The organism is uncultured Sulfitobacter sp. (genome assembly GCF_947499945.1).
Taxonomy (GTDB): Bacteria; Pseudomonadota; Alphaproteobacteria; order Rhodobacterales; family Rhodobacteraceae; genus Sulfitobacter.
Map to the genome: position 1 here is coordinate 114,412 of NZ_CANMQD010000003.1, position 57,671 is coordinate 172,082.

General features: G+C 56.7%; 50 protein-coding genes, 1 tRNA gene and 2 pseudogenes (1 of these 53 running past the window's edge). 21 read left to right on the forward strand and 32 right to left on the reverse strand.

Annotated features, from left to right (window positions below):
• Positions 1–155: 155 nt before the first annotated feature.
• Both Q0775_RS20000 and Q0775_RS20005 read left to right on the forward strand, forming a co-directional pair.
• Positions 156–335, forward strand: coding sequence for a hypothetical protein (locus Q0775_RS20000; protein WP_366863677.1), 180 nt, complete (start codon positions 156–158; stop codon positions 333–335).
• Positions 302–600, forward strand: a pseudogene (locus Q0775_RS20005) (ATP-binding protein). Before Q0775_RS20000 ends, Q0775_RS20005 begins: the two are co-directional and overlap by 34 nt.
• 59 nt (positions 601–659) lie before the next feature.
• On the opposite strand, the pseudogene Q0775_RS14095 reads toward Q0775_RS20005, so the two are convergent.
• Positions 660–1,301: pseudogene (locus tag Q0775_RS14095) on the reverse strand (IS1595 family transposase); the annotation flags it as partial.
• A 998-nt stretch (positions 1,302–2,299) separates the two neighbouring features.
• Here Q0775_RS14095 and Q0775_RS14100 point away from each other — a divergent pair.
• The 3 genes from Q0775_RS14100 to Q0775_RS14110 all read left to right on the forward strand — a co-directional run bounded on the left by Q0775_RS14100 (position 2,300) and on the right by Q0775_RS14110 (position 7,001).
• Positions 2,300–3,001, forward strand: a complete 702-nt coding sequence (locus tag Q0775_RS14100; RefSeq protein WP_298862103.1) for a hypothetical protein — start codon at positions 2,300–2,302, stop codon at positions 2,999–3,001.
• 184 nt (positions 3,002–3,185) lie between these two features.
• Positions 3,186–5,588: a DUF4114 domain-containing protein gene (locus Q0775_RS14105; RefSeq protein WP_298862106.1), complete on the forward strand. Its 2,403-nt coding sequence runs from the start codon at positions 3,186–3,188 to the stop codon at positions 5,586–5,588.
• Between the two features lie 138 nt (positions 5,589–5,726).
• Entirely contained in the window at positions 5,727–7,001 is a 1,275-nt protein-coding gene (locus tag Q0775_RS14110) for a glycosyltransferase family 1 protein (protein ID WP_298862109.1), read from the forward strand.
• A gap of 415 nt (positions 7,002–7,416) precedes the next feature.
• On the opposite strand, the gene Q0775_RS14115 is transcribed toward Q0775_RS14110, so the two are convergent.
• Entirely contained in the window at positions 7,417–8,331 is a 915-nt protein-coding gene (locus Q0775_RS14115; RefSeq protein ID WP_298862112.1) for an SMP-30/gluconolactonase/LRE family protein, read from the reverse strand.
• A gap of 156 nt (positions 8,332–8,487) precedes the next feature.
• On the opposite strand from Q0775_RS14115, the gene Q0775_RS14120 reads away from it, so the two are divergent.
• Entirely contained in the window at positions 8,488–9,258 is a 771-nt protein-coding gene (locus tag Q0775_RS14120; protein ID WP_298862114.1) for an SDR family oxidoreductase, read from the forward strand.
• Between the two features lie 55 nt (positions 9,259–9,313).
• Here Q0775_RS14120 and Q0775_RS14125 read toward each other — a convergent pair whose 3' ends face one another.
• The 16 genes from Q0775_RS14125 to pobA form a co-directional block, all read right to left on the reverse strand.
• Positions 9,314–9,835, reverse strand: coding sequence for a UGSC family (seleno)protein (locus Q0775_RS14125; RefSeq protein ID WP_298862117.1), 522 nt, complete (start codon positions 9,833–9,835; stop codon positions 9,314–9,316).
• 23 nt (positions 9,836–9,858) lie between these two features.
• Positions 9,859–11,448, reverse strand: coding sequence for a TlpA disulfide reductase family protein (locus Q0775_RS14130; protein WP_298862119.1), 1,590 nt, complete (start codon positions 11,446–11,448; stop codon positions 9,859–9,861).
• Positions 11,449–11,526: 78 nt separating this feature from the next.
• A tRNA-Sec gene (locus Q0775_RS14135) sits at positions 11,527–11,621 on the reverse strand.
• A gap of 16 nt (positions 11,622–11,637) precedes the next feature.
• Entirely contained in the window at positions 11,638–13,545 is a 1,908-nt protein-coding gene (gene selB, locus Q0775_RS14140; protein WP_298862122.1) for a selenocysteine-specific translation elongation factor, read from the reverse strand.
• On the reverse strand, positions 13,542–14,933 hold the full coding sequence (gene selA, locus Q0775_RS14145) for an L-seryl-tRNA(Sec) selenium transferase (protein WP_298862124.1): 1,392 nt from the start codon (positions 14,931–14,933) through the stop codon (positions 13,542–13,544). The genes selB and selA overlap by 4 nt, the downstream gene beginning before the upstream one ends.
• Before the next feature lie 89 nt (positions 14,934–15,022).
• Positions 15,023–16,582: an acetolactate synthase large subunit gene (locus Q0775_RS14150; RefSeq protein ID WP_298862125.1), complete on the reverse strand. Its 1,560-nt coding sequence runs from the start codon at positions 16,580–16,582 to the stop codon at positions 15,023–15,025.
• Positions 16,579–18,147, reverse strand: coding sequence for a class I adenylate-forming enzyme family protein (locus Q0775_RS14155; RefSeq protein ID WP_298862128.1), 1,569 nt, complete (start codon positions 18,145–18,147; stop codon positions 16,579–16,581). Before Q0775_RS14155 ends, Q0775_RS14150 begins: the two co-directional genes overlap by 4 nt.
• Positions 18,148–18,152: 5 nt before the next feature.
• Positions 18,153–20,147: a TRAP transporter fused permease subunit gene (locus tag Q0775_RS14160; protein WP_298862129.1), complete on the reverse strand. Its 1,995-nt coding sequence runs from the start codon at positions 20,145–20,147 to the stop codon at positions 18,153–18,155.
• A 91-nt stretch (positions 20,148–20,238) separates the two neighbouring features.
• The gene (locus Q0775_RS14165; RefSeq protein ID WP_298862131.1) at positions 20,239–21,375 is read right to left on the reverse strand and encodes a TAXI family TRAP transporter solute-binding subunit; all 1,137 of its coding nucleotides are present in this window, start codon (positions 21,373–21,375) and stop codon (positions 20,239–20,241) included.
• A 235-nt stretch (positions 21,376–21,610) separates the two neighbouring features.
• Complete coding sequence (locus tag Q0775_RS14170; RefSeq protein WP_298862133.1) at positions 21,611–23,773, reverse strand: cytochrome P450/oxidoreductase; 2,163 nt, start codon at positions 23,771–23,773, stop codon at positions 21,611–21,613.
• Positions 23,770–24,576, reverse strand: a complete 807-nt coding sequence (locus tag Q0775_RS14175; RefSeq protein WP_298862135.1) for an SDR family oxidoreductase — start codon at positions 24,574–24,576, stop codon at positions 23,770–23,772. The genes Q0775_RS14170 and Q0775_RS14175 overlap by 4 nt, the downstream gene beginning before the upstream one ends.
• Before the next feature lie 10 nt (positions 24,577–24,586).
• On the reverse strand, positions 24,587–25,639 hold the full coding sequence (locus Q0775_RS14180) for an arylsulfotransferase family protein (RefSeq protein WP_298862137.1): 1,053 nt from the start codon (positions 25,637–25,639) through the stop codon (positions 24,587–24,589).
• Between the two features lie 41 nt (positions 25,640–25,680).
• Positions 25,681–26,295, reverse strand: a complete 615-nt coding sequence (gene pcaG / locus Q0775_RS14185; RefSeq protein ID WP_298862139.1) for a protocatechuate 3,4-dioxygenase subunit alpha — start codon at positions 26,293–26,295, stop codon at positions 25,681–25,683.
• A 2-nt stretch (positions 26,296–26,297) separates the two neighbouring features.
• Positions 26,298–27,038 (reverse strand): protocatechuate 3,4-dioxygenase subunit beta, encoded by a 741-nt coding sequence (gene pcaH / locus Q0775_RS14190; protein WP_298862141.1) that lies wholly within the window; start codon positions 27,036–27,038, stop codon positions 26,298–26,300.
• Positions 27,035–27,415, reverse strand: a complete 381-nt coding sequence (gene pcaC, locus Q0775_RS14195) for a 4-carboxymuconolactone decarboxylase (RefSeq protein ID WP_298862145.1) — start codon at positions 27,413–27,415, stop codon at positions 27,035–27,037. Before pcaC ends, pcaH begins: the two co-directional genes overlap by 4 nt.
• A 13-nt stretch (positions 27,416–27,428) precedes the next feature.
• Positions 27,429–28,598, reverse strand: coding sequence for a 4-hydroxybenzoate 3-monooxygenase (pobA, locus tag Q0775_RS14200; protein WP_298862146.1), 1,170 nt, complete (start codon positions 28,596–28,598; stop codon positions 27,429–27,431).
• A 93-nt stretch (positions 28,599–28,691) separates the two neighbouring features.
• On the opposite strand from pobA, the gene pcaQ reads away from it, so the two are divergent.
• Together pcaQ and Q0775_RS14210 are read left to right on the forward strand one after the other, a co-directional pair.
• Complete coding sequence (pcaQ, locus tag Q0775_RS14205) at positions 28,692–29,609, forward strand: pca operon transcription factor PcaQ (RefSeq protein WP_298862148.1); 918 nt, start codon at positions 28,692–28,694, stop codon at positions 29,607–29,609.
• A 195-nt stretch (positions 29,610–29,804) separates the two neighbouring features.
• Complete coding sequence (locus Q0775_RS14210) at positions 29,805–31,007, forward strand: aminopeptidase P family protein (protein WP_298862150.1); 1,203 nt, start codon at positions 29,805–29,807, stop codon at positions 31,005–31,007.
• Between the two features lie 34 nt (positions 31,008–31,041).
• Here the strand turns inward: Q0775_RS14210 and Q0775_RS14215 are convergent, their stop codons facing one another.
• Positions 31,042–32,082 (reverse strand): aromatic ring-hydroxylating dioxygenase subunit alpha, encoded by a 1,041-nt coding sequence (locus tag Q0775_RS14215; RefSeq protein ID WP_298862152.1) that lies wholly within the window; start codon positions 32,080–32,082, stop codon positions 31,042–31,044.
• A gap of 159 nt (positions 32,083–32,241) precedes the next feature.
• Between Q0775_RS14215 and Q0775_RS14220 the strand changes: the two genes are divergently transcribed.
• On the forward strand, positions 32,242–32,904 hold the full coding sequence (locus Q0775_RS14220; protein ID WP_298862154.1) for a hypothetical protein: 663 nt from the start codon (positions 32,242–32,244) through the stop codon (positions 32,902–32,904).
• Between the two features lie 6 nt (positions 32,905–32,910).
• Here the strand turns inward: Q0775_RS14220 and Q0775_RS14225 are convergent, their stop codons facing one another.
• From Q0775_RS14225 to Q0775_RS14240, 4 genes are read right to left on the reverse strand one after another with little or no spacing between them, the layout of a single operon-like run.
• A complete protein-coding gene (locus Q0775_RS14225) occupies positions 32,911–33,474 on the reverse strand; it encodes a sarcosine oxidase subunit gamma (protein ID WP_298862156.1) in 564 nt (187 codons plus the stop codon).
• Entirely contained in the window at positions 33,467–36,403 is a 2,937-nt protein-coding gene (locus Q0775_RS14230) for a sarcosine oxidase subunit alpha family protein (protein WP_298862158.1), read from the reverse strand. The genes Q0775_RS14225 and Q0775_RS14230 overlap by 8 nt, the downstream gene beginning before the upstream one ends.
• Positions 36,400–36,687: a sarcosine oxidase subunit delta gene (locus Q0775_RS14235; RefSeq protein ID WP_298862161.1), complete on the reverse strand. Its 288-nt coding sequence runs from the start codon at positions 36,685–36,687 to the stop codon at positions 36,400–36,402. The genes Q0775_RS14230 and Q0775_RS14235 overlap by 4 nt, the downstream gene beginning before the upstream one ends.
• A 60-nt stretch (positions 36,688–36,747) precedes the next feature.
• Entirely contained in the window at positions 36,748–37,998 is a 1,251-nt protein-coding gene (locus tag Q0775_RS14240; protein ID WP_298862163.1) for a sarcosine oxidase subunit beta family protein, read from the reverse strand.
• Between the two features lie 310 nt (positions 37,999–38,308).
• On the opposite strand from Q0775_RS14240, the gene Q0775_RS14245 reads away from it, so the two are divergent.
• Together Q0775_RS14245 and Q0775_RS14250 are read left to right on the forward strand one after the other, a co-directional pair.
• Positions 38,309–39,922, forward strand: coding sequence for a long-chain-fatty-acid--CoA ligase (locus tag Q0775_RS14245; RefSeq protein WP_298862165.1), 1,614 nt, complete (start codon positions 38,309–38,311; stop codon positions 39,920–39,922).
• 64 nt (positions 39,923–39,986) lie between these two features.
• Positions 39,987–41,654, forward strand: a complete 1,668-nt coding sequence (locus Q0775_RS14250; RefSeq protein WP_298862169.1) for a mechanosensitive ion channel domain-containing protein — start codon at positions 39,987–39,989, stop codon at positions 41,652–41,654.
• Between the two features lie 4 nt (positions 41,655–41,658).
• Here Q0775_RS14250 and Q0775_RS14255 read toward each other — a convergent pair whose 3' ends face one another.
• Together Q0775_RS14255 and Q0775_RS14260 are read right to left on the reverse strand one after the other, a co-directional pair.
• On the reverse strand, positions 41,659–43,011 hold the full coding sequence (locus Q0775_RS14255; RefSeq protein ID WP_298862172.1) for an aminotransferase class III-fold pyridoxal phosphate-dependent enzyme: 1,353 nt from the start codon (positions 43,009–43,011) through the stop codon (positions 41,659–41,661).
• Positions 43,008–43,808, reverse strand: coding sequence for an IclR family transcriptional regulator (locus Q0775_RS14260; RefSeq protein ID WP_298862175.1), 801 nt, complete (start codon positions 43,806–43,808; stop codon positions 43,008–43,010). The genes Q0775_RS14255 and Q0775_RS14260 overlap by 4 nt, the downstream gene beginning before the upstream one ends.
• 189 nt (positions 43,809–43,997) lie before the next feature.
• Here Q0775_RS14260 and Q0775_RS14265 point away from each other — a divergent pair, with 189 nt between their 5' ends.
• The 4 genes from Q0775_RS14265 to Q0775_RS14280 all read left to right on the forward strand — a co-directional run bounded on the left by Q0775_RS14265 (position 43,998) and on the right by Q0775_RS14280 (position 48,347).
• Positions 43,998–44,945 (forward strand): tripartite tricarboxylate transporter substrate-binding protein, encoded by a 948-nt coding sequence (locus Q0775_RS14265; protein ID WP_298862178.1) that lies wholly within the window; start codon positions 43,998–44,000, stop codon positions 44,943–44,945.
• 78 nt (positions 44,946–45,023) lie between these two features.
• A complete protein-coding gene (locus Q0775_RS14270; RefSeq protein WP_298862180.1) occupies positions 45,024–45,563 on the forward strand; it encodes a tripartite tricarboxylate transporter TctB family protein in 540 nt (179 codons plus the stop codon).
• 12 nt (positions 45,564–45,575) lie between these two features.
• The gene (locus tag Q0775_RS14275; RefSeq protein WP_298862183.1) at positions 45,576–47,099 is read left to right on the forward strand and encodes a tripartite tricarboxylate transporter permease; all 1,524 of its coding nucleotides are present in this window, start codon (positions 45,576–45,578) and stop codon (positions 47,097–47,099) included.
• 12 nt (positions 47,100–47,111) lie between these two features.
• Entirely contained in the window at positions 47,112–48,347 is a 1,236-nt protein-coding gene (locus Q0775_RS14280; RefSeq protein ID WP_298862186.1) for a Tm-1-like ATP-binding domain-containing protein, read from the forward strand.
• Here Q0775_RS14280 and Q0775_RS14285 read toward each other — a convergent pair.
• Together Q0775_RS14285 and Q0775_RS14290 are read right to left on the reverse strand one after the other, a co-directional pair.
• A complete protein-coding gene (locus Q0775_RS14285; RefSeq protein WP_298862189.1) occupies positions 48,344–48,544 on the reverse strand; it encodes a hypothetical protein in 201 nt (66 codons plus the stop codon). The genes Q0775_RS14280 and Q0775_RS14285 overlap by 4 nt on opposite strands.
• Complete coding sequence (locus tag Q0775_RS14290) at positions 48,541–48,741, reverse strand: LysR substrate-binding domain-containing protein (protein ID WP_298862192.1); 201 nt, start codon at positions 48,739–48,741, stop codon at positions 48,541–48,543. The genes Q0775_RS14285 and Q0775_RS14290 overlap by 4 nt, the downstream gene beginning before the upstream one ends.
• Positions 48,742–48,959: 218 nt before the next feature.
• On the opposite strand from Q0775_RS14290, the gene Q0775_RS14295 reads away from it, so the two are divergent.
• The 4 genes from Q0775_RS14295 to Q0775_RS14310 all read left to right on the forward strand — a co-directional run bounded on the left by Q0775_RS14295 (position 48,960) and on the right by Q0775_RS14310 (position 50,345).
• Positions 48,960–49,127 carry a hypothetical protein gene (locus Q0775_RS14295; protein WP_298862194.1) on the forward strand — a complete coding sequence of 56 codons (168 nt, stop codon included), beginning with the start codon at positions 48,960–48,962 and terminating at the stop codon, positions 49,125–49,127.
• Between the two features lie 386 nt (positions 49,128–49,513).
• Positions 49,514–49,690 (forward strand): hypothetical protein, encoded by a 177-nt coding sequence (locus Q0775_RS14300; RefSeq protein WP_298862197.1) that lies wholly within the window; start codon positions 49,514–49,516, stop codon positions 49,688–49,690.
• 257 nt (positions 49,691–49,947) lie between these two features.
• Positions 49,948–50,076 (forward strand): hypothetical protein, encoded by a 129-nt coding sequence (locus Q0775_RS14305; RefSeq protein WP_298862200.1) that lies wholly within the window; start codon positions 49,948–49,950, stop codon positions 50,074–50,076.
• Between the two features lie 35 nt (positions 50,077–50,111).
• A complete protein-coding gene (locus Q0775_RS14310; protein WP_298862203.1) occupies positions 50,112–50,345 on the forward strand; it encodes a hypothetical protein in 234 nt (77 codons plus the stop codon).
• Positions 50,346–50,427: 82 nt separating this feature from the next.
• Here Q0775_RS14310 and Q0775_RS14315 read toward each other — a convergent pair whose 3' ends face one another.
• Positions 50,428–51,819 carry an amidase family protein gene (locus Q0775_RS14315; protein WP_298862206.1) on the reverse strand — a complete coding sequence of 464 codons (1,392 nt, stop codon included), beginning with the start codon at positions 51,817–51,819 and terminating at the stop codon, positions 50,428–50,430.
• Positions 51,820–51,972: 153 nt separating this feature from the next.
• Here Q0775_RS14315 and Q0775_RS14320 point away from each other — a divergent pair, with 153 nt between their 5' ends.
• Positions 51,973–52,173, forward strand: a complete 201-nt coding sequence (locus tag Q0775_RS14320) for an antibiotic biosynthesis monooxygenase (RefSeq protein ID WP_298862209.1) — start codon at positions 51,973–51,975, stop codon at positions 52,171–52,173.
• Between the two features lie 121 nt (positions 52,174–52,294).
• On the opposite strand, the gene Q0775_RS14325 is transcribed toward Q0775_RS14320, so the two are convergent.
• The 4 genes from Q0775_RS14325 to Q0775_RS14340 all read right to left on the reverse strand — a co-directional run bounded on the left by Q0775_RS14325 (position 52,295) and on the right by Q0775_RS14340 (position 56,758).
• The gene (locus tag Q0775_RS14325) at positions 52,295–53,458 is read right to left on the reverse strand and encodes an iron-containing alcohol dehydrogenase (RefSeq protein ID WP_298862212.1); all 1,164 of its coding nucleotides are present in this window, start codon (positions 53,456–53,458) and stop codon (positions 52,295–52,297) included.
• Positions 53,459–53,836: 378 nt separating this feature from the next.
• Positions 53,837–55,645, reverse strand: a complete 1,809-nt coding sequence (locus tag Q0775_RS14330; RefSeq protein WP_298862215.1) for a LuxR C-terminal-related transcriptional regulator — start codon at positions 55,643–55,645, stop codon at positions 53,837–53,839.
• A gap of 177 nt (positions 55,646–55,822) precedes the next feature.
• Entirely contained in the window at positions 55,823–56,434 is a 612-nt protein-coding gene (locus Q0775_RS14335) for a LysE family translocator (RefSeq protein WP_298862218.1), read from the reverse strand.
• 15 nt (positions 56,435–56,449) lie between these two features.
• A complete protein-coding gene (locus Q0775_RS14340; protein ID WP_298862222.1) occupies positions 56,450–56,758 on the reverse strand; it encodes a hypothetical protein in 309 nt (102 codons plus the stop codon).
• A gap of 218 nt (positions 56,759–56,976) precedes the next feature.
• On the opposite strand from Q0775_RS14340, the gene Q0775_RS14345 reads away from it, so the two are divergent.
• A protein-coding gene (locus tag Q0775_RS14345; protein WP_298862225.1) for a patatin-like phospholipase family protein crosses the window boundary here: on the forward strand, positions 56,977–57,671 show its 5' portion. 595 nt of this gene lie beyond the right edge of the window; the window shows 695 of its 1,290 coding nt (coding positions 1–695); its start codon is at positions 56,977–56,979; its stop codon lies beyond the right edge, outside the window.

Consider the following 57,671-nt stretch of genomic DNA (forward strand, 5'->3'; position numbering starts at 1 on the left):
CTGCGCAGTCTCAACCGGCGTCTCGCCGCAGGCAAGCATCAATGTCCGTGCACCTTTGGTGCGACATATCGCATGCGGTCGATGATTTGGTTGCATAAGTTGCGCCCGCATTTGAGGCAGCTACGCCCATTTTATCTCTACTGCTCAAGGCGGAGATGGCGGAACGAGAGGTGCGGCCGATTGCCTATTATACCAAGGTGGCGCGTTTCCCATCTTACAAGAATCTTGATGGCGTTGACTTCGCCTCAAGCGACGACGTTGAGGACACCGTCCGGCATTTCTATCGTGGCGAGTTCATACAATGCCCGACAGGCGATTGTGCAGCAATCTGCTGAGAGGGGAGAATGCGGAAAACGTTGTTCTGATTGATGGGCCTGGAACTGGCAAAAGCCGTGTCGCCACAGCCATTGTGGTTCAGGCGATCAAACATCACAGACGCAAAGTGCGCTACGGTTCCACCTTCTGAGCAAGCTCCATGAGCGCACCAATGTTGTCATCACAACCAACCTCAGTTTCAATGAATGGGCTCAGGTCTTGGATTCTTTCGAGCATAGAATAGGTACTGTCAGGCAATGTATGCAAAGACGACAGCGCAATTAGTATTCCAGCCATGCGGAGTGCTTCATGCGGCCTAGGTTGCGGACCATATTATGAATATACCATGGTGACGCTTCGTCTGCTGACATGGTTTCCATGTACGACACGTACTGTTGTGCCAGAGCCACGGCTTTACCCTCTTGCTCACCTACGAATGCCAGTGCGCGGCCCTCACGTTCACGCAGGCTGCTTGCAACGCGACGCCGTCCCGTCTGGCGCTTCTTAAGGCGGCGATAAGCGCGCTTGTCCTTCTCATTGGAGGAGCGGATGTGTCCATCAAAAACCGCCCCAAAAATTTTGACATTGCCTTCCAGAATTTCACCCGTCTCGACCTCACGTGCAATCGCTTCACGCACCTTGTAGGCCAGCACAAAAGCCGTCTGGTACTGGCAGTCGATATTACGGAAGAGCATGAACTGTGCTCATGCTCTTAGAGGTGTTCATGATCAGGCAAATCTTGGCCCGCAGGTCAACGAAGCCCATTTGGGATAATATAAAAATTATACCGCTGGTCACGCTAAATTGGTGGTAGCAGTTCTTGTACTTAGACTTTTTGCGCTTGGTGATTTTGTACCTCTCGTCATGGAACGCTAGGGGCAAATAGCTTCAACATCCGTCTCGGGCCAGCGCATCTTGTAGCACGTATCGTGTGCCGCCGCTTCACAGATGTTGCAAAGGCTAGGTTTGCGTGACGCAACTGACATATGAAAGTGCTGCACCCTGTTATCACCATATCCTACGCCTATTCACCGTCGATGATGATATTGATGCACTTGGAGTAAGGTATGCAACATCATTGAAGGACCAATAGTAAGCACAAGGCACAAAACAATCGCCGCCACATAGATTAATACAACTGCATCTAATCATATGGGGTTTCTTGCTGGCAGTGCCAACGGATTAGATGAGTAATTCTGGTGTTGCTTTGGTCCGCTAGCTGATTGTTTTAGTTTGTTTTTCTAAAAGGAGATGAGATTTCTGAACACTTCCCCTTCTACCAAACAGCACATAAAATTAATCTGAGCGATCCATTCCGTCGCAACGTGAGCAGGTAGAAATTGCTTCAGTGCTGCCAAAGGAGGATTTATTTTCGCAATCTGATGGCGATTGAACTGCTATTAAACTTATCTTCGAATTTCGTTACAGAACCGTATGCGATGAAGCTGTTGAGAGAGGTGGCTATTACCTCCTTGGGGACAACTTCCTAACCAAAGTTGACGGTAAGGGAATGCCCAACAGCTTGCAGATTTTTGGCGGAATTGCTTGCGAACCTCTGGAAAAGTCCAAAAACAAGTAAAGGAAAAGCCCTAGTTGTCGCTCACATCCCGCTTGCAGCGTTTGATACTCAAGGCAGCTTAATTCTGCATGGTTCAACCTGATATTGCTATTGGGCAGGGCGTCGAAACAGTAATGGAAGCCTGACCCTCAAAGAGGTCATCCCACTTACCCAATTGAATTACCATTCGTTGAGTAAAGTCGGTGAAGAGGCTGACAAAGCCCAAACTGTCTTCTGCCAAATCGGAAATTTTCTCATACAATGAGGAGGTTGCGTCTCCTCCTGATCTTGCCTTAGGGTAAGGTAATGAAAGCGTTAATAGATATTTGCAAAAAGTTGACGCAACCACCTCTTTTGGTCATAGCGCTTTCAGTTTGTTGTTCCACAGCGGCTACGGCTGCGTGCAATGATCGCGTTGACGTACAGATGAGCGAAGTGATTTCTGACTTTGATGCTGTGACGCTTGGTTTTCCTAGAGATACTACAATTACGCTTGCTTCCACCAAGAGGGATGCTGGGAAACTTTCAAACTTTGAGCGTGCGTATTTGAGCGTAGTATCACAGGCAGCAAGGGGGGCGGGTAGAGATCCGGCTCGAATATTAGTGGCTGTCCTGCCATATGCCAGTTTTCGGGCCGAAATTTATGATGAAGCGGCACGGAGATATCCGACACCCCTTACTAACCTGATTTCTTTTGATGGGCAGGACTGGTTGCTTGTCACTTTAAGCCCGTCGAGAATGTTGGCTCTCGCTTCGGGCGAGGGGTCAAAGTGTGGTGCGCCATTGGTCCTTAGCGTTGAAGCGTTGAATAAGGTGTCACAGGATTGGGCGCGTCATGTTCTGCCGCATGTACGCAGGCGCTCCGTGCGCAACTTTGCGGCAAAGCTTCCCGATCACCTTTCTTATTTACCCGCGCTGCTTAAGAACGCTGGTAGCGGAGGTCCCGCCTCGTTTTCTCAGCAGGTCATCGGGTTTTCAGACGTCTGCCTTTCTCAGAGCCTTCCTTTCGTAAGAACTGTATTGAAACGCGTATTTGCTTCCCCTGACCCAATAAAATCAATGGCCGCGATTAATGCGGCTTTACCCAAAGACTTGATTGCCATGCGGCCTGCTTGTCTAACAAACTGAAACCGGAGACCACCCCATGGCTTTAACTAACACTCAACAAGAAAAATTGGACGATGTTTTTAAAAAGATCGATCTGAATGGTTTTACGACAGCGCAAGAGACGCAAATCAACACAGCCATAACAAATCTATATACGAATTCTGTAACCTCGAGGTCTACCTTTGACAAAGTTGCCGGTTTCTTCTTGGAAGACCAAGATATCACATTCAGCGCAGGTAACTTTAAAGCAGTACCTAGGCTCTTTGAAAGCGGCCTCGATATCCTGATCGATCCCGATTACATCGTACCGCTCAACATGATTGATGAAACTGGAACAGTGGTTAACGTCAGTTTCGAGCGCGGTCTGATGCATGAATTCATTCATGCTGTTGATGGCCTTAGAGATGAGCCATCCACCGATAATATTTCGATTTCTGAATTGATCGCACTTAGCGACTATCGTGGCAGCACGGTGAACCGTACCAATACAATTATGTCCGAGTATGGCGAGAGCACTGGCCGCGTCAGCTACTCTGCTGCCAGTAGTCGTCTCACTTTGGGTGACGAGTTGTCCTTGAACGAGAATATCGATGCCGCTTTCCTCGCAAGCGGTACATTCGACATGACCACAAGTGGGCGCAGCACACGCGATGTGCTGTTTGGCAGCAGCTCGGAGGATAATCTTCTGGGCGGCGGTGGTCGGGATTTTTTGCACGGGTTTGCCGGAAATGATCTACTGACAGGCGGCGAAGGTGACGATTATATTAACGGTGGTGCAGGTGATGACACCGCTGTCTATGAGGGCATCTGTACTGATTATACCTACAGCTATAGTGGTGGGCGCCTGACCGTTACGGATAACCGATCATCCGCTACGGATGGCACGGATACGCTTGAGGACGTCGAATTCCTTGAATTTTCTGATGGAACGCGCGCCACAGTCGGATCCGATAGTGTTGCCTGTCCGGGTCAAAGCGTGCTTTTGGCGATCGATGTAAGTGGCTCAATGGGAGATGACATTGCGGCTGTTCAGCAATCCGCGACTGCGCTGGTTGAGACGCTTTTTGGAACAGAAGAAGCTCCGGTGGCGAGCCGCCTTGCTATTATTACATTCAACGACAGAAATGCTTTTCGCACAGAATTGAAGTTTACGGACCAGCAGGACATCGCAGAGCGTAAGGCCGCAGCGCTGGAAGCGATTGGGAATGTCTCTATTCTTGGCGGCGGTGCTGAGCCTTTGAACGGTGCGGTTCTCTCTGGTCTCACAGGTGACGCAGGTCCATGGGTTCCTGGAATGATTGCAAATCGGGTCATCGTATTTTCTGATGAACCTGCCGCTGATCCAGAATTGCGTGCGCAGGTCATTGCCGCTGCCAAAGACTTGAAAATTGGCCTTGCGACTGGCGAAACTCCAACAGGTGCGGGCTCAAACACAGGTGCAAACATTATCGCTGACGGCGAAATTGTGAATCCCTACACGCCAGCCGAGATTAGATCGACGGCCAGCGTGTTTTCAGTATTCATTGGTGATGACGCCAGTGCACAAAGCGACTTTGAGGACCTCGCAACGGCAACAGGCGGTTCTGTCGTCGCCGCTCCTACCGCTGCGGATACAGTACAGGCGCTCACTCTGCTTCTTTCACCCCAGATTGACTTCAACGGCACGGATGCCGATGAAACGCTAACAGCCAACGTGAATGACAATGTCATCAAGGCTGAAGCCGGCGATGATATCGTCCTTGGTCTGGCGGGTGCGGATACTGTTACCTTGGGCGCAGGTGCGGATATTGCCGCAGGAATGTTGGCCGACCTTTACGGTGATACCATTACTGACTTTTCGGGTGAGGATCAGATCCGCATTGATGATACTGTGCTTTCACGCAGTTCATTAGGCTTTGATGCGACCACAGGTGCTATGGCTGTGGACACAGACAATGATGGCACAGCTGAGGGATCGCTTACACTACAGGGTGATTTCAGCGCAGGTGACTTTATGGCAGCGCGTCTTGAAACAAGTACGGTGGTGACTTTTGAAAACTACCTTGGTCTTCTGGGCGAGGGTAGCAAGGTGGAGGCCGCAGCGATTAATGGCATCATCAATGCCGAGTACCTCAACGGGTTCAACACGGCCGACATGTCTGTGTCGTTCGAGGCTGATGCAGCGGCAGGTTTCAGCAATACGGTCGGGTACTATGAAATCGACTCCGCTGAAAATCTTGTGAACATCACAATCCTTGCACAAGATGCCAAGATCGCAACCGGTGCTGTTGAAATCAGTGTCACCGATGAGGAAAACGACATTGGATTCTTCCTTGTACAGGATGGCGCAAACATGATTGATGCGGCGGAGTTTGCCGCTGACAGTTTCGACTTTGTCAGCGATGGAGAGGGCGGTTTCGAGCTGACAAGCCAAGGTGTTGTTCTTGACGATACGGAGGTGTTTTTCTCCCATGACGCCGCTTTGAACTCCGACGGACAAGAACATGTGATGTCAGGTGTATCTGCTGACGGTGAAGGCGCATTGCGTATTGGTTTTGAGGATCTGCTACGTGACGGCACAAGCGATGATGACTTCCAGGATGTAATTCTGTTTGTTGATATCGCCTAAGGCCAAACGCGTTGAAAACATGTGGTGCTGCGCCTAAATTAGAAAGCGCAGCACCGCGACACGATTTTGCGGCCCACATAAGCTCCCAAAAGTTCTGGTGTCTTGAACCTGTAACAACAAGCGATCGTCACCCAATTTATGCACTTTATACATTTTGACCTTTCAGAGCTCCTTTATGGCTCAAGCTCCCGTCTGTCATATCATGGCATTGCACGCACTGTTGTAGAGGTGGCTTATGAGTTGGCCAAGGGCCCCGAAGACGTGAAGTTCGTGATCTTTTCTCCCGCCCATCAAAGCTTCTTTTACGTTGATCCGACATTCACAACGAAGGGCAATGACCTGTTGTGTGACTTGGGTTTGTCAGCTGGCGCAAGTCCCCTCCATTTGCGCAGAAGCTTTCCAAATGCACATGCACTGCGGGACCTGCTCAGCCCTGTTGCTGTACGGGTCTTGCGATACGTGAACATGAGGCGTTGGCAGGCCAATCGTGGCGATACGCTGACCCCCGCGGCGATGAGGGGCCAAACGCTTGTGGCATTTACGCGGCCAAAAATCATGGTGGATTACGTAGAGGCGATGGCCAGACAAAAGGTACAGTTCCGGTTCTGCCCTTTGCTGCATGACATGATCCCTCTGCACGATATAAAAGATGGCAAAGGCCCAAAATTTGCGCATAACTTCAGGCATGACAATGCAGAGGTCATCGCGGGCGCAACTCTGCTATTGGCAAATTCCGAGTTCACCAAAACAGAAATTGCGCTGTTCTCGGAGAAGGGACTTTTGCCCAAAAACCTTTCCGACATATGCACAATACCATTGGCGCATGAGTTTAGAGACGTTGATGACGGCACGCCGTACGAGATACCAAAAGGCCCGTATTTTCTGTGCGTCGGAACCCAGACTGGCCGCAAGAACATCGAATGTGTTCTAAAGGCGATGGTGATCTTGGAAAAAGCGGGGCGTGCGGTGCCCCGACTGGTCCTTGCGGGGGCGAGACGCAAACGAACAGACACTTATCTAGCGCGGCCTGAGTTTGACGGTATTCGTCCACAGGTTGCGTTTCGTATCAATCCTTCGCAGGCAGAACTGGGCATGTTGTACAAGCAGGCCCGTGGTCTGGTTATTCCAAGCCGCATGGAAGGCTGGGGATTGCCACTTGGCGAAGCAATGTGGCTTGGAACTCCTGGAATTGCTGCAACTGCGGATGCGCTGAAAGAGGTCGGAGGTGAACATGCCTTCTATTTTGATCCTGATGTCCCAGATCAACTTGCAGACATTCTGAGTTCTTTAAGCACGGATGATGAGGCATTTTATGCTGCACGCGAAGCTATACAACAGGCTAAGTCAAGCTTTCGCAGCTGGGCACAAGTGGCGCAGGAGGTCGTGAATTGTGTAAGGCCATCAGCGTCCTAACCAAAGTTTCCAAAGAGCTGTGTCGCCACGGCTCTCTAATAAAACGCAAACACTGACGCTCGAGAGTCCGCAAGCATGAGAAGCACGGAGGCCGGTCACTTCTCCGCTCCTCAAAATGGGGGTGAAAACGCATTGAACCAAAAGGTAGGGCATACTTAACCGGTCCATCATGCCAGCGTAAGTTATTGCATTTGATAAGAATTATACCACTGCAAGACTGCTTTACCCCAACCCTTTGGGACACATGGCTATAGCCTTTTGGTCTGTCCCTCAGTTGCCAGTAAAGATGGCCCATCCGCCCCTTAGAGATCGAGGGCTGTGAACGATCACGCAAATCAGAAATTAATCCTTTGACAGCCGTGAAGCTAGTTTGTCAGTTTCTTGCCAAGGAGCGCACGTCTAACCGGCCATGGCGTTATCCATTAAAGTTCAGGCGTAGACCGGCGGTGGGCCAGCGCATGTGATACAAGCATCCTGTGCCTGACGCGGTTACCCATGCATCGCGCATATCGCTGCCGCCAAAGCAGATGTTGGTAATATAGGGATCGCCCGGCACAGGCACAAAAACAACATCGCTTCCATCTTCCGGCACCACACTGATCCCGCCCCGCATCAGTGTTGCGACGCAGATTTTACCGTCCTCCTGCACTGCGAGGCTGTCGAGCAGTTGGTAGTCGGGCAGGGTGGTGAGTAGCCGCCCGGGCATATCAAATGGCAAAGGTGCAATTTCACCTGGACCGGTGAGGTCAAAACTCCAGACCCTTCCAGTTCGCGTTTCGGCCACATGTACAGTTTTTCCATCAGGGGACAGACCGATACCGTTCGGCGTGATCATGGGGGCGTTGACCCGCCGGATGTGGCTGCCATCTGGCTTGGCGTAGTAGAACGCGCCATGGTGGACATACTCGCGAGTCGATTTGCCCAGATCGGTAAAGTAAAATCCGCCGTCTGTATCAAACACGATATCGTTGGGGCCGCGCAAAGGCTGGCCATCGCAACTGGTATACATGGTTTCAAAAGCGCCGGTCACTGGATCAACCCGCTGGATTGAGCCGCTGGTATAGTCATCAGGCGTGCCTATGGGGCGGGTTATGCCATCTTTTTGGGTCCAGACAAAGCCGCCGTTGTTGCAGACATAAATCATACCATCTGGCCCCACAGCTGCGCCGTTCGGCCCGCCGCCAAGATGGGCTATCACATCAATCTGCCCGTCAGGCTGTACGCGGGACAAAGTCTGCCGCCTGATTTCCACCAGAATGACAGAGCCGTCTGCCATGGCAATCGGCCCTTCAGGGAAATCCAGCCCGTCACAAATTTTTGTAAGCTCCATGTCTCTCATCCCTCCAAAGGTTAGCAGTATCTTTGCATCAACGATGCGCTGCGTCAGCAAAAAAAGCGGCCTGTTTATTCTGTGGCCTTGCATAGACACAGCCGTTTTTATGTGAACTTCTTGTCTGAAATGCATTCGTCATAAGGGGAGAAGATTATGGGAACGCTTAGTGGAAAAATTGCTTGGGTTACGGGCGCGGGGGGCGGTATCGGGGAGGCATCGGCCATTGCATTGGCACAGGCGGGTGCGCATGTCGTGCTGTCAGGCCGTCGCGCGGAGGAGTTGGCCCGTGTGGTCGCCACGATCAAGGCCGGGGGCGGGCAAGCGGAGGCAGCCCCGCTTGATGTAGTGGATGCAAAGGCCACCCAAGCCATTGCCGATGATCTGTTCACGCGGCTGGGTGGAGTCGACATTTTTATGGCCAATGCGGGGATTAACGTGCCGAACCGTGCCGTTAACGCCATCACTCCGATGGATTTTGCACGGGTTGTTGATATCAACCTCAATGGCGTGATGAACGGTGTTCTGGCCGTCCTACCGCAGATGCGGGAGAAGGGGACAGGCACGCTGATCCTCACGTCCTCATGGGCGGGGCGGCATCCTTCGCGCCTTACAGGGCCAGCCTATAGCGCGTCCAAACACGCCGTTGTCGCCCTTAGCCATTCGATCAATCAAGACGAAGGTGTGAACGGCATCCGATGTACGGCGCTGATGCCAGGCGAAGTGGCCACACCAATCATGCAGCATCGTCCAAAACCGCCCTCCGCCGAGGATATCGCTAAGATGCTGCAAGCGGATGATCTTGGTTCAATGGTGCGCTATATCGCCGAAGCGCCGCCCCATGTCTGCATCAACGAAGTGCTCATCAGTCCTACGTGGAATCGCAGTTTTGTGGGTGTGGCCGAGATGGGCGGCATGAAGCTCTAAAATAAGTAAGCGGCGCAGCGACTGATCAGGCCGCTACGCCGCATTTTGTGGACGCCTAGTTTTCCGTCAGCGCCGCAATGATCTGCGCCAGTGCGGCTTTCGCCTTGGCGCGCATTTCGTCGTCGGTTGCATCCTGTATCGGATGCGGTACCAAAAGATAGCGTGCGTCGTTCATACCCAATGCGCTGCGTTGCGCGATGGCGGCTTGGCCGAACTCGCTTGAAGCGATGGCGAGGGCGGGGATCCCCTGGGTTTCAAACCAGAAATTGTCGTGCATACTGCACGTCGTACAAGATCCTCAGTCGGCCAGTGCTTCAATGACAAAGCTGCATTCGTCGCGCATCTGATGACGCAAGGCGTCAGGGCAGGGCTTGGCGAATGTGGGCTTCATATAGCGGCGCACACTTACGTCAGGGGCTGCCTCGGCCAGCAAAACCTCAAGCTCGTCCAAAAAGACATTGCCGCGCGGTTTGCTGATATCCAACAGGCCGATGACACCCGACAGGCTGCCGCTGCGCGGCGTGATTTGCCGCTCGACGGGTTTTCGCTCGTCCGTGGGGTCGAGAATTGTTGTCATATAGCTCCTCCTCTGGGGGCAGCTTAGCCCATATCGATTTTTCTTGAAACAGCGATTGAGCCGACTTCGCCCGTGGCCCACCCGTGGAAGGCGGACGAGAATTTGCCCGCGTCCGATCCCGCCACAACGATGTGGATAAACTCTTTTCCTGCGAATTTCGGCACCTGCTTGGATAAAGCCGAAGCGCCCATTTTCGCGGCTGTCTCGGGCGGGATGCCTGCGCCCGAGACAGCATCCTGCACCATATCCGACAGGGGTCGCATCGTGGCCTCCTGTATGCGGTCGCGCAGACGCTCTTTGGAATACTCCCCCTCGCGCATGAGGGTGTCGATATGTTCAGGGCAAACCACCAGCAGGGCATCGACGGGCAGGTTGCGCAGTTTGGGCAGGAACACGCCTTCAAGCCCGAGGCCCAGCGACCCTGCGATTTGATCGGGCGCGCGCGAGGTCTGGTCCACGATATGCACAGGTCCACCTGTCATGGCAAAGATCGTGACAACGGAATCCTCAGGCTCGAATCCCCGTTCGACATGCAGCGGCGCCCAAGGGGATCGTTCCTCATGCTCGGCAAAACACATGGTAAATTTCATCGGATTGCCAAGGCAAGAGCGCTCAACCCCGCCTGTTGCAGCCCCGCCTACGTTGCGCACCACAAGGCGTAAGGCGCGACCAATGGTGGCATTGGCGCGGTTCCCCGCACCTAAAGCACCGAGGCCTGCGTTCATCCCGATTTTCTCACGGATGGGGCCATTCACAATCATCACGGGGGCCGCACCCATGGTCGTCGCTGTGACGCCGTGGATGTTGAACTCATCCGTGCACACGGCTTCCACTGCGGCGATAACCACGGGTAGATACTCTGGCTTGCATCCTGCCATCACAGCGTTAATCGCGATCTTCTCAACGGTGGCTTCGCCCATGTTTGGCGGGACTATGGCAATCACTTCTTGTGGGTCGCGGTGTGTGCCGGACAGCATCCGCATCACCCGCTCTGGCGTGGGCGCCACAAGGGGCAAGCCGTCCGAGAAACCCTGATCGAACATGAATTCGGCCACATCATCGCTGTCGCCAACTTCGATGCGGCGTGCACGGATCGGGCTGCCTTCTGCTTCTGCGCGCAACTTGTCATAGACCGTGGGATCAAGGTGCTTGGAGCCGCACCCCGGTCGCCATGCAGGCAGGCTGCTCCAGTCGATCTGCGCAGCAGGCAGGGTGGTTAGGCTGCTCAACTCGGCGCTGAGCGCTTCCCAGTCACTGCGGATGAACCCTTCGAATTTTGTCGACACGCTGCCGTCCTTCTGGATCAGAAAGACGGATGGAACACTCTCGATGTCCCACTCGAATGCCGTCTTGCACGCACTGTCATCGAGCACAGGCATCGACAGATTATGGCGTGCAGCAAAAACTGCGTTCGCCTCGCCCGATTGCGCAATGAGCAGAACTTTGAGCTTGTCGCCGTAGGCATTGTGCAACGCTTCCAAGACAGGCGCGGCGGTGTTGCACGTCTCGCAATCCTCTTTCACAAAACAGATCAGGCTCATTTGATCAACGGGTAACCGGCGTTCTTGATCGGCCAAATCATTCAGCAAGAAATCTGGTTGTGCTCTGCTCATTTTTATCCCCCGTGATACAAAACCAGTGTGCGGAGAAACGGGCCTCAATGTCCAGCACAAGCATCGGCATTTTTCATCTGGCGGAGGTGGATGGGAATCGAACCCACCACACGCCTCAACAGCGCGTCCATGGTTTTGAAGACCAGGGAAGCCACCAGACTCCAGTCACCTCCGAATAATTTAACGCTATCAAGGAGAGGGCGAAGGGGGAACCGAAATCGGGGAAGCCATGTGGCGCGTGTTTCCCGTGCGGGCGGTCACGCCCTGCGCGTCGAAAAACTCAAGCACAGGAACAATGACACGGCGGCTGGTGCCGAGTGCGACCCGCGCCTCGCTTGTGGTGAACAGCTGTGCCAATGGAAAGGCATCGCGCAGGGTTTGGGCCGCTGCCGTCAAAGTCTCTGCATGGAGAAGCAGCATCTGGCCGAGAGCAACATTAGGGAGTTCCACCAGACGCCCCAGATCAATGGACAATTGAAGCAGGTCGTACTCATTCGGGGTGCGTGCCAGATCGGCAGGGGCAGGGGGAGTCAGTGCAAAGTTTAGAACTTCTGTCTCAATCGCTGCGAGTGTCGATTGTTGCGTGGCAGTAAGTAGGTTCAGGGGGTAATGATCGCATAAGGCTATGCGTTGGCCGTGCAACCGGATGTCGCCACGCTCCTCCACAAGGTCTATCACATGTGCAAACAGGGCCGTAGAGATTTTGTGATCCTGCAGGGCGGGGCGCGTTGCAGCTATGTGCAACGGATTTTGGCTATGATAAGTCGCAAGCTTGACCAGAATGTCCGAGGCGCACGCCTCGATTGTGGTCTGCTTCGCAAAGAGCGAAGGGCCAATCTGTGTAAAACTGTGGCCTAAGCGATCTTCGACTGCATGCGGTGAAATCCGAGACAGACGCGCGACATCGCTTTGTTTTGCGAGCCCTCCCAGCGCCTTGCTCAGTGCCTCGGCGATAGCCTTGACATCACCGTCTTGGGAGGCTTGCAAAACCTGCAAGCGGTCGGTGTCACTGGCACGGGCCGGAGTGCTTTGTGGATCAAGGAAGACCGCGCCGCCAATTGTCGCTGCGGGCGAGAGCCGGCGTAGAATAGCCCGCTGTCCTGCAAACCCGACAACGGGAGTTTTGAACCGAAGCTGCGCAAAGCCTCTGCTGCCCGCCGCCATCTGTCCGCCCCCGAACAGGCGCAGATTGGCGACTTCGATTGAGGTGCCGAACAGCACGCGAATATCCTGATTGTGCTTCAGGGGGTGTCTGGCATCTGGCAAGACCTCGACCGCCACATCAATACAGGTCGAGGGGGCGGCGGCCCCGATCTCGCAAAGCACAGATCCACGAATGACCTCATCCACCGCGATACCGCGCAGATTGGCGGCTGTCCGCTCGCCTGCGCGAACGATCTCGCGCGGCGCCCCGCGACTTTGTAATCCCCGTAAGCGAACCTGCTGGCCCTGAGGGAGCAGCGCGAGATCCCGATCAAGGGTCAAATCCTGTCCCTGCAGGGTGCCCGTCACGATTGTACCGCGCCCCTCGAGGGTAAAGGCGCGATCAATGGGCAGGAAGCTATGAAGTGGCCCGGTGGCCGCGTCCGTCGAAGTTACAACTTCTTCCAATGCCGCGTGCAGCGTTTCAATTCCTGCCCCCGTCTGTGCCGAGCAGATGACCAAGCGAAGCCCAGCATAGGCGGTATCCGTCAGGTCATTCAGGATGGCGGCACAGCGCGCATCATGCTGCACAGGATCAAGCAGGTCGGATTTCGTCAGCGCAATCACGCCGGCCCTGATGCCCAAAAGCTCTGCAATGCGCAGATGCTCCAGCGTTTGTGCGCCAATCCCCTCATGGGCGGAAATTACGATCAGCACTGCTCGCGCGCCCGTGGCCCCTGCAACCATCGCGGGGATGAAATCGGCATGGCCCGGGGCGTCGATCAAGTCAAGCATACCAGAGGCATAATTGCGGTGCGCATAGCCCGCTGTGATCGACAGGCCGCGCTGTTTTTCCTCCGTTAGCCTGTCTGTATCCATCCCAGTGAGGGCATGTACCAAAGCCGTCTTGCCATGATCCACATGGCCGATCACAACGATGCAGGCACCTGTCATTGCGTCAGAATGCGTTTGAACGCTGCGGTGAGTATGGCGACGTCCCAATCGCTCACCGTGCGCACGTCGAGCATCACATGCTCCCGCTCTATCCGCGCGATCACGGGCGGGGTGCTCTTGCGCAGCTGCGCCATCAGCGCCTCCGCTGTCAGATCAGGCGATTGAACCGCGACGGCAAAGCTCATCAAATCCTGTTGCGGCAGCGAGCCTGCGCCAACGTATGATATGCTCTGCGCGACGCTGACGTTTTGCATTCCCAATTCCTTGAGCGCATGGGCAAGAGCATATGCGCGGCGCTCGACCACATCCGCGCTCTGCGCGACCATGGCGAGCACTGGCACGTCCGTGATCGGATCAAAGGGAGGGCGGTAGAGGCGCAATGTCGCCTCCAGTGCAGCCAGCGACAGTTTGTCAATTCGTACCGCTCGCATGAGAGGATGCGCCTTGAGGCTGGCAACAATATCGCGCCGCCCTGCGATGATCCCCGCCTGCGGACCACCGAGCAGTTTATCGCCCGAAAACATCACTAGATCGACACCGCTTTTGAGGATATCGGCCACCACAGGCTCGTCCCCCAAGCCGTAGGGTGCGAGGTCAATCAGCACACCACTTCCGAGGTCCTCCATCAAAATTACGTCCCTGTCGCGCGCCAGTTTGGCAAGGTCGCGGCGGTCTGGCGCGGAGGTGAATCCGATGATCTTGAAATTGCTGGTATGGCTTTTGAGCAAGACCGCCGTATCGCCGTCAATGGCATCTGCGTAATCGCCCACCCGCGTTTTGTTTGTCGCTCCAACTTCGCGCAAGGTGGCCCCGCTTTGCGCAATCACATCAGGCAAGCGGAAAGAGCCGCCAATTTCTATCAACTCGCCCCGCGAGGCGACCACATTACGCCCCGCGGCAGTTGCCATCAGGCTCAGCAATACAGCAGCGGCACAGTTATTCACAACCACCGCTGCCTCGGCTCCTGTTAGATCGCAAATCAGCTTTTCCACATGGCTGTGGCGTGATCCGCGCTTGCCCGTGGCGAGGTCGAGCTCCAGATTGCTGGGCGATTGCGCCGTGGTGGTGATCGCCTGCAACGCTTGCGGCGCAAGCCGTGCGCGGGCGAGATTGGTGTGAATGATGATCCCCGTTGCATTGATCACAGGTACCAGCGAGGGCGCACGCCTTGCTTCGACGGCAACAGCGATCTGCGCCGCAAATTCAGCGCTGTCGAAGTCAGGGAGCGGGACGGTGGCGTCTGCCAGTAAGGTGCTGCGCAGGTCTTGGATGATCTTGCGCAGAGCCTCTACTATCTCGGCGTGGCTATATTGTGCGACCAGCGCTGCGATGGCGGGCATCGTCAGGAGCGATTGTATCTGCGGCAGGTTTTTAAGGGTCTGGGCCATGTAAACTCGGTTTATTGTCCGCGCACATTGGGCGCTGTCATTGATCTGACAGCTACGCGCTGAACGCAAAGATGTCTAACCCGTCTGCATCACAATACAATCTCGATGAGGTTTGGTCCGCCGCTGCTTAGGCCGTCCTCAAGGGCGGCTTCCAGTTCTTCACATTCGCTCACTCGGCTGGCGATGACGCCCATCGACTGGGCCATTTGCACCCAATCCAGCGTTGGCCGCTCAAGGCTGAGCATATCCATTGCACGTGGACCTGCATTCTGGACACCCACATTAGTCAACTCGCCGCGCAGGATTTGATAGCTCCGGTTGGCGAAGATCAGCACTGTGATATCCAGCTTCTCTCGTGCCATCGTCCAGAGCGATTGCACCGTGTACATGGCAGAGCCATCGCCCGTCATACACATAACTTTGCGGTCAGGACAGGCGACTGCTGCACCGATCGCGGCGGGCATGCCATATCCGATCGAGCCGCCACAGTTGTTGAGCCACGTATGCCTGCGTGCCGCCCTGGTTGCGGGAGAAAACGCACGTCCTGAAGTGACAGATTCGTCCACCACAATGGCATCTTCGGGGATGGCGCGGGCAATCAGGGCGGCAAGGCTGTCGAGGTTGATGCGCCCGGTGGGTCGCTCCGGTTGCTCAGCTTTGACGACATGGGCAGGGGGCGTTTCGGTGGCGTTTGTCGCTGCGCAGAGTGCCGCCAAAGCGCCTGAGAGGTCGGCATCTGCCGCCGCCAATGTGGTGATCTCGGCACCCTCGCGCGTCAGGATCGCAGGCTTGTCTGGATATGCGAAAAACCCTATCGGCGCACGCGCACCGATCAGCACAATCCGCTTGAAAGGCTCCAACACCTTGAGTGCGATATCAATCGGATAGGGAACGCGCCCGATGAACACACGCCCCGCACCGCGTTCAAGCCGCGCATTGGACCACTCGGACAATATCTTGCACCCTGTTTTGGCAGCGATCCGTCCGGCAATCTCCAGATTAGCCTCGGTCAGCGCTGTGCCGCCCAGCAGCAGTAGTGTTTCGGGACCGCCCAACGCGTTCGCTGCTTGCGCCAGCTGGCTCTCATCAAAGGGGGCTGGGGCAGGTATATCAATCGCGCCGTGCGCGGTGCCGCCTTCGTTCCACGCTGTATCAGAGGGTAGGATAAGCGAAGCGATCTGACCCGGTGCTGTCATCGCCGCTTGAACTGCTTTAGCAGCATCCAAGCCTACTGTTTCCACAGTTTTCGATGTATGCACCCAATGCGAGACGGGGCGTGCGATCCCTTCGATATCAGAGGTTAGCGGCGCATCAAGTTCGATATGTGTCGAGGCATGTTCGCCGATGATGTTCACGACGCCAGAGCCTGCCTTTTTCGCGTTGTGCAGGTTTGACAGGCCATTCGCCAGACCCGGACCAAGGTGCAGTAATGTAGAAGCGGGTTTTCCCGTCATGCGGTAGTATCCATCAGCTGCACCTGTCGCCACGCCTTCTTGTAGCGCCAGAATGCTGCGCATGCCGGGGATGTGGTCAAGGGCGGCTACAAAATGCATCTCGGAGGTGCCCGGATTGGTGAAACAGACCTCGACCCCGTTTGCCAAAAGCGTTTTTACAAGGCTCTCTGCGCCGTTCATAGTCTCGTTGCTCATGGTGTCTTTTTCTCCCAATATGGTGCCCGCAGGTCTTTTTTCAGGATTTTTCCGATGGTGCTGCGGGGCAGGTGGTCGCGCAATTCAACGGCAGACAAGCGGTGGCTTTTGCCAAGGCGTGCATTGGCGGCGGCAAGGATATCATCGGCCGTGCGTGAGGCACCATCGCGCAGCATCACGAGCCCCAGTGGCGTCTCGCCCCACGCCTCGGATGGGATGCCAATCACGGCAGCGTCGGTAACGTCCGCATCGTCAAGCAGCACCAACTCCAGGTCATTGGCAAAGATGTTGAGCCCGCCGGAGATGATCATGTCCTTCTTTCGGTCCGACAGCACCAGAAATCCGTCCGCATCAAACGACCCCATATCGCCTGAGCGGAAGTAGACCTCACCCTCGGCGTTTTGCCAGATATAGTCTGCTGTGAGGTCGTCGCGGCCAAAGTAACCCGCCATCATCGTAGGTCCGCGTCCGCAAATTTCGCCAACTTCGCCCTGCGCCACTTCATTTCCCTGCGCGTCTATCAGGCGGATGTCATTGCCGGGGGCCAACTGGCCTACCGTGTGCAGCTTTGTCGGATGCTCGTCAGCGACCAAAACAGTCACACCGCCCCCTTCGGTCAGGCCATAATACTCAATGAGCTTGCCGGGAAACCGTTCAAGCACATCTGCTTTTACGTCTGCACGCAGCGGGGCAGAGGTCGAGAATTTGACCCGCATGGAGGATAGGTCGAATTGGCCGAAGTCAGGCACATCCATGATCCGTTTGTACTGTACGGGGACGAGCATGGTGTGTGTGATCCCCTCGGATTGTACGATCTCGAGGTATCCACGTGCGTCGAATTTTGGCATCAGATGGACCGTAGAACCACCAAAGAGCGTCGGTATGAACGACACAATCGTTGTGTTTGAATAGAGCGGCGTCGAGATAAGCGTACGGGCGTTGTCATCATAGCCATTGGGCGAGACACGCTCCATCTGGGCGGCGCGCATTTGATGGTTGTGCAGTATGCCTTTGGGCGTGCCGGTGGTGCCAGAGGAATAGATCAGATTGAAAGCGTCCGACATCTCAAGCGGGATCATCGGGTCGGTGTCAGCGGCCGCGCTCACAACGGTTTCATAGTCGGCAAAGCCGTCACGTTTGAAATCAATAGCGAAACGTTCCAACGGCAGATTTGCGACAAACCCCTCAATCAACGGCGCATATTGCCCTGCCGCAAAAATCGCCTTGGACCCGCAATCCACCAGCATTTTCTTCAATGCCTCCGACGACGCCATGGAGGAAAGTGGGGTGACGCATCCGCCTGCCTTTACGATGCCGATAAAAAGCTCGGCGTAAGCGGCAGAGTTGGCCGAGAGGATTGCGATATTGTCCCCTTTGGTGAGGCCTATATCCAGCAGCAGGTTGGCGACCTGATTGGTGCGTGCATCAAATGCGCCCCACGTGATCCGCTGCGTCCCGCACACAAGAGCGAGTTTCTGAGGATGTGTTGCAGCGTTCTCACGCAACCGGTCGATGATGGTTTCTGTCGGTGCTGTATCCGATTGTGGCGGGTTGATCGGGATCATGGTGCTCACGCTGTTCGGGGATCGGTTTGATTGGCCCGCCATGCCATATAAAACGGCACAGCACACAGCGCGGCCCCCGCAGCGAAGGAGCCAAGATAGCTCATGGGGAGAAGGGCCGTTTCAGGTTTGGCAATAAGCACACCACCGAAGAACAGCACAATCCGCATGGGATAGGCCATGGCCCCCTCCAGCGGTCCGATAAGGCTGATGTAGCCTTGGAGTGCAGAAGAGATGACCGCCACACCGACCAGCGCAGATGCCAGAGCCACGGTCACTTCCCATGCAGGCGCCTGCCCGATAAGAGCAGGGTTTAGCACGAAGAAGAAGGGCGCGATATAGATCACCCCGCCAAGGCGCATGGCCTCAAAGCCTGTCGCAATCGGGTTTGATCCCGCCATGGTCGAGGCTGCAAAAGCACCCAGTGCCACAGGCGGCGTGATAAAGCTGACCATGCCCCAATAAAGGATGAAGAGGTGCACTGCGAGCTGGTTCAAACCACCCGCCTCAAGAGCAGGGGCCAGTACAACGGCAAGGAAGATGTAGCAGGCTGTAACTGTCATCCCCATGCCAAAGATAAACGCTGTCAGCGCACCCATAGCCAGCAGGACAAGCGTGTTGTCACCCGCCATAAATACCAGCTCATTCACCAGTGTCCCAGCAAGGCCGGTGGCCGAGAAGGAGCCGACGATCAGACCCACACCCAGCAGGATCGCAGTCAGTTCTGCCAGACCCATACCGACGCCGACAATCATATTGCCAAGGCGCTGTTTGTTTAGACGAAACCGTGCACGGAATTGGTTTACCACCAGCAAAAGTACAGTTGCGTAAAAGGGCGCGGAGGATTCCTGCCGCAGGCCAATCATCATATACAGGAGCAGCGCAAAGACAAAGACATAGGGCCAGCCCTCAATCATAACTTCCTTGAGGCGCGGCAGGTCGGGCTTGGGCAAACCCTTTAATCCGCGCTTGGCCGAATAGGCGTCAATACCGGTGAACAGACCCCAATAGAAAAGGATGCTTGGGATCGCTGCCGCAAGTGCGATCTCGACATAAGGGCGCGACAGGAAAGACGCCATGATAAAGGCGGTGGCCCCCATGATCGGCGGCATCAAAACGCCCCCAGTGGAAGCGCATGCTTCGGTCGCCGCAGCCGTCTTTGCCGAAAAACCCGTCTTGCGCATGGCAGGGATGGAGACAGCGCCGGTGGTCAGCACGTTTGAGATGACCGAGCCCGACATGGACCCCATAAAGCCGCTGGCAAAGATCGACACTTTGGCCGCACCACCGCGGTAGCCGCCGACCATGCCAAGGGCCAGATCGTTAAAGAACTGTCCGCCACCTGTGCGTTGTAAGACCGCACCAAACAGGATGAAGCCGATAACCACACCGCCAAAGGCTTTCATCGGAATGCCGAATGAACTTTCGGCGGAATAGATATGATAGGGGACCGTCTGCATGAACGTGCTTTGGAAACCCGAAAACGGATCAGGGACGACTCCCGCAAAGGTCGGATAGAAGGCAAAGAACAGCACGATAAAGAAGAGCACCATGCCCCCTGCGCGCCGACAGGCCTCAAGCACGAGAAAGAAGAATACAACCGAGACATATTGCGCCGTCAGCGGCGCGGCATATTCCCAGCCAGAAGAAAGGTTTTGTTGTGCCGTTTGAACCAGATAGGCCGTGCATCCAAGTGCGGCTGCAAACAGTGCCCAATCCAGCAGAGAGGGCACACCGCCCTTTCCACCGCGCAGCTGGAAAATGAGGAAGCTCAAGGCGAGATACATCCCGCCGAGCAGATAGAGGTAGCGCCCTTCAATAAGAACGATGCCGAAAAGCTGGATGTTAAAGAGTTGATTGACCACCAGAACCAGCGACAAAATCGTACCGATCACCACAACCCAACGCGCGGGCCCGGCCAAACGCTCTGCAGGCGTTTCACCGTCAATGGCGACTTGTTCGATGCCTTTGGCATCAAGGGCGGCAGTGGCTTTATCGGTCATGGGATCACTCTATGTCTGTAGCAGGACAGGGAAAACCGGCCAACCCATAAGCAAATGCAAAGGCTGGCCGGTCTTATGGTCATGGCAAAGATCAGAATACGATGGTGAAACCGCCTGCTTCAAGTGCATCGCGGCGCGCTTGGGTCCAAGCGGCCTCAAAGTCCTCTGGATCAGCAGCGACAGTCGCTTCCCATGCCGCAGCAAGGGCGGCCTGACGGGCAATCAGGGCGTCGTTGTGCGCCTGTGCATCATCGCTCCATACACCTGCTTCGGTGTAATAGCGGATCGCACCTTCATGGTAGGGAACAACCCATTGCATGTTCTGCTTGTCGATGGACCAGCCGCCAATACCCGGGGAATTTCCGTCATACTTCGGGAACAGCTCAACCATCGCTTTGGTCATGTTGTAGACCAGATCGGCCTCCGTTGCTGCCATTGCCGTAAGAACGGGATAGGCATAGCCAGCGCCCTGATAACCGTCGGTGCCGTCAATTGTTGCACCAACCATCGCTTTGTTGATCTGGAAGAAGGGTGCGACAGATTGCAGACGCGCAAAGCCTTCTGTGTCTGCGGGATCAATCGGAGGCCAGAACAGCCCCCGCGGACCCGCTTCTGCCTCATAGGCTTTGCCGGAGTTGGTGGACGCGAATGCCGCATCAACCTGACCTTCGATCAAACCTGTCCAGCTTGCACCGAATCCGCCGAAATCAACCCGCTCAACATCGTCCCATGTGAGGCCTCCATAGGCAAGGTAGGCCTCGGTGTTTACGTTAAGCGCAGGGGCGCCCACGATATAGGCAACGCGCTTGCCCTTGAGGTCAGCGTAGGTCTCGATGCCGAGATCGCCCGCGACACCAACCGACAGGTTGATCGCGCCACCGTTATTGGCCATCAGCACGCGAATGGGCTGTGGACCCCAGTTTTCGGCACCAAAGTCGAACACGCCTTCTTGCGCCATATAGCTGCCGCCGACGCCTGTAGCGGAGAATTGCACGCGGCCCTGACGAAGGGGCTCGGTCCGCGAAATGTCGTTTTTGCCGGGCAGTACACGCAGGTTGACACCTGCGGCATCCTGAAGGGCAGCACCGATGGCGACTGATTGGTTATAGCCAGCTGATCCTGTGCCATAGGCCGTCCAGCTCAGCTGCTTTGGCAGCTCGAAGTCCTGCGCCATGACCATCGTTGTCGATAGACCAAGTGCAGCGATTGAAGCAGTGATATAGTTCATATTTCCTCCCAAGGATTTCCAGTCTTGCCTGCATCTGTTGCGGCAATTCCGATCTGGCGGTTATGACATTTTGCGAAACATCAATCCGCCCTGTGGAACAACCTAGGAATCTTTGTTTGGATGAGTCAATAAAACTTCCACCTAATCTGTCATCTTCGACGCGGAATTTGATCCATACGGAATGGGATGCCCGATCTATTCCAACATGCGGAACAAACTGCCCTTGGCAAGCAGTTCACAGGTCGAGGACAAGCCGTTTGGTTTTCGACCGCGAGCAGCAAACGGTAATTTGCGCGTTTGATGCTTTTTCAAGATCAGTTTGCACCAGATCGCGGTGATCAGGCATACCCTCGGTCACAGAGGTAAGGCAGGTGCCGCAAACGCCAGACTGGCATGAGACCTGGACGTGGATGCCATTCTCCTCCAGCTTTTGCGATATCGTCTCGCCGGGGTGGACCTCGAATGTTGTGCCCGACCTCTGGGCTACCACGGTAAATGGCGCGCCATCGGTATTCACTTCGGCGCCAAAGCGCTCCAGATGCACAGTGTTTGTGTCCCACCCATTTGTTACGGCTGAGTTTACGATGAAATCCATAAATCCATTTGGGCCGCAAACATAGAGATGGCGGTCGGGCGCAGCAGTGGCGAGAACAGCGTTAATATCCATTTTCTGATTGTCCGGCCCACTATCGATATGAATCTGGACCTTGTGCCCAAAGCGTCCCATCTCATTGGTGAAGGCCAGTCGATCTGCCGTGCGGCCACAGTAATGCATTTCCCAAGACGCACCTGCGGCCTCGAGCGCGTAGGCCATGTTCAGCATCGGCGTCACGCCAATCCCGCCTGCAAACAGGATGGTATGGGCCACCGCATTGCCCAGCGGAAAGTTGTTGCGCGGGCGACCAATCCTGATCTGCTGGCCTACTTCGAAATCCGTGTGGATCGCAGTGGAGCCGCCACGCGATTTGGGATCAAGCAGCACCCCGATGCGGTATTTGCTGCGGTCAGCAGGATCACCCGTCAGGGAATACTGCCGGATGAGGCCCGATTTAACATAGACATCCACATGCGCCCCAGCGGCATAAGCGGGCAGGGGGCTGCCATCCGTGCTGGTCAGCTTTAACCCGATAATATCCGTTGCCACATCGCTGCGGTTTGCCACGGTCACGTCGAGCCATGGGTTATCTTCTGGGGCTTCATCACTCGGCGCGTCCACCAAAACCTCGGCGGCCAGATGGACCTTCACAGGCATGCTGGCATAGGCGCGAATGGTATTGTTCATTGCCACCACAGGGGCGTCAGTCAGCTCAAACCGCTCCACACGGCGGCGCAGCGCCTCAATGAGCAGGATAATTTCGCGCCGCGCCAGATGCATGCCCATGCACATATGCACCCCTTGGCCAAAGCCCAGATGGTCATGCACGTCGCGTGTCACGTCAAAGCGGTCTGGATCGGGAAACTTTCGATGATCGCGGTTGGCAGAGGCATAAATTACGATCACCCGCTTGCCTGCCGGAATGGCATGGCCCGCAATCTCGCTGTCCTCAATCGCATAGCGGGTAAAGGCGCGGATGGGGGTCGCCATGCGTACCGCCTCCTCGACAGCATTGGGGATCAAACTGGCATCCTCACGGATCAAATCCCATTGGTCGGGTTGGTCGGCAAAGAACTTCACAATCTGCCCCGTTGTTGAGATGGTCGTATCAAGCGAGGGGTTGATATAATCGCGCATCAGTTGCGCACAGGTCTTGTAGGGGATACCCCGTTCCGCACCAACATCAAAAATACGCTTGGCCCAACCGCCTTCCTTGAGCTTTTCAGGGCGGCCATATTCGAGCAGGAAGTCACGCAGGTTTGTGAGGTCTTTGAAAGCCTGATCTGTGCGCGCATTCTCGGTCCCGAACAGGTTGAACGTGGCCGAAGCCCATTTGAGCATTTGTGCGCTGTCCACGGGCAGGCCTACCAACTCCGCCACAATGGTAACGGGCAGGAATTGGGCAAAATCGGCAATAGCATCAAACTCACCGCGTTGGCAGAGCGTGTCGATCAGACCGTTGGCAGCTTTCTCAAGCATCGGCTCGATCTCTTTGAGTGCTCCGGGTAGAAGCGGCTCGGATGTGACGGCGCGAGTGCGATCGTGCTCTGGCGGGTCGGAGTTGAGGGTGGAGCCGACAAGGATGTCGTTGACCTTCTGGATAGGCGAGACCCCGCGCGAGCTGACAAAGCGCAAGGGTTGGCGCAGCACTTCGCTCACCTCGTCATAACGGGCCAGCGCATACATGTCGTGCTGGGGCAGGTACACCACAGGTCCCAACTCGCGCAGCTGTGCGTAGACAGGATAGGGGTCGAGGATGACTGCGTCGGAGTAGAAGTCGATATCGAGGCTCGGCGTTTTCATGTCTGGCCTCCCGAGAGGCGCAGCACAGAGAGGTCCATCGCGTCTGCTTGGTTAAACGCCCCCATGCCGCCGTCAATGGCGATATCCGCTCCTTTGAGCCAGTTTGACGCTGGCGACAGCACAAATGCCGCGATCTGTGCGATCTCTTCTGCTGTGCCGGGGCGTCCTGCACGGGCCACGTTCTTGGCCATTTTGTCACCGAATGCTTTTTGGAAATCCCCCAGTATCCCCGTCGATATCCCACCCGGGCTGAGCGTGTTCACACGCAGTCCAAGTTTCACCATGGCCTCGGTCTCTGCGACCGCCCACAATATCACCGCCTCTTTCGTGAGGTTATAACAGCGCGTGGCGTCTATCCCCTCGGTGGCAATGAAATCAGGCAACTGGTCGCGGTGCCGCAGAGCGGCCAGCCGCTTGACCTGTGCCGCACCTTCGCGCCAACCGTGGCCTGCGCGGCTCGCCATATGCAGGAGGGAACCGCCATCGCGCATGTGGGGCAGCATGGCATCGGTAAACGCACGGGTGCCAAGGAAATTAACCTGCAAGATCGCCGCCTCCAAACCGTCACGCGGCGGCAGGCCTGCATTGTTACACAGCCCGTCCAGCGGCTCATCCACTGCCTTTGCAGCCGCCGCGATGCTGTCGGCATCATTGAGGTCGAGCGGGATGAACCGTGCAATATTCTCCTCAGTCTCGGTAATGTCAAAACCGATGACACGGTGCCCTTGGGACGTGAGGATACGCGCCAGTTCGGCCCCGATCCCGCTGGCAACGCCCGTAATCGCATAGGTAAGCTGGGTCATATCGGTTTCCTCATATCAAATCCTGAATGGCAGTGTCGGTCGCGGCATAGCTGCGCATGCGAAACAGCCAGTTGATGTGGCCAAATCTGGGGTGGTATCCTTTGACGGGGTTCACATAGTCCCAGACGATTTGCCCCTCGGGCGTCACTTCGAACAGGTTACCCTGTGCGCCTTCACAGATCAGCGTATTGCCCCCCGCAAGGCGCTGACACCCGCCGATGTGAGGCGAGTAAAACTGCATCGGGTTGTCTTTTTGCAGATAGCGCCAGACCACTTCGTTGGTGGTGGGATCAATCTCCCAGACCTGACTGTGATGCAGGTCGGGGGCGTAGACGCCATTGGCAAAGATCAGGACATTGCCGTTCTCAAGGCGCTGTGCGTCATGCGGGCCGCCCAACGCGTCATTCTGAAATTGCCACAGCAACTCGCCTGTGCCGCGTTGAATCAGGAAGGTCATGTTGAGCGACTTGCTACAGACCAGAACCGTACCATCATCTAGCGGATGCAGCGTGTTGAGGTGACCCGCTGACCAGCGGTTCGCATTGCGGTGCATGCGGCGCAACGCAGGCGGCAGGGCGTCTGTGTGCCACTCCCAAACAACCTCACCCACTTCGTTCACTTCGCGAATACACTCGCCGTACATGCCTTCAGGCAGTTGGCTGTCTGGCACGCCGCCAGTGAAATTAGCATCGGTGGTTAGGTTCGGATCGGTATAGGCGATATAGATCGCGCCGCCATTCGGCAGGCGACGAGCATCATGATGCTGGTAGGGGTCGCAATGCTCCCAAACGATTGTGCTATCTCGGTCCCGTTCGCGCATCATGCCGCTGGTGGTAAGGGGAACACCCTTGGGCGCTGCGCAGACTTCATTCGAGAAGAGATTACCATTAGGCAGCAGGTAGCAAAAATGCGTCAGCCCAAGGTCGTTGCTCCATCGGTGCACAACTTCGCCCCGCGGATTGATCAGAAATGCGGCGTCGGATCCGAACGGCGCGATCATGACATGCCCCACTTCGGACAACGCTGCGTCGCGCTGTCTGAGACCGATGGTAAGATGTTGCATGTCCGGTCTCCTGCTCTTGGTTACAAATTGGCGCGATTGGATCAGATGTCGAAAAAGATCGTCTCGTTCGGCCCTTGCAGGTGAATGTCGAAGCGGTAGGTCCCGTCTGCCTGCTTTTGCGCGAGCAAAGTGGGGATGCGATTTTGATGCTCGATCCGTGTCAGGATCGGGTCGGCGGCATTTGCCTGCTCCTCATCCGCGAAATAGATGCGGCTGTGCAGGCCGATGTTGATGCCGCGTGCCACGATCCACGCGGTGATGTGGGGCGCTTGCATGCGGCCATCGGGGAAGGGGACAGCACCGGGTTTGACAGTTTCAAAAGTGAACTCGCCAGTGTCCATATCACCCGCCGAGCGGCCCCAGCCGGTGAAGTTGGGATCAGGCGTGCCGCGTGTCTCATTAGCCGACGGGAACAACCCCGCCGCGTCAGGCTGCCATATCTCGATCATCGCGTCGCGCAGCGGGGTGCCAGTGCCATCAAACACGGTCCCTTTGATCGTGATCTCGGTCCCCTGAACAGGCCCCGTTTTCATGGATGTACCGAGGTCGCCACCATACATATTGAGGCCCGTGAAGTTAGGCGTGCAGCCAATATGGACGTAAGGGCCAGCAGTTTGGCTCGGGCTTTCGCGCAAGTAATCCATCTTTTGTACCATTGTTAAAGGCCCTCCTTGCGGTTCTCGAAGTATGTCTGGCGGCGGCCACGGATCACCATGTCGAATTTGAACGCGCGGCTGTCCATTGGGACGGTGCGGTTCATGTCGAGCGGGGCGGTGAGCGCATCAATCGCCTCTTGGGTCTTGAGGATGCCGACGATGGGGCACAGCTTGATATGCGGATCGCCCTCGAAATACATTTGGGTGATCAGGCGCTGGGCAAAGCCGTGGCCGAAGATCGAAAAGTGGATATGCGCAGGGCGCCAGTCGTTCATGCCATTGGGCCAAGGGTAGGGGCCGGGCATGATGGTGGCGAACTCGTAAGAGCCGTCCTCGCCCGTGATCGTCCGCCCGCAGCCGCCAAAATTGGGATCGAGTGGGGCGAGGTAGCTCTCTTTTTTGTGACGATACCGTCCGCCCGCGTTGGCCTGCCAAAACTCTAGCAGCGCACCAGCGACACCGCGCCCGTTTTCGTCCAGCACGCGGCCATGAACGATGATACGTGGGCCGATCGCACTCTCGCCATCCTTCGCGTAGTTGTGGATCAGATCGTTATCGAGCTTACCGATGAGGTTGTGACCAAAGACAGGTGATGTCTCCTCGCTCAAGGTGGAGGGGAAGGACAGCAACGCCGCCTGCGGGCTGCGCTTGATGCTGGTCTTATAGGGCGGCGTCAGCGCATCGGGCTGCCATACGCGGTCACGCGGGATGAATCCGCCCGTCTTGGGAGGGGTGGTGCTCATAGGGTTACTCCCATCTCTGCATAGGTCTGCTTGGCCAGCTTAATCGCATGGTTGGCTTTTGGAACCCCCGCATAGACCGCCACGTGCATAAAGGCTTGCAGCACGTCTTGCGGGCTGGCACCTGTGTTGGCTGTGGCGCGGATGTGCATCGGGATTTCTTCAAAGTTGCCCGTCGCCGCCAGTAGCGCCAGCGTCAGCATGGAACGTTCGCGGTGCGCGATGCTGTCATCGGACCACAGCGTACCCCAAGCCCCTTCTGTGATCATGCTCTGGAACGGTTCATCAAAGGCGGACTTGTTCGCCTCCGCGCGGTCCACATGGTCATCGCCCAAAACGGCGCGGCGGGTGGTCATGCCCTGTTCAAATCGTGTGCTCATGGTGCTTTATCCTTCAGTAGGGCAAGCCGACGTAGTTTTCCGCCATCGCCTGTTGCGCTGCCTTGTTGGAGCGCAGGAACTCAATTTCGGCGACCTGCATTTTCAGGTCGAACGCTGATTGATCGGGATAGGTGTGCATCAGCGAGGAGAACCACCAGCTGAACCGCTCTGCTTTCCACACCCGCGCGAGTGCCTTAGCTGAATAGGTGTCGATGCCGTCGGTGCTGTCGTTCTCATAAAAATCGCTCAGCCCGTTGTACAGGTAATGCACATCAGAGGCGGCAGTGTTCAGCCCCTTCGCCCCTGTAGGTGGCACGATATGGGCCGCATCACCACACAAGAACAAGCGGCCCCAGCGCATCGGCTCTGTCACAAATGACCGCAAGGGCGCGATGGATTTTTCGATGCTGGGGCCTGTCACCAGTTTGTCAGCCTGATCTTTGGGAATACGGCGCTTGAGTTCTTGCCAGAATGCCTCATCTGTCCAATCCTCTGGCTTGTCGCTGAGCGAGCACTGGATGTAATAGCGGCTGAGGTTGTCATTGCGCATGGAGCACAAGGCGAAGCCGCGCGGCGAGTTGGCATAGATCAGCTCGTGATTGACGGGCGGTGTCTCGGAGAGGATGCCAAGCCAGCCAAAGGGGTAGACCTTCTCGTACTCCTTGCGCACATCAAGGGGGATCGTCTGACGGCTTACGCCGTGAAATCCGTCACAACCTGCAACAAAATCGCAATCAAGGCGCTGGGCCTGACCGTCGACCGTGTAATAGACGTGGGGCGTGTCCGTATCGGCCCCGTGGATCACCACATCCTCGACGTTGAACTCGATCTTGCCGCCGTGGGCCTCACGCGCGGCATAGAGGTCGCGGGTTACTTCAGTCTGGCCGTACACCATGACAGGCTTGCCCGTATGCTCGGTGAAATCGACGCGGAACATCTCATCGCCGTAGGATATCAACGTGCCGTCATGGGGCATCCCCTCGGCATGCAAGCGCTCGGCGCAGCCCGCTTCTTCCATCAGGCTAACAAGCCCTTGTTCCAGCACACCCGCACGGATGCGGCCCAACACATAATCCTTGGTCTTACGCTCCAACACGACACTTTCAATGCCGCGGGTGTGCAAAAGCTGAGCGAGCAACAGGCCCGATGGCCCACCTCCGATGATTGCGACTTGTGTTTTCATGGTGTCCCCTTTGGCATGATCGAACTCTGGCATGTTTGTATTGGCATTAAAAGTGAGGTAATGGACCAGATAGTTATCTAAAAAGGAAAGTAAGTGGACCGCAGGATCAAGTTCCGCCATCTGGACGCTTTTAGCGCCATCGCCCGCGCCCATAGTTTCAAAATCGCGGCAGAGCAGTTGAACCTGACCCAGCCTGCAATTTCCAAAACGCTTAAAGAGCTGGAGGAGATCCTTGGCGTTGCCGTGCTGGAGCGCAGCCGCGCCGGGGTGCGTCTAACGCCGGAAGGGGAAGTATTTTTGCAATTTGCTGAGCAGAGCACCGCCGCCCTGCGTCACGGATTGCGCAGCATCCGCGCATCAGGCATCGCGGCGGGGCAGCTCAGGATTGGCGCACTTCCCAGCGTCGCCTCCGCCCTCTTGCCCGAGGCAGTCATGGCATTTATGGTTGAGAGCCCCGACACCCAAATCGAGATACATGAAGGCCCGCATCACGATCTGACCGCGCGTTTGCGCAGTGGGGGCCTTGATCTGGTGGTGGGGCGACTGGGCATGCCCGATACGATGGTAGGCCTGAGCTTTCAGCAGCTTTATACTGAAGAAGTTGTGGCCGTCGCACGCCCCGACAGTCCGGCGCGGGGCATCTGTGACTTTGCCGCCCTCAATGCGTACCGCGTGCTGTATCCGCCAAAGGAATCCGCGATCCGCCCTCTGGTCGCCCGCATGCTGATTGCCAAAGGGGTGCCGCTCTTTGCAAACAGGATCGAGACCGCATCGCCCGTTTTTGGGCGCACGGCGTTGATGACGGACCGCGATACGGTTTGGATCATCAGCGCAGGCGTGGTCGCCAATGACCTCGCGCAGGGCCATCTTGTGGCGCTGCCCCTTGATATGACGGCGACCCGAGGGGCCGTAGGCATCATGAGCCGCTCGGAGGAAGTGCCATCTGTTGCGACACGCAGGTTCTCAAAGGGCCTGCATGTCTTGTGTGCTGCACAAGGGTTAGGCGGGTAGCGCTGAAAAAACACTTGCCAGATGCGCGTGGGTTAGGGCAATGAGATTGCATAGGTCGGCGATGGCGTCGCCAGCACAATGTGCAAGACCTCAACCCCATTCCTGAACGCCGGGATCTTGCTTTACCGTTTGCGGTGGGGGAGGTCTCTATGCCCCTTCAACGCACATCGGTTTGCGCATTTGAAGGAGCCACTGATGGACCGTCCACAACACTACCGCTTTCACCAAGGGGATCGTAACCTCCCCTTTGCCGCCGCTGAATATGAGGGGCGTCTGGCCAATTTGCGTGCCGAGATGGCCGCGACTGGCGTTGATGCCTGTGTTTTCACCTCAATGCACAACGTCGCCTATTATTCTGGGTTTCTCTACTGTGCCTTTGGACGCCCCTATGCGCTGGTTGTGACACCCACCGACAGCGTGACGATGAGCGCGGGCATTGATGCGGCCCAACCGTGGCGGCGCAGCCACGGCGACAACATCACATATACCGACTGGCAGCGGAACAACTACTGGCGTGCGATCCAGAGTGTGACGGGATCGGGCAGGACCATTGGTTTTGAGGGCGATCACCTGAGCATTGCGCAAAAGAGCCTGCTGGATGAATTTCTAACGCCCAAGGCTTGCATCGATGTGGCCCCCGCAACCATGCGCCAGCGTATGCATAAATCACCCGCCGAGCTGGACCTGATCCGTGCAGGTGCGAATGTGGCTGATGTAGGCGGCTATGCGATCAAGGATGCCGTGAAGGTTGGCGCACGCGAAATCGACGTGGCAATGGCAGGCCGCGATGCGATGGAACTGGAAATCGCCAAACGGTTCCCGGATAGCGAGATACGCGACAGCTGGGTCTGGTTTCAGTCAGGGATCAACACAGACGGCGCGCACAACCCCGTGACGACGCGCAAATTAGAGCGGGGGGATATCCTGAGCCTAAACACCTTTCCGATGATCTCTGGCTATTACACTGCCCTTGAGCGCACGATGTTTGTGGGCGAGGTCGATAACACCAGCCGCAAGATATGGGAGGCCAATGTGGCGGCTCATGAGTACGGAATGAGCTTGCTTGTGCCGGGGGCCAAATGCTCGGACATCACCCACAAGATCAACGACTTCTTCGCGGAGCGTGACCTGTTGCAATACCGCACCTTCGGTTATGGTCACTCCTTTGGCATCCTGTCGCATTACTATGGCCGCGAGGCGGGGCTGGAACTGCGCGAGGATATCGACACCGTCCTAGAGGCGGGCATGGTCATCTCGATGGAACCGATGCTGACCATTGGTGAAGGCCAAGCGGGGGCAGGCGGCTACCGCGAGCATGACATCCTGATCATCAACGACGAGGGCAACGAGAACATCACAGGCTATCCTTATGGCCCTGATTTCAACGTCGTAGGATAAGCCCTGCGCTGGCGGTCAACGTCGATCGCCAGCGCTACTCCGCCATCTGGCGATCGACTTCGCGTTCTTCATTGATCATCGCCTGAAGCTGGCGGCGAAAGCGTAGCTGCCCCCCGTCAATGGGCAGGTCGATATGGGGGGAGGTCTTGTTCGCCATGCCCTTTTGCACCTCGTTGAGGACATCGCGGTCCTCTTCGAACGCGTGCTGCACATCCTCGGTCATCATTTTCGACAGCGCCGCATCGTCGGGGCGGATATTGCGCAGCTGGAACCAGTAATAGCGCGTTTGGCTCTCGGTGGTGGGGGTCATGAAGTTATAGCTATCCATAATAAATGTATTCTCGTGCAGTGATCCGTCAGGACCGCCTGTTCCCGCAGGGGTGAACACCGCACGGATCAGCGCATGGGAGGGGTAGCGGACCTCATAGTGCTGCAAGCGGTCGCAGTTGCCTTCGAACTCGACCACTTTTTTGTAGAACGGCGCGGGCTCGTGATCCATCATCCAGCGGTGCACAATCACGCCATCTGCTGTCTTTGTGATGCGCAGGGGCGTATCCTTGGTCGCAGGCGCGGCAAAGCTGTTTTGATGCACCCACGCTACATGGGTCGGGTCGAGCAGGTTATCGCACATGAGCAGGTAGTTGCAGTCCAACTCCATCGCGGCCCCACGGTTGATGCCCCACGCAGGATTGTCGTAATTCTCTATCTCGAAGATATCGCTCGGGTCGGCCAGTGCGGGGTTGCCCATCCAGACCCAGACCAGCCCGTATTTCTCATGCAAGGGATAGGCGTGCACCCGCGCCTCTGACGGGATACCATTTGCCCCTGGTGCCCAGACACATCGGCCCACGCAATCAAAGGTCAGACCGTGATAGCCGCACTCGACTGTGTCGCCTTTCATCCGACCCTTGCTCAAGGGTAGCTTGCGGTGGGGGCAGGCATCTTCCAATCCGACCAGCTCACCCGCCTCGGTGCGGAACACACATATCTTTTCGCCCAGCACCGCTATCTGCTGCAAGGTCCGCGTAATCTCGTGGTCCCATGCGGCAACGTACCATGCGTTCTTTAAAAACATATCAGCGGTCCTTGTCTGCGGCGGCTCGAATAACGCCTCACTTCAATCGGTGCAGGGCGCTGGCGTCAATGGCAATCATCGGGCTATAGCCTCGGTTTGTCTGCGCCAACGTTGCCGATTTACATGGAAAACCTCTAGGTTTTCGATCACCGTATGAACATGACACAAAAAATCTACGATATCCGCACGGCTTCTCAGCGGGAGTTTGAAGACTTCGTGTTTGATCATGACCCGCAGAGTTTCGCCACCAACGACGCATGGTATCATCGGCTTGATACAACGGTGAAATATGATGCCAGCCACAGTGCGCGGTGCTTTATCGAGATGTTTCGCACCTCTGCCAGCCTGTTTGAAAAATATGATCGTGAGAGGCTCAAGCAGGGCTTTTGGGCCATGACAGGGGCAAGTTTTGACGGCAACCTCGATATTCTAATCTGGCGCAGCAATATCGCGCCAGAGCTGAAGGAGGAGCTCATCGCGGCGATGTTTTTCGTCTTCTGCGACGTCTTTGCCCGCGATCCGATGGGAGAGGCCTGCGAGATGTGGTGGGACGCTCTGGCCTATTGCATCAACCCGATGAAGCACGTCGACCCTGTCGGGAACCCTGTTCACAAGCGGATACAGGGTGCGATGTTCCACACCCTTGCGCAGATACTGGACCTCGACGCGGCCGATTGTCAGTCAGCGGCGCTGCACGGTCTCAACCATGTCCTGCACCCTGATACAAAAGCACTGATCGATGACTTTATCATGCGCAGGCCCGACTTGCCCCAAGACTTCATCGACTACGCCTATCACTGTGTCGCGGGGCGTGCGATGTAGGCTGCCTCAGGCCAGCGCAAGTGCCGCCGTGAGCAGGGCATGGTGCAGGTTCTTCGCCGAGGCGCGGGGGCCAAGGATGCGGATGTGATCCTCGGCCTCGCGGCGGATCACAAAGCAGCCAAGCTGGTGAATGACGGTACGCTGCACATCGCCCGCGATCATGCGACGGATCGGGACGTTGCACAGCCGCTCGCTCATCTCACGCATCATTGCGCCCGTTACATCAAAGGTGGCCCAAGCGCCTGATTGCTCGGTGATTGAAGCCGCATCGCCAAACCGCTCTTTAAGCTGGTCGGCCAGATGTTCATGCGTTGCGCGAGGGGCGCCGATCATCCACTGTTCTGGCCCCATCCAAAAGCCCGCCTCGGGGTCGCGCAGGATGGTACGGCCTATATCAGGCACACCGCCCAACAGGTTTCCGAGCGCGGCATGACACGCCGCTTCCTTCCCCAGCCGTGCCGCCACGGACGCCAGCGCCAACCCGTCATTTTCGGCAAGAGTGATATGGTCAAAGCGGTCGATGCGTGGCGCGGCTACGCCAAGGGCGGTTACAGTCCTGAGATTATGCACGAAGTCTCTCCCCGTCAGGGTCAATGAAATGGGGGCTGGTGATTTCGACATCGACGTTCACACCCGTAAGCGGGCTGACAAGGCGCATCCGCTCGCCCATCCGGTTTGCACCGTCCTTGAGAAACCCGAGTGCGATGGCATGCCCCAGATTGGGCGAATAGCAGGCTGAAGTGACATAGCCCTGATCATGGGCAGCATCGATGACGCCGCTCTCATTCATCAAATGCGCACCCGCAGGCACGGGGTCACGCGGGTTCACGGGCTTGATCCCCACTTGGCGCAGATCATCTGCGCGGTTCAGCCCTTCACGGCGCGACAGGATCGCACCGATGCTGTCTTTGGCCGTGCTGACCATGCGCCCCATCCCGAGGTTTGCCGCCGTTGTGGTCCCGTTCAGTTCATTTCCCGCAGCATGGCCTTTTTCCATCCGCATCACGCCAAGGGCTTCGGTCCCGTAAGGGGTGATGTCAAACGCCGCACCCGCCTCCACAATTCTGCGGATGAGCGCATCGCCATAGGCCATAGGCACAGCGATCTCAAAGGCCAACTCTCCACTGAAGGAGATGCGGAACAAACGCGCACGCAATCCGCCGCAGACTGTGACATTGGCGCAGGCCATAAAGGGGAAGGCATCGTTTGAGATGTCGCGGTCCACGATCTGCTCCAGCACTTTACGGCTGTTGGGACCCGCGACAGCGTATTGCGCCCACGCCTCGGTGGTCGAGATCAGTTGCACATCCATATCGGGAAAAAGGCACTGTCGCACAAATTCCATGTGGCGGTAGACGGGCAGCGCGTTGGCCGTGGTGGTCGTCACGACGAAATGATCCTCCGCCAGCCGTGCCGCCGTGCCGTCATCCATCACGATCCCGTCCTCGCGCAGCATCAGGCCATAGCGCACGCGGCCCACGGGCAGTTTGGCAAAGCCGTTGCAGTAGACCTTGTTCAGGAAGGCGGCGGCATCTGTGCCTTGAACGTCAATCTTGCCCAATGTCGTCACATCGCAGACACCGACCGATGTGCGCGTGGCCAGCACTTCGCGGTCAACACTTTCCCGCCACGTCGTCTCGCCCGTGCGCGGGAACCATTGTGCGCGCAGCCAGTTACCAACTTCGACAAAAACAGCACCCTGCTCCTCCGCCCACGTATGGGAGGGCGTGAGGCGGGTTGGGTGGAAATCCTTGCCACGGTGCCGTCCGCCAAAGACGCCAATGGCGGTGGGGGTATAGGGGGGGCGGAAGATCGTCGTGCCGACTTCGGGAATGGCTTTGCCTGCCAGCTCTGCCATGATCGCCAAGCCACCCATGTTTGACGTTTTGCCCTGATCAGTCGCCATGCCCAGCGTGGTATAGCGTTTCAGGTGCTCGACCGAGCGGTATCCTTCTTGATGGCTGAGTTTCACGTCTTTGACGGTCACATCGTTTTGCTGGTCGAGCCATGCGCGGTTGCAACCCTCAACGTACCAGAACGGTTTAAGGTTGACGGGCGCATCTTCCGCTTGGGGCAGAGAGGGCAGTTTACCCTTCAAATCCATCGCATTTTGCGCGGCTTTTGCACCACCGCGCAAGGCCGCCGCCGTGGACATATCGCCATTGGCCGCCCCTGCAACTGTCATACCAGCAGGAAGCATGCCACCGGGAACAAATGCTGCGAGGGTTTCATTCCAAGTTGGTCGCCCGCGCTGGTGACAGGTCAGATGAACGTTCGGGTTCCATCCTCCCGACAGCCCAAGCGCGCCACATTCCAGCGTGCGCATGGTGCCATCGGCGAGGCGCACTTCGGCGAAGGTCAAGCCAAGACGCCCCTTGGTGTCTTTGATTTCACCGTGCAGAACTTCATAGTCCAAACTGCGCGGCGCGTCCTCCCGCACATCGACGACTGCGGCGATTTTCACGCCCTTCGCCACAAGGTCAGCCGCCGTGCGGTGCCCATCGTCATTGTTTGTAAAGATCGCCACACGGCGGTCCACTGCCACGCCATAGCGGTTGGCGTAGGTGCGTAGGGCAGAGCCGAGCATGATGCCCGGACGGTCGTTATTCTCGAAGGCGACTGGCCGCTCGATGGCGCCTGCCGCGAGGATTGTACGCTTGGTATAGATGCGCCACAGGATTTGCCGGGGTTTGCCTGCGTCTGGCGTGTGCATGTGATCGCTAACGCGCTCAACCGCGCCATAGATGCCGTGATCGAATGCGCCGATGATCGTGGTGCGCGCCATCAGGCGCACGTTGGGCAGGCTGGCAAGCTCCTCTACCGTGGCGGCGGCCCAGTCTGCTCCCGATTGATCGCCAAGGCTGTGTGTCTCGGAATTGAGACGACCGCCCATGCGGAAATCCTCGTCAGCAAGGATCACGTCAAGGCCCGCGCGCCCTGCTGTCAGCGCAGCAGCCAGCCCTGCCGGACCCGCGCCGATGATCAGCAGGTCGCAGTGCAGGAAGCCTTTGTCGTAGGTGTCGGGATCATCCTTTAGCGAGAGCGATCCAAGCCCCGCCGCATGGCGAATGATCGGCTCATAGACTTTCTCCCAGAAGGCCGCGGGCCACATGAACGTTTTATAGTAAAACCCCGCCGTGAGGAAATTGGACAGGCGGTCATTTACGGCCAGCAGATCGAACCTGAGCGAGCCGATGCGGTTCTGGCTGCGCGCCAGCAGGCCATCGTAAAGCTCGGCCGTGGTGGCGCGGGTATTGGGTTCCTGCCGCGCGCCTCCGCGCAGCTCAACCAGTGCGTTGGGCTCTTCGGAGCCAGCCGTGAGGGGACCGCGCGGGCGGTGATATTTAAACGACCGGCCCATAAGTCGCACGCCATTGGCCAGCAAGGCAGAAGCAAGTGTGTCGCCCGCATGGCCTGTGTAATGCTTACCGTCGAACATGAATTTATGGGTTTTGGCACGGTTGATTTGTCCGCCAGCAAGCCTGTTCTTTTGTGTCATAGCTTGCGCCCTCTGCTGCGGGCCACATCGCGGGCAAGTTTTACATCGCTGATCTCATGAGTGAGCGTGTTGCGCGTTACCACCAGCCAAGAGCGATCCCCCGCCTCATGAAACCACAACTCCTCATGCCAGCCAGCAGGGTTGTCCCGCAGATAGCCGTAGTCATAGAAATCTTGCGCAGCGGTATCTGACCCTGCATCGGGGCGATCAATCAGACGCGCATCCCCCATATAAGTGAATTCTGCGCTGTCGCGAGGGCCGAGAAGGGGGTGATTTATGATCATTTTTGCGGTGCTCGCGGTAAGTGCGGGATTGAGTTTAATTGGCAAATGAAGCGGGGCGCGTTAGTGCAGGTTGGGCTGGTTTCCCATGCCTTTTTCGTCGATCAATAATCCGCGCTCGAACCGATCAAACCGGTAGGCGGTGGCATTGGGATGGGGCGCATCGCGGGCGAGCAGATGTGCAAAGCACATGCCGGAGGCAGGCGTGGCCTTGAACCCGCCATAGCACCAGCCGCCGTTGAAATAGAGCCCGTCGATATGGGTTTTGTCGATGATGGGCGAGCCGTCCATGGACATGTCCATGATGCCGCCCCACATGCGCAGAAGCCGCGCACGGCCAAAGGCGGGAAAGATTGCCATGCCGCCCTCGCATACATCCTCGACCACGGGGAGGTTGCCGCGCTGGGCATAGGAGTTGTAGCCGTCGATATCGCCGCCAAAGACCAACCCGCCCTTGTCGGATTGGCTGACGTAGAAATGGCCCGCGCCGAACGTGACAACGCCGGGCAGTACGGGTTTCAGGCCCTCGGAAACAAACGCTTGGAGGACGTGGCTCTCAATGGGCAGGCGCATGTTTGCATGTGCCATCAAACGGCTGGAGGAGCCTGCAACGGCGCAGCCGATTTTGGCAGCCCCGATGAAGCCGCGTGTGGTGTCCACGCCCAAAGCTTTGCCGTTCTCGATTTTGAAGCCAGTGACTTCGCAATTCTGGATGATGTCCACGCCGAGGCTATCTGCGCCGCGGGCATAGCCCCACGCAACAGCATCATGGCGCACGGTGCCGCCGCGATGCTGTGCAAGCCCCCCTTTGATCGGGAAGCGGGCATCGTCGGTGTTTAGAAACGGATAGCGCGCTTTGATCTGGGCGGTTGTGAGCATCTCGGCGTCCGCGCCATTGAGGATCATTGCATTGCCCCGCCTGATGAAGGCATCACGCTGGGCATCGGAATGGATGAGGTTAAGGATGCCGCGCTGTGACACCATGGCGTTGAAGTTGAAATCCTGCTCCAACCCTTCCCAGAGCTTGAGCGACATCTCGTAGAACGGCTCGTTCCCATCAAGCAGGTAGTTGGAGCGGATGATGGTTGTGTTGCGCCCCACATTGCCGCCGCCGATCCAGCCTTTTTCCAGCACGGCGATCCGCTTTTGCTTGAATTCTTTGGCGAGGTAATAGGCTGTGGCAAGGCCGTGACCACCGCCACCGATGATGATGATATCATAGCGCGCTTGCGGCTCTGGTTCACGCCACGCGGGGGTCCAGCCTTTGTGCCCGGTCAGGGCTTCTTTGATCACACGCAGTCCTGAAAAACGCATTTTTCCATCCTCTTTGGGACAGCTTCAGGGATAGCTGCGTCCATGTCCATGTGAGTTCTGACATTGGGGTGGTCAAATACGACATGGGTATGGAATTTTCAATCCTTCACCTCGTTTTGCCCTGCCAGGACGCAGCCTGTGATATGACGCTACGTGAGAGCCGCGGGAGGGTCTGTGTTTAGAATGGACAGTCGGCGGATTATTTGGCCTATTTTCAAACACAAATTATAGCTGCTGGTGGACTCTACTGATGGCTGATCAAAGACAACGCCCCGCGCAAAAGGGCCATACCTTACAGGAGAGATATCCCATGCTTGGACAAATGATGCAGATGCCACTGACCATTGGCAGTTTGATTGATCACGCGGCGCGGTTTCACAGCGCAGGCGAGATTGTATCAGTCGAGACAGCAGGCGGGATTGAAAATACGACATGGGGCGAAGTTGGCGCCAATGCGCGGCGTCTGGCCAGTGCGCTGTGCAAGCTGGGGCTGGATCAAGGCGCACGCTGTGGCACGATCGCATGGAACAATCGCCGGCATCTGGAGATTTACTTTGGCGTGGCAGGGGGCGGTTTTGTTTGCCACACGATCAACCCGCGCATGGGGCCAGAGCAGATGGTCTATGTCATCAACCACGCGGAGGATCAGGTACTGTTCATCGACGCCACTTTTGTTCCAGCTGCGGGAAAGCTGGCACCAGCGCTCAAACATACCAAGTATATCGTTATGATGGGGCCGCGAGATGAGGCAGCTGCAGAGGCCGTGCCGGGCCTGTTGTTCTTTGACGAGCTTTTGGAGACTGGAGACGCTGACGCGGCATTCCCTGACCTTGACGAGAACGCAGCGTCGAGCCTGTGCTATACTTCAGGCACCACGGGCGACCCTAAAGGCGTGCTTTACTCGCACCGCTCGACCGTGCTGCACACGATTGTGGGCAACCAGCCTGATGCGCTCAATATTTCTGCCACGGATACGGTGCTGCCTGTTGTGCCGATGTTCCATGTGAACGCTTGGGGTGTGCCGTATATTGCCGCGATGACAGGTTGCAAGTTGGTGCTGCCGGGGCCGAACCTTGACGGAACCAGCCTTGTGAGGCTCATCGACAGCACGCATACCACGTTGGCGCTGGGTGTGCCTACAATCTGGATGGGGCTGTTGGCCGCACTCAAGGAAACGGGATCAAAAGTGCCAAGCCTGACGCGCACGGTTGTCGGCGGCTCCGCACTGCCGCCCTCAATGATCCCGAAGTTTGCCGAATACGGCGTGGACCTCATTCACGCATGGGGCATGACGGAGACATCGCCGCTTGGCTCGGTAAACCAACTGCTCCAGCGCCATACCGCGCTCTCGGCAGAGGAGCAGGCGGCGATCCGTTTGGGTCAGGGGCGTCCGCCATTTGGTGTCGATTTGCGCATTGTGGATGAGACGGGCAATGTTCTTCGGCATGACGGGGAGGCGCAGGGTGATCTGCAAATTCGCGGACCATGGATCGTTGATACATATTTTGGCAAGAAAACCTCTGCGCTTACCGACGATGGCTGGTTTGATACGGGTGATGTGGCCACGATTGACGCTGAAGGGTTCATGATCATCCGTGACCGATCCAAAGATATTATCAAATCGGGGGGCGAATGGATATCTACAGTGATGCTGGAGAACATCGCGATCTCCCATCCTGCCATTGCCAACGCCGCCGCAATTGCGGCCCTGCACGAGAAGTGGGACGAACGCCCCGTACTGGTTGCGATCAAAGCGGGCGAGGTGAGCGAGGAAGAGTTGCTGGCCTTCTACAAAGGCAAAGTCGAGAGCTGGCAAATCCCCGACGCTGTGATTTTTGTGGATGAATTGCCCATTGGTTCAACCGGAAAAGTGCAGAAAAACAAGCTGCGCGAGCAATACGGCACTGTTCTACAAGCAACATAGGGCTATCTGGGCGGATTGAGCCTGCACGACCCGTGCAGGCGAGACCGCAATAAGAGAGTTCGCCATGCAGATCAGCCGCATCATCCTAGCCTTCACTATGTTGCTTGCCTCATTCGGGCAGGCAGCAGCGCAAGAGACCGTATTCGAGATTCCGGTGCTCAATGAAGGGCTGGCACCACCGCGCGGTGAAATCGACCTGAGCACGCCGCAAACGGCAATGGAGGCCTTTGTCTTTGCGGCGGAGGATGAGGATTACGTGACCGCGGCGCATGTGCTGAACCTCAACGATATACCTGTGACCCAGCAGCCCGAAGTCGGCGCAAATTTGGCGCGGCAACTGTCCGTGGTTATGGATCGCAAGGTTCTGTTATCATGGCAACAACTTCTGGAACGTCCCGACGCGTTGCTGGCAAATGCGGCTGACAGCAATCCGATGGCCGCAACGCCGCGCAAAAGCCTTCTCATCGGCGTGCTCGACCTTGAAGGACGGGGCGTTGCGATCCGTCTGAACCGTGTGCTGCCAAAGGGCGGGCAGGCGCAATGGGTGTTTTCGCGCCAGACCGTATCGCGGATCGAGCCGCTTTTTGAGCGCTACGGCCCTTCCGCGTTCGAGCGCGCGCTGCCCAAATGGATGCGCACGGATGCCTTCGGCGGTCTCAAATGGTGGGAAATTATCGGTCTTCCGCTGCTCCTGATTTTGACGGTCACGTTGACGGGCGCGCTTTGGCGGGTCCTTGGACGGTTTGCGAACACAGCGGACGGGACATGGATTTCAGGGTTTTTACGCGCTCTACGCGCGCCGCTGACCATCGTTCTGATCAGCGCCTTGATAGGGGTTGCGACGGGATCGTTGTTTGTTGTGTCCGGTCCTGTGGCGACGATCCTCGAGCCGCTTGTAGCGCTGGGGTATGTCGCGGCTGGGGTGATCCTTGTGGTCAATCTGATCGACGCCGCGTTCGACCGGATTGTGAAGGTCGATATCGAGACATTGTCCGCGCCCGAGCATGCCGCGCGCCGCAATCTGGCGGGCATTGTGTCTGCCGCGCGCCGCGTTGTGGTGGTGTTGGCTGTGATCGTCGGCACGGGCATTCTGCTGAGCACTGCAAAGGTGTTCGAGGCGCTTGGCCTGTCGCTTTTGGCGGCGGCGGGATCGTTCACACTGGTCATCGGCTTTGCCGCCCGTGAAGTTTTGGGCAACATCATCGCGAGCCTGCAAATATCTCTCAACCGCGCCGCGCGGGTTGGCGATCAAGTGATTTACGAGGATAAGCTGGCCACAGTGGAGGCGGTGCATTTTACGTTCGTGCAATTGCGCGTGTGGGACGACACGCGCCTCATCGTGCCAGTGGCCAAGTTCATCTCAGACGCCTTTGTGAACCGCAATCTTGAGGCGGGCGGCATGATCCGTACCGTAACGCTGACGCTTGGTACCGCAGTGGACCTCGAAGCGCTGCACGGGGCTTTCGAGAGCTTTCTGTCGAACGATGACCGGGTCAAAGCAGACGAGAGTGAGGCGGTAATGACCGGCCAGACAGAGCATGGGCTCATCATGCGCTACGGCGTGCCTGTGCAAAACCCGCTAGACGGGTGGGACGTGGAATGTGCGATGCGCGCGCATCTGGTGGAGGCTGTCAAGCAGCAGGAAAAAGAGGGCGGTCGGCCAATTCTTCCGCAGATGGGCGTGGCCACCGCGCCCGCCGCCGACGAGGACGGGGCGGGCGAGGAGAGCTGAGACTTCAAGCTTGCGACAAACCATGATCCAGATCGGCCAGAACCTTGGACACATCGGCCTCTTCGATCACCAACGCGGGAGAGATGATCACGTTTGGCCCTGAGACGCGGATCATGGTGCCAGCAGCATATGTCGCTTCATACATCGCATCGATCCGTGATTTATCAAGCGGCGCCTTCTTGTCCTTGTCGCCGATAAGCTCCATCGCGGTCATCAGCCCGACACCACCACGGATATCGCCAATAATTTCATGCTTTTCCTTGAGCGCTTTGAATCCTTCCCACATTTGCGCCCCTCGCGCAGCAGCGTTGTCTTTAACGTTGAGGCGTATGGTTTCCTTGAGGCAGGCGACTGCGGCTGCAGCCCCTACAGGATGGCCGGAATAGGTGTAGCCCGAGCCGATGTTGGCGGCCCCCGTTGTGTCGTTCTCGAAGGCTTCGGCAACCATATCCGAGATCATGACGGCCCCAAAAGGGAAGTAGCCATTGGTTATCGCTTTGGCAGTGGCGATCATATCTGGCTTTACGCCGTAGTGGCGGCACCCCGACCAGCTGCCCAAGCGGCCAAAGGCAGTGATGACTTCATCCAGCAACAGCAGGATACCATGCCGCGAACAAATCTCCCGCACAGCAGGCATGAAGCTGGGGTGCGGCGGGATCACACCACCTGCACCAAGGACAGGCTCCATGATGAACGCAGCAATGGTGTTTGGTCCTTGGAAGTTGATCTCGTCCTCCAGCGCTTGCAAGCAAAGCTGCGCAAGCTTCTCTGGATCCGTTTCGTTGAATGGATTGCGATAGGTGTAGGGGGCGGGGATGTGGTGACAGCCCGCCAATAGCGGCTCGTATTGCGTGCGAAAGTTTGCGTTGCCGTTGATGGATGCGCCGCCCGTATGCGTGCCGTGATAGCCCTTCTTGAGCGACAGGAACTTGGTTCGTCCGCTCTGGCCTCTGATTTTGTGATACTGACGTGCCAGCCGTAGCATAACTTCGATGCTGTCCGAGCCGCCAGAAGTAAAAAAGGACCGCGACAGCCCGTCAGGCTCGAAAAACTCGGCCAGCATATAGCTCAGCTCGATCACTTGGTCATTGGAGGTGCCGCGAAAGGTTGCATAGTAAGGCAACTCGTCAAGCTGGCTTTTTATAGCGTCCTTAACGGCATCATTCGAGAACCCGAGGTTCACGTTCCACAGCCCGCCTACAGCATCAATCGTTTCATGTCCGTCGATGTCGGTGATGCGCACCCCTTTGCCTTTGGTCACAATGCGGGGCGGATTTTTATGCATGTCAGCGGGGTGGGCCATCGCGTGCCACATGTGGCGGGCATTATTAGCCTTGAGGAAGTTTTCGTCTTTCATGTCGCGTGCTCCGATACTGAGGATAGGGGGGCGGGGGCGATCCCGCCAAGTTCGCGGGTGAGCTTGCGCCCTGTGGCAGTCAGTTCTTGTTCAATTTTGCGGGCAAGGGGGGAGTCAAATCGCGAGGCGACAGCAGCCACTGCAATTGCGCCTACGGGGCGACCATTGGCATCGAAAAACGCCACCGCCGTCCCGATTACATCATCTTCATAGGATTGCTCGGCACGGGCAAAGCCTTGGGCGCGAAATTTGGCAAAGAGAGGCTCCAACATTTCGGGTGTAACTGGGGTGTTTTCGGTAAAGCGCTCAAACCGCGAGGAGGCGACAAAGGCCGCGCGCTCGGCTTGTGGCATATGGGCCGCGATGATCATACCCGATGCTGTGGCATGCAGCGGCAGATCAACCGAGGGGTCCATGAATACGCGGGTGGCGCGGTCAGGCTCGTTCACCAGTGCGGTAAGAAGGCGACCCGCAGAGAGCACGGTGGCGTGTGCGGTTTCTTGGGTGCTGTCGCGCAGGGCGTCCACATGCGGCTGCAGGATCGCCAGTAACGGAAAACTGCGTTCACGGATGCGGGCCAAATTGATCGGGGCGAGGCCAAGGCGATAGTGCTTTGACTGCTGGTCTTGCTCTACAAAGCCGTTCCGCTCTAGCGCTGTCATACACCGTAGCGTGGTCGTTTTGTCATATCCTGCAAGGCGGGCAAGCTCGCTCAGCCCCATCTCTGGCCGCTGGAGCGAGAAATGCCGTAGCAAAGACAGTGCCTTGTCGACAGTGCTCATGACGGGTTTCGACATATCTTTAGCAAACTCCAATGTGGGGTGGTGAAGAGGTGCTTCACAGGGACGTTGACAGATAGAATTCACCTGTGCAAACTATATGTACCGACGGTAACAATAGTGAACCAGTAACGTCAAGCTGGGAAACTCATGCGTCACCGAAGCGATATTATAAGGGGTCAAAAGACCCTCATCAGGGAGAAGAAGATGAAGAACGTCACCAAGGCCATTCTGGCTACTACTACAGCGCTTGCGCTGTTTGCAGCCCCCATCGCGGCAGTTGCCGAATACCCCGAAAAGCCTGTCTCGTTCGTTGTGCCATGGCCTCCCGGTGATCTTGAGGATGTGCTGACGCGGATGATCGCCGAGGATTTCCAGACCAAATACGGTGTTCCAGCAGCAGTTGTGAACAAGCCCGGCGGCGGCGGCGGCCCATTCCCTGGTGCGGTTGAAGTGGCAGTGGCCCCTGCGGACGGCTATACCATCGGTTCGTTTATCATCGCGGTGCCTGTTGTCGGCCCGAATATCGGCATTCCCGAACTGAGCCCTGATCCGTTCGAGCCGCTTGGCACCTTCCTTACGTACCCCTTTGTGATCGTTGCAGGCAAAGATGCGCCTTATGACGACATGGCGGGCTTGGCCGCACATGCCAAGGGAAACGAAGTCGCACTTGGCCATTTCGGTGCGCCATTGGTGCCGACGCAGGTGACCAAGGCATTGGCCAAAAAGATGGGCTTTTCCTATGCCTCGGATGCGGCATTCGACGCGCTGGATTGCAATACGCTGGCCTCGGGTGATGTGGACGTGATCAACACGACACTGCAACTGGTTCTGCCCTGCTTGGACGATGTAAAAGTGCTGGCCTCCATCGGTGGCGAGCGCATCAGCCTTACTCCTGACACGCCAACAGTGGCCGAGCTTGCGCCAGACTTGAACGTATCGCTTTGGAACGGATTGTTTGTGCACAAAGACACCCCTGCAGACGTGCGTGAAAAAATTATCGCAGTTGCCTCTGAGACAATGATGTCCGAGCGCGCACAGGCATTGGCTGCCGAGACGGGTGCGCTGGTCTATTGGTCCGATGCCGAAGCGAGCAAAACGCTGATCGCACAGGACATCGAGACGATGGGTGCCATCGGCGCCATGCTCGAATAAGTCAAACCGCAGCGCCGCTTTGTTCAAAGGCGGCTCTGCTTTTAATCCCCGATCCATTTTTTTAAAAAAGGTCATGCCATGACCCGTCTCAAAGGGCTACAAGAGCTCTTCAAACGCTACAGGCGTCCGGGTGATATTGTTTTTGCTTGGGCATTTCTGGCGTTCTCGCTGTTTCTGCTGAGCCAGCTTGGCAGTCAGGCGCCGTGGAAATCGGGCGGCAAAACCTTCACGCAGCCAGCATTCTGGCCGACGGTGTCTATCGCTCTTATGGCCTTCTTTGCTGCGTTGCATTTGATCTCTTCCGCCTTGTCGCCCCGCATCAACGGCCGCTGGACCGAGGTCTGGGACTGGGTCCGATCTGTCGAATATGCAGGCTGGTTCATGGCCTATGTCTACACCGTGCCGCAGTTAGGCTACCTTGCGACATCAATGATCTTTGGCGTGCTGTTGGCGGCGCGTGCGGGATACCGCGATCCGAAAATTTTGATGAGTATGGCGGCCATGGGTGCCACGATTGTGGTGCTGTTCAAATCCTTCCTACAGGTCAAAATCCCCGGTGGGGCGATCTATGAGATGCTGCCGACCACGCTGCGCTCTTTCATGCTCACCTATTTCTGAGAGATCTGGATAATGGATGTTTTCTCCTCCGCTGTGACGCTGTTATTGGATTGGCAGGTGCTGCTGGCGCTGCTGGTCGGTTCCATTGGCGGGGTGATTATTGGCGCCATTCCCGGTGTCGGGGCGGCTGTTGCGATCGCGATTCTACTACCAGCGACATTTGCGCTGCCGCCCTTGGTAGGTTTGGTGATGCTGCTGGGGATATATGGCTCCAGCATGTATGGCGGTGCGTTGCCTGCGGTGCTGATCAACACGCCCGGCACGGCGGTGAATGCCCTGACCACTTATGACGGCTATCCCATGACCCAAAAAGGTGAGGCGCGGCGCGCTGTGGCGCTTGCCTATTCCGCGTCCTTTTTTGGGGGTGTTTTCTCGATCCTGTGTTTGATGCTGCTGGCCCCACTGCTGGCAAAGATTGCGCCGCATTTCGGCTCGCGCGAAATATTCCTCGCTGCGTTGTTGGGGATTATCCTTGTGGTGCTGGCCCACCGCGGCCAGATTTTTGCGGCTGGCATGCTCGCGGCCTTTGGTATCTTTCTTCAAACAGTCGGGCTTGAGCCGATCACTTATTCGCGTCAGTTCACCTTTGGGCAAACATGGCTCACCTCTGGGGTAGATCTCATCGTGGTGGTGCTGGGCCTCTTCGCGCTGAGCCAAGCGTTCTTGCTGCTTACCCAACCAGACGAGCGCCCCAAGCTGACATCAATAGAAGGCTCCATGTTGTCAGGGCTGAAGGAGCTATGGCTCTATAAACGTGTGGCGACCGTCTCTTCCAGCTTTGGCGTGCTCATGGGCATGATCCCCGGTGTGGGGGAATTCACGGCACAATTTATGTCCTACACCTATGCGCAAAAGACGTCCAAAACGCCCGAACTCTTTGGGAAAGGCGCGCCCGAAGGGCTGATCGCCTCCGAAGCGGCAAACAATGCCGTGCCTGCTGCCGCGATGATCCCGCTTTTGGCGCTTGGTATTCCGGGGGAGGCGCTGACGGCGATGATGCTCTCGGTCTTTTATGTGCACGATGTGATCCCCGGTCCGCAGCTTTTCCAGAACGACATGCCCTTTGTCATGGCGTTGTATCTGGCGTTGCTGGTGCTTAATATTATCGTGCTGGTGTTCTTGATGTTCTCTACCAACAGGCTGACCAAGATGATCGAACTGCCCACGCGATTGATCGGTGTGACGATCCTGCTGCTGGGGTTCGTTGGTGTCTATAGCCTGCGCAATTCCATCACTGATTGCGCGATTGCGGCGGGGTTTGGTGTTTTCGGTGTAGTCCTCAAGCGGCTGAACCTGCCGATTGTGCCGATCATCCTCGGCATGGTTCTGGGCGGGATCATGGAGACAAAGCTGCGCTCGGCCATGCCACGGGTCAAAAACCCGCTGGACATGATTGAGCGGCCCATTGCGATGGTGATATTCGCGATGATCCTTCTGGTGATCGCTTTGCATATCCGCACCCTCATCAAAGAGGCGCGCAACCCGCCGCAAGACGTAGATAGCGACATTCACCCCACCCAGGGTGGTAGCCAGTAACGGAAGAAACCCATGACCAAAACAATCCTCGTGATCGGAACATACGACACCAAAGACGAAGAGCTTCACTATGTTGCCGAGCGGATCGAGGCGATGGGTGGCAAGGTTGTCTCAATGGATGTGAGCGTGCTGGGCGATCCGTCCAAGCCGACTGATTGGTCCAAGCATCAAGTTGCCGAGGCAGGTGAATCCTCGATCAGGGAGGCCATCGACAGCGGTGACGAGAATACGGCGATGCAAATTATGGCGCGGGGAGCTGCACTGCTCACATCGCAGTTGCATGCGCAGGGTAAGATGGACGGCATGATTGTGCTGGGCGGCACTATGGGCACCGATCTGGCACTCGATTGTGCGCAGGCCTTGCCAATGGGGGTGCCGAAATATGTCGTCTCCACTGTCAGCTTTTCACCGATTATCCCGACAGAGCGCCTCAGCCCCGATATTCAGATGATCCTCTGGGCAGGTGGGCTTTATGGCTTGAATCCAATCTGTAGATCCTCCTTGTCTCAGGCGGCGGGTGCCGTGCTGGGTGCTGCAATGGCGGTGGAGAAGCCAGTCTCGACTCGCCCTGTGATCGGGATGACCTCACTGGGGTCGTCCTGCCTGAAGTACATGAAACTGCTGCGCGATCCGCTGCATGAGCGCGGGTTTGACGTTGCTGTGTTCCACGCCACGGGCATGGGCGGCATGGCGTTTGAAGCGCTGGCACGTCAGGGGCAGTTTGCCGCTGTTATGGATTTCTCACTGCAAGAGTTGAGCAATCTGGTGGGTGGCTCTGTTGTACACTCGGGCGCTGATCGCCTCACAGGGGCAGGGGCGGCTGGGGTACCGCAGCTTGTCGCGGCGGGCTGCGCAGATTTAATTGATTTTGCCGGTTGGCAGGATATTCCTGTGCAGTACGATGACCGCCCGTTCCATGCTCACAACCGCTTGATCAAATCTGCCGCCCTATCAGGGGACGAACGGCGCGGTGTCGTGCGCGCGATGGCTGAGCGGTTGGCAGGGGCCAAGGGGCCTGTGCATGTGCTGATGCCGCGCCAAGGTATTGAGGAGTGGGACAAGGAGGGCGGTCCCGCACATGATCCCGATGCCTTGGCCGCGATGGTGGACGAGATGGAGAAATCTGTGAAAGCGCCAACCAAGCTGACGATGCTCGACTGTCACATCAACGACCCGGCTTTTGCTGATGCGGCGCTGGCAGTTCTTGATGGATGGATCACCGACGGGACGGTGAAAGCTGCGATTTAGCGCTTGGCGAATGCAGGGTGCGCTGCGGCCGCAATGCGCACAAACTCTGCACTCGCTTCCAGCTTTTCGGACGGGGCTGAGGACTTGCGCCAGATGATCCCGACCGTGTGTTTGCGGTGCGGTGCACTCATAGGTGCGATGTGTACTGTGGCTGGGCGTGTTTCGACCAACACTGCCATTTCAGAAACCAGCGTCACGCCAATACCCGCACCATCGCCTCGTCAAACAGGGCCACTTCAGCAAAGGCGGGCTCGGACGCGGGGAGGGCGGCGAAGGCGCAATCAAGCTTGCCATCGTTTAACGCCTCGATCAGTTTGTAGGTCATTGTCTCTTGCACAAGTAGGTCAACTTCGGGGGGCGCAGCGGTGATATGGCCGATGACACTAGGCAGCAATTAGGGCGGGATTGTCCCAATGATCCCGATGCGCAGACGTGTGAAGATGCTGCCGCCAGCGCTGCCGTCCGTATTCGAGAGAGCCTGTGCCGCGCGCAAAATCTGTCTTGCCGCGGCGCGAACTGCCCCCCGACCAGTGTAAGGTGGTCCTGACAGGCACTGCGCTCGAACAACTGTAGTTCTAGGGTACTTTCTTAGGTGGCGAACAGGACGGCTGCTTGATGGGCTTTGGCGCGGGTAAGCAGACCGCAAACACTGCACGCTCCAACCGTGACAGTTGGCTCAACCAGTTTGATCTGGATGCGGTGAAATTCAACATCTATGCCCTGATAAACGACAGCAAGGATTGGTGGCCAGCAGACTTCGGCCACCACGGTCCGTTCTAAATCCGCATGGCTTGGCCCTCAGCAGGAACCTACCGTAAAGCTGATGGTCGCGCCGGTTCCAGCATCGCTGTGTGCCGCTGAACTCTTGGTCTGACAACGGCAACTTTGACAAAGAACGCCGCCTTTTGTGGTCCCTCTAATAGAAATATGGCAACAAGATTTTATGGGCCGACCTGATGACCCTCGCGGACAATTGTGCGCGTGAAAATATGGAGTGCGGGACATTCGGCCATGCCGACTGGCGTGAGGACATCTGCGAGCGGGAGGAAATATTTATTGGAGTCCCGAGCAAATCTGGCTCGAAGAATCCGGCGGCAAGAACACGCACTACACAGGTGAGCGTGATCTGGAAAACCCGCTGTCCGCTGTCCGAACGGGTCTGATCTATGGTAACTCCGAGGGGCCGGACATTTTGCTATCTCGGAATGGAAGTGCCGAGCAACGAGCTGATCTGGCAGAATTCGATCCTGACATCGGATCATTCGTTGGTGGACTACGCCGACGTGGCGGAACTGAAAAAGCAGGTTCTCGCTTCTGGCCACTGCAAAACCGAGCTGGTTTAGACGGCTCGGTCTTCGGCCTCTACCTTTTGTGGATCTGACAGGCTTAGCGGTACTAATGGTGCACGTATTCGTCTGGTGCCGATGACGGACTGGGGGTTAACCCGCTTGTCACAGCTGGCAAAGGGTCTCGACAAGCTGAAAGCGGTCTACGCAGGTTTGGGACAGATGTGGAAATCATTGATGTGCTCAAGCTGCAGGTTGACGGGTTCCGCAACTAGGGCTGGCGTGAGTTCAACGTACCTGCAGAGGAGTTGCTGATGGATCAGGCACAGCTGCTGACGCTTACAGCGCTAGAGATGACTTTGCTGGTTGGCGGCTTACGCTCCTTGGTGCCGATTATGTTGGTACAAGCCACGGCGTCTGGACGGACAAGCCCGGCACGCTGAGCGATGACTTCTTCCGTGCACTCATGGAAATGGGTGTGACGTGGAAAGCCGCGACAGAGACACAGAAGGTGTTCGAGGCACGCGAAACGACCACGGGTGAAGTCAAGCGCACAGGCACACGCGGTGATCTGGTCTTTGGCTCCAACAGCCAGCTGCGCGCCTTGGCCAAAGTAAATGCCGCTGACGATGTCAAAGCGCTGTTCGTGGATCAGATCGTAAAGGCGTGGGTCAAAGTGATGGAGCTGGACCGCCTTGATCTGGCCGCTTAAGGATAGCATTAAACGCTAAAACAATAGGCCGCCTTTTGAGTTCAAAGGGCGACCTATTTGTTTTCACATCTTGCGGTTGCGGTTAGGGCGTTGCCACTTCAACAGGTGCGCCAGCGGCCTCTATATCTCGGCCTGCGTAGATGAGGATGTCCTCCCTGAACCGCCCCGCAATAAGCTGAACACCCACTGGGATATTTCCTGCGAACCCTGTTGCGACTGCAAGCCCTGGCAGGCCGATGACGGGCAAGGCGCGTTGGGTTAGCTGCGCCTCCATAATCGCCTCGAACGCCTCGGGGGAGGATACGTCTTGTTGTTGTGCAAACGGCAGCATGCCTGACACGGGGCAGATCACCACGGGGTAGTCTTGGGTGAAAAGCTGCCATGCGCGGATCAGACCGGCACGGTCCTGAAAAGCGGCGAGCATTCCCTCGACACCTACAGCCTCGATACGGCCTTTCATCTGCGCGTAGACGAATTGCGAATCCGCTTCATTCTCTTGCGCCACCATTGCTTCGGCCCCGATGCGCATTTCGGTCATCCACAACTGCTCATTTATCAGCGCAGCGCGGCGCATGGGCGGGCAGGGTACTTCGTCCACTTGCCAGCCTGCGGCACGCAACCGATCTGCCGCGTCGCACAGGGCATGCTCCACTTCCAGAGTGACAGGCATTCCGTCGGGCGCAATGCAAAGTGCTGCGCGTTTCGGGAAATCGCCCGACCCATAGGGCGCGGGCACCCACCACGGATCGCGCAGATCTTCGGCGGACATCGCCATCAGCGACACTTCGATATCGGAGATAGAACGCGCAATCGGCCCAGAGACAGCCATAATCTGCGCCCCGACATGGCGGTCGGGACCAGAGGCGTTATAGGTGGGGATGCGCCCGAATGTGGGCCGCAACCCGTGCAAGCCGCAGGCGTAGGCGGGATAGCGGATCGAGCCTGCAATGTCTGTGCCGTGACCGATGGCACAAATGCCACTGGCCACCGCTGCTGACGCGCCACCGGACGAGCCGCCCGGTGTTACCGTGCGATCGCGGGGGTTAAGTGTCTGGCCGTGCAAGTCATTCTTGGTGAACCAGCGCAGCGAGAAGGCGGGCGTATTAGTGCGCCCCACAATCACGCCACCTGCCTCGCGGATATTGGCAACCACGGGATTATCGTTCTGCGCGATCAGATCTTTTTGCAGCTTAAGGCCGTTGGTGGTGGCGTGGCCCTTTTGATCAACATTGACCTTTGTCGTGACAGGCACGCCGCACAGTGGGCCAGGGTCAATCCCTTGGGCAATCTGTGCATCGACGGCGCGTGCGGCAGTCAATGCTTCGTCGGGAAACTCCTGCACAACTGCGTTGATCGCACCGTTCACTTCATCAAGCCGCGCCAAGTGGGCCTCGGTTACTTCAACGGCGGACAGATGTTTGTTTCGAACAGCCTGAGCTATCTCGGTTGCAGACATGCGCCATAGGTCAGCCATAATACCTCCTGCATTTGCTTTGAGAAGAGTGTGACAGCAAGAGTGCGAGACGTCCAATACGAACCGTGCGGGGAAGGGTATAGACCCGTTGTGGGCAGGCTCATATGGCGCTAGCCTCCGGCGGAAGTACACCTCCAGAACAGGAAATAGATCATGTCCACAGTCCACGTCGTTGCCGTCATCACAGCAAAAGCAGGCCAGCGTGCTGCACTGCTGGAAGAGTTTCAGGCCAATGTACCTGCCGTTTTGGCCGAAGACGGCTGCATCGCCTATGCGGCCACCATCGATACCGCAAACGCAGGGCCGATGCAGGCACAGTTCGGGGAAGATACGTTTGTGGTGATCGAGCAATAGGAAAGCACGGAGGCGCTTGGAGCGCATGCGCGCAGCCCATATGAAGGACTATGGCGCGCGGACAAAGGACATGGTGGCAGACCGCGCCATCCATATCCTGTCGCCCGTCTAAGGCGCCGACCTACCAGATCTCATGGTACAGCTGTATGATTTCCTGCTGGCTTGGCACGCGCGGATTGTTGTCGGGCGAGCCTGAGGCGAGCGCTTGGGCGGCCATAGTCGTGAGCATCTCGTCTGTCGCAGCGTGCCCAAGGTCACTCGGGCTTGGTACTTTGAGATCAGCATTCAGTATTGTCAGGTTTTCGACAAGGCGTGCACAGGCGCTTGCATCTGTTTCTGCTGCCGTGGCCCAGCCCATGACGCGGGCACAGGTGGCATAACGTTCGGGGGCGGCACCGACTGAAAATTCGGTAATGCGGGGCAGTAGCATCGCATTGGACAAGCCATGTGCGACGTGAAAATGTGCTCCAATCGGGCGGCTCATCCCGTGTACCAATGCGACAGAGGCGTTGGAAAAGGCCATTCCCGCCTGTGATGCAGCCAACATGAGCGCACTGCGAGCGGTGGCGTTATGAGGGTCTTCGCAGGCTAGCCGCACATTTTCAGCAATCGCGGGCATCGCAGCCAGCGCAAAAGCATCGGCATAAGCAAAAGCCTTTCTGCTCACATAGGCCTCAATCGCGTGGGTAAGGCTGTCTACTGCAGTATCTGCCGTGATCCTCCACGGCTTGCTCACCGTGAACGTCCAGTCGATAAGCGCAGCCGTAGCCACACAAGCGAGACCCGAGAGGTTGTATTTCTCGGTTTGAACAGTGTCGGTGATCACGCACCAGCGCGTCAGCTCTGATCCCGTGCCGCCAGTTGTAGGAATCAGAATCACAGGCGGGCCACAGCGGTCAATCTGGTAGGGCGCTTTATAGTCGCGGACATGCCCGGGGTTGACGCTCATGAAGCTAATGGCTTTTGCTGTGTCCATCGGACTGCCGCCGCCAAGGCCGATGATGCAGTCGAAGTCACCAGCACGGTAGGCTGCCAATCCTTCATCCACACATGTATCCGTGGGGTCCTCTACCACCTTGTCAAAAATGCTCCAGCTGATGCTATGACAATCGAGCACATCCGTTACAGTCTGAACGTGGCCCAGGGCCACAAGTGCCTCATCTGTAACGATCAGGGGGCGCGACAGACCAAGCTGTCCCAAAACTTCTCCCGTTTCGCGCGCAACACCGCCGCCAATGCGAATGACACGGGGGGACTGCACACGTCCAATACTATTCAGATGCATAAGAATTCTCCCCCTTGGCGAATGAATGGTCGCTCTTAAAACCAGTCACTGACCAACACAGAGTACGCGCCGCGCCCAAAAGAGTAAATCAATGCAAACCAGTCTGACGATCATGACACTCACTGCACCATACCAACCACCAGCTGCTCAGGCGGAAACGTCCGACCGCTCAAATCCGCCAGCGTTTAACTGAGCATGAAGAAATCTGCGGAGCATTGATGTCTTTCCCAGCTTGGTTCAAATACCGCCAATCCTGGCTCTCCCCAGAACATTTGATTGAGAGGTCCAGACACGATTAACTCAGAATATTTTATTCCATCTGGCGGAAGCAGTATTGTGCAGCGGGGCTGGATATACACTGATCCTCGGATTGACTGTCTACGTAGGTGTTGTTGGAGCACCATCGGCCGCTATTACTTTTTTAGCCGCATCAGCAAGCTTGGGGATCACCGTGTCGAAATGTTGATAGATCAGCAGTTGACCCGCTTCCGGAATGATCTCGATTTCGATCCACGGGTAGGTTTCGCGATATTCAGCGATGGTTACAACGTCGGTGGAGGGGTCGTCGTTGCCGTTGATAAAGGAAGTTGGCACATCCTTCGCACGTAACATGAGGTGAGACCAGTCGGCTTCGGTCTCAAGAAGTTCCATCGCATACGCCTGTGATACATCGGTTCCCTTTCCTGCGATAAGGTCAGCATTTGCGATTAGAATGGAGACGATTTCGGGATCATTCAGTAACGCAATATCTGCCGCAGAGCGTTGGTTCATCGTGCGAAACATCTCGACGGGGCCAACCCGCTTCGACATCGCAATTGCCGCCTTTGCAGTGAATCTAAGCAAGTGTGGCGCGTGGCGTGCTGTTGACAAAAAGAAGCGATGCCATTTTCCCATGCCTGCATAGTGGCGGTCCCCCGGCAGAAAGGGGCGGCCGCAAATAGCAATGATCTCACTGATGAATTCGGGGTGATGCACCGCCATATCTACAGCAAACAAGAGGTCATTGCCCTGCGGTACATAGGGTAGTCTGGCGATGCCCAGATGGTTGAGCAGATGGCGGGTATCGGCGCGGCATGTTGCGAGCACATCAGCCTTGGGATGCAATGGATCGCTTTGACCGTACCCGGCCCGAATAGGGACGATCACCCGCAGCCCGTGCTTGATCGCCAACCGCAACATGGGAGCATGCCACCGCGCCATCCCATAGCCCATATGGGAAAACAGAATGGGCGCGTCGCCTGCAAGGCCCATGTCATGGTAATCTAATTTGCGCCCATCAGGGAGAATAAACGTTTTCAAGGGTTTGTAAGCTTCGGTCTGTAGCCAGTCACCATGCGGACGCTGCGAGATCTTTGTCGTAGAGGTGATCCGGTCGCCTGACGCGGGTTGGGCCACATCCCGAAGCGACAGGACCAACCGGATAACTTCGGACTGGCTACGTGCATTCATTTTGGAGAGGATCGATTTGATCTGGCTACGGACAGTACCTTCCGATGTGCCGCGCCCCGCTGCGATGGTTTTTGCGTCCAGCCCTTCGACCAAAGCCCTCACAACCCCTTGTTCGGCAGCAGTGAGATCAAATACTTCTTCGAGGATTTGCCCCAGTGCTGCCTTCCAGTGGTATTGGGTTGTGACGACCAATGCATGACGCATGCTGGAGGGCGCGGCATCTGGCAAAAGCCGTATCTGAAACAGGGCCGGACCGCGTTGTTCTGGCATATCCAGACGTAACATAAGGTCGGTACGGCCAGTGTTGGTAAACAAGTCGCCAAGGGATTTTCCTAAATCCTCCTTTACGTGGGGCGGCAAGGGCAGTGCTGCCAGTGCTGTCCCATCGGTGATCTGGAATGCTTCTCGGGCGCCATCATTGCTAGCGACAACTACCATGTGTTGATCCACGATAAAGGCTGCCAGACTGTCAAAGGGCGCCATTATCTCAGTCAGGTCAGGTCCTTTGTCGGCGTTTGATCCGCGCGTGAGGAACGTATCGGCCCGCTCGAGATGGGCAATATAGGCCTGATCGAATGCATCGATGGATTTGATTGTTTTGCGCGCAGCATCCGCATCAAGCCCTGCGTCATTCCATGCACCAATGAAGGTGTCGAGCGTTTTGGGATCAAGGGCAATATCATAGAGTTGGTCAACGATTTTATCGGCATCAATTTCCGATGGCAAACCAGTTTTCATTGTCTAATTCCAATTTTTTTGTGCATTCCGCACAATGAGATAATTGTCAGAGAGAATTTGAAATACGTATTAAAAGTGTGTGTCTGTAGCACAATGGTATCACATCAAAGGGCCACAGACACACTAGTTATCAGCTGGACCATTGGAAGAGGTCTGTCCAGCCGATGGGGTGCGCGATCATGCCAAGGCTAACCAACCGCCAACCGACACCAGCAAGGTTGCAAGCGAGCGATTCAGGATTTGCATGGAGCGGGGTGAGCGGGCCAAGCGGCGCAACGGGGCAGCAAATGCGACGATGATCACGGCGCCTGCAAAGAGAGACAGAAATGTCGTTACCGAAATGATCAGAAAGTCGGGCATTTTGATCAGGGTTATGTCCATCATCTCTGGCAAGACCAGCGGGAACAGGATCATCATATAGGGTGAAATAAAGCAGGTGACCGTTCCCGCTAAGACGGATGAGAGGGGCGAACGACGCGGCGCATCGCAGCCACCGCTCATATCAAAGCCGCCCTTCCAGATGCCGTAAGCCAGCCATGTCATATAGGCTATCATGACGTATTTGCTGTAGTCCAGCACCTCGGGTATCGCAGTGAGCCATGCGCTTAGTCCAAAGCAGACGGCGGATATGATCGCTACGCCACCAATGGCATATCCTGCTGCAAAACCGACAGCACCCGCTACGTCATTGCTGGCCGAGCGAACCATCAACATTAATACCACTGGACCAGGTGCCAAAGTAATCGCAACCAAAGTCATAAAATACGAGAGCATATCCAAGGTGTTCATCTCAATTTCTCCGTTTCAAATTGTTGTTGTTGGTGCGGAAGGCTGGCGCGCTGGAATACTGCGATACAGCCGCAGGCATAGACCGATCAGACCAATGAAGATCCAGCTGCCCTGAATAAGGGCCGAGGCGAGGTTGAACTCAGCGATCAGGCTGATCCCCACAAGGCAGGCCGCCAGAATGTTCAGCAGGGTAAAATGCGTCTGGTTGCCGTCCATGAGATCAAGCTGCACCGCGCCAAACGCGCCGATGTAGCAGATGAAACCAGCGACCCCGACTGCCTCGTAAGGTCCAAGTTGCCAAAGATACTGAAAAAATACGTCCATTTGAAAATCCTTTGATGTGATAATCAAAGGTATAGAAACGCGCCCAACATGCGGCATCTCCCATATTGGGGATGGCGGTACGATTGGTTCCCTAAGGTAAGGTATTCCATACCATCGACCGCAAATACACGTTGCCATCGCATCCGAGGCACGCCACCCTTGGTGTGAACACTCGCCATGGGGTCGCGGGCGGCAGGTTGAGAAAGGTGTCGGCAGGCATGGGATTATTTCTTGCAGGGATGACAGCGTTAGCGGTCATCATTCTTCTGGCAGCGGTTATTTACGGTTTTATCGTGCCGCTAAAGGTGCATTTCAGAACCGATTTGGCGGACACACGCGGCTCTCTTGCAGAGCAAGGCGATAAGCCTTTTGTGGGGCTCGCCCTGTCGGGCGGCGGGGCACGTGCTGCGGTCTTTGCTGCGGCGGGAATGGAGGCCCTTCACAAGCGGGGGATGCTGGATCAAATTACTCATGTGTCGAGCGTCAGCGGTGGCGGGTTCGCCGCGTCTTACCTCGCGCTACATCCGGTCGAAACGGATGCAAGAGCCTATTTCAAACGGATGCAATCTGTCATGGCGCATGACTTTTTTTGGGATGTGCAGATGAACCAACTGCGCAGGCCGTCACGGGCCTTTAGCCCGTCGCGGAGACTTGTATCGCTTCAAGACGCGTTGAACCGACAGGATTTTCTGGATGGCGCAGTTTTCGGCCATCTGCCCAAGGATCGTACCTTTTTCTTCAACAGCGTCAGCTATGACACGGGCCGCCGCTTTGTTTTTTCCAACGGCACGCTGCCGCCTCACGATGCCGATGACACGGTTGCTTTGCCATCGGCCTTGCGGTCTTTGTCTTTCTCGGGGGGCGAGAACTTGCGTGCTACGCCAAACGAGGTTCCATTGTCTCTTGCGGTTGC

Excerpts from the sequence above, each read along its gene's own strand:
- Q0775_RS14315 (WP_298862206.1), bottom strand. The coding sequence starts at position 51,819 with ATGGCTGACCTATGGCGCATGTCTGCAACCGAGATAGCTCAGGCTGTT.
- Q0775_RS14305 (WP_298862200.1), top strand. The coding sequence starts at position 49,948 with ATGGATCAGGCACAGCTGCTGACGCTTACAGCGCTAGAGATGACTTTG.
- Q0775_RS20000 (WP_366863677.1), top strand. The coding sequence starts at position 156 with ATGGCGGAACGAGAGGTGCGGCCGATTGCCTATTATACCAAGGTGGCG.
- Q0775_RS14165 (WP_298862131.1), bottom strand. The coding sequence starts at position 21,375 with ATGAACTATATCACTGCTTCAATCGCTGCACTTGGTCTATCGACAACG.
- Q0775_RS14180 (WP_298862137.1), bottom strand. The coding sequence starts at position 25,639 with ATGCAACATCTTACCATCGGTCTCAGACAGCGCGACGCAGCGTTGTCC.
- Q0775_RS14330 (WP_298862215.1), bottom strand. The coding sequence starts at position 55,645 with ATGAAAACTGGTTTGCCATCGGAAATTGATGCCGATAAAATCGTTGAC.
- Q0775_RS14100 (WP_298862103.1), top strand. The coding sequence starts at position 2,300 with ATGAGCGAAGTGATTTCTGACTTTGATGCTGTGACGCTTGGTTTTCCT.
- selA (WP_298862124.1), bottom strand. The coding sequence starts at position 14,933 with ATGGCCCAGACCCTTAAAAACCTGCCGCAGATACAATCGCTCCTGACG.
- Q0775_RS14170 (WP_298862133.1), bottom strand. The coding sequence starts at position 23,773 with ATGAAAACGCCGAGCCTCGATATCGACTTCTACTCCGACGCAGTCATC.
- Q0775_RS14325 (WP_298862212.1), bottom strand. The coding sequence starts at position 53,458 with ATGCATCTGAATAGTATTGGACGTGTGCAGTCCCCCCGTGTCATTCGC.
- Q0775_RS14300 (WP_298862197.1), top strand. The coding sequence starts at position 49,514 with ATGGTAACTCCGAGGGGCCGGACATTTTGCTATCTCGGAATGGAAGTG.
- Q0775_RS14175 (WP_298862135.1), bottom strand. The coding sequence starts at position 24,576 with ATGACCCAGCTTACCTATGCGATTACGGGCGTTGCCAGCGGGATCGGG.
- Q0775_RS14340 (WP_298862222.1), bottom strand. The coding sequence starts at position 56,758 with ATGGACGTATTTTTTCAGTATCTTTGGCAACTTGGACCTTACGAGGCA.
- Q0775_RS14275 (WP_298862183.1), top strand. The coding sequence starts at position 45,576 with ATGGATGTTTTCTCCTCCGCTGTGACGCTGTTATTGGATTGGCAGGTG.
- Q0775_RS14115 (WP_298862112.1), bottom strand. The coding sequence starts at position 8,331 with ATGGAGCTTACAAAAATTTGTGACGGGCTGGATTTCCCTGAAGGGCCG.
- Q0775_RS14120 (WP_298862114.1), top strand. The coding sequence starts at position 8,488 with ATGGGAACGCTTAGTGGAAAAATTGCTTGGGTTACGGGCGCGGGGGGC.
- Q0775_RS14130 (WP_298862119.1), bottom strand. The coding sequence starts at position 11,448 with ATGAGCAGAGCACAACCAGATTTCTTGCTGAATGATTTGGCCGATCAA.
- selB (WP_298862122.1), bottom strand. The coding sequence starts at position 13,545 with ATGACAGGTGCCTGCATCGTTGTGATCGGCCATGTGGATCATGGCAAG.
- pcaC (WP_298862145.1), bottom strand. The coding sequence starts at position 27,415 with ATGAGCACACGATTTGAACAGGGCATGACCACCCGCCGCGCCGTTTTG.
- pcaH (WP_298862141.1), bottom strand. The coding sequence starts at position 27,038 with ATGAGCACCACCCCTCCCAAGACGGGCGGATTCATCCCGCGTGACCGC.
- Q0775_RS14220 (WP_298862154.1), top strand. The coding sequence starts at position 32,242 with ATGACACAAAAAATCTACGATATCCGCACGGCTTCTCAGCGGGAGTTT.
- Q0775_RS14255 (WP_298862172.1), bottom strand. The coding sequence starts at position 43,011 with ATGAAAGACGAAAACTTCCTCAAGGCTAATAATGCCCGCCACATGTGG.
- pobA (WP_298862146.1), bottom strand. The coding sequence starts at position 28,598 with ATGAAAACACAAGTCGCAATCATCGGAGGTGGGCCATCGGGCCTGTTG.
- Q0775_RS14270 (WP_298862180.1), top strand. The coding sequence starts at position 45,024 with ATGACCCGTCTCAAAGGGCTACAAGAGCTCTTCAAACGCTACAGGCGT.
- Q0775_RS14265 (WP_298862178.1), top strand. The coding sequence starts at position 43,998 with ATGAAGAACGTCACCAAGGCCATTCTGGCTACTACTACAGCGCTTGCG.
- pcaG (WP_298862139.1), bottom strand. The coding sequence starts at position 26,295 with ATGGTACAAAAGATGGATTACTTGCGCGAAAGCCCGAGCCAAACTGCT.
- Q0775_RS14215 (WP_298862152.1), bottom strand. The coding sequence starts at position 32,082 with ATGTTTTTAAAGAACGCATGGTACGTTGCCGCATGGGACCACGAGATT.
- Q0775_RS14150 (WP_298862125.1), bottom strand. The coding sequence starts at position 16,582 with ATGAGCAACGAGACTATGAACGGCGCAGAGAGCCTTGTAAAAACGCTT.
- Q0775_RS14320 (WP_298862209.1), top strand. The coding sequence starts at position 51,973 with ATGTCCACAGTCCACGTCGTTGCCGTCATCACAGCAAAAGCAGGCCAG.
- Q0775_RS14230 (WP_298862158.1), bottom strand. The coding sequence starts at position 36,403 with ATGACACAAAAGAACAGGCTTGCTGGCGGACAAATCAACCGTGCCAAA.
- Q0775_RS14235 (WP_298862161.1), bottom strand. The coding sequence starts at position 36,687 with ATGATCATAAATCACCCCCTTCTCGGCCCTCGCGACAGCGCAGAATTC.
- Q0775_RS14240 (WP_298862163.1), bottom strand. The coding sequence starts at position 37,998 with ATGCGTTTTTCAGGACTGCGTGTGATCAAAGAAGCCCTGACCGGGCAC.
- Q0775_RS14210 (WP_298862150.1), top strand. The coding sequence starts at position 29,805 with ATGGACCGTCCACAACACTACCGCTTTCACCAAGGGGATCGTAACCTC.
- Q0775_RS14250 (WP_298862169.1), top strand. The coding sequence starts at position 39,987 with ATGCAGATCAGCCGCATCATCCTAGCCTTCACTATGTTGCTTGCCTCA.
- Q0775_RS14155 (WP_298862128.1), bottom strand. The coding sequence starts at position 18,147 with ATGATCCCGATCAACCCGCCACAATCGGATACAGCACCGACAGAAACC.
- Q0775_RS14160 (WP_298862129.1), bottom strand. The coding sequence starts at position 20,147 with ATGACCGATAAAGCCACTGCCGCCCTTGATGCCAAAGGCATCGAACAA.
- Q0775_RS14245 (WP_298862165.1), top strand. The coding sequence starts at position 38,309 with ATGCTTGGACAAATGATGCAGATGCCACTGACCATTGGCAGTTTGATT.
- Q0775_RS14110 (WP_298862109.1), top strand. The coding sequence starts at position 5,727 with ATGCACTTTATACATTTTGACCTTTCAGAGCTCCTTTATGGCTCAAGC.
- Q0775_RS14260 (WP_298862175.1), bottom strand. The coding sequence starts at position 43,808 with ATGTCGAAACCCGTCATGAGCACTGTCGACAAGGCACTGTCTTTGCTA.
- Q0775_RS14335 (WP_298862218.1), bottom strand. The coding sequence starts at position 56,434 with ATGAACACCTTGGATATGCTCTCGTATTTTATGACTTTGGTTGCGATT.
- Q0775_RS14280 (WP_298862186.1), top strand. The coding sequence starts at position 47,112 with ATGACCAAAACAATCCTCGTGATCGGAACATACGACACCAAAGACGAA.